The sequence below is a fragment of the Microbacterium sp. PI-1 genome (assembly GCF_004337555.1).
Taxonomy (GTDB): Bacteria; Actinomycetota; Actinomycetes; order Actinomycetales; family Microbacteriaceae; genus Microbacterium; species Microbacterium aurugineum.
In genome coordinates, this window is the sequence record NZ_SJYZ01000005.1 from 113,616 (window position 1) to 167,616 (window position 54,001).

A 54,001-nucleotide genomic window follows, 5' to 3' on the forward strand; every position below is an offset into this window, starting at 1 on the left:
CTACCGCGCCTCGATCGGTCACGCGACCTCGCTCGACCTCGTCGAGTGGACACGGGGACCGGATGCGCTCGTGCGCGGTGACGCTCCTGCGTTCGACGACCTCGCCACCTGGACGGGTTCGACGGTGCGGCACCCGGACGGGACGTGGTTCCTCTTCTACACGGGCGCGAGCCTGAGCGACGGGGGCAAGAACATCCAGTCGATCGGGTATGCCACCTCGTCAGACCTCGTCGAGTGGCACAAGGCACCGCATCCGGTGCTGAACGCGCAGGCCCCCTGGTACGAGACGGTCGACAGCGGCGCGTGGCACGACGAGGCCTTCCGCGACCCGTGGGTCTTCCCCGACCCCGAGGGCGACGGGTGGCACATGTACATCACGGCTCGTGCACCTCATGGACCCGTCGAGGGCAGGGGAGTGATCGGCCACGCGTGGTCGGCCGATCTTCGCGAGTGGGAGTTGCGTGAGCCGTTGAGCGTGCCCTCCGACGACGGGTTCGGGCAGTTGGAGGTCGTTCAGGTCGAGGTCGTCGACGGTCGCCCCGTTCTCCTGTTCTCGTGCCTGGCGGAGCACTCGATGCCGTCGCGGCGACCGGCTGCGGGAGGCACCTGGGCGGTGACCGCGGACAGTGTGCTCGGACCCTTCGACATCTCTCGCGCCGAACCCTTGACCGGTGACGACCTCTACGTGGGCAGGCTCCTGCGCCGTCGCGATGATGGGCGGTGGTTGCTGTTCGCCTTCCGCAACCGTGGTGATGACGGGCACTTCGTCGGGGGGATCACCGACCCGATGCCGGTCGAATGGGTCGAGGGGCGTCTTGCCGTGCGTGAAGCCCTGGCTGGCAGGCGTTCGTAGACTGGAGCGATGCGACCGCTCACCGAAGCCGACGTCCGGGCATCGTTCGTCAACGCGGATGCGGAGGAGCTGCGGATCATGGAGATGCCGCATGACTTCCTGCTCGTCGATTGGGACTACCTCGACTTCTTCGCCTGGTCGGATCCGAATGCGAGCCGCCGCGGCTACGTCTTGATCCCGCTGGAGGAGACGGTCGTCGGGATCGTGCTCCGGGCCACCGAGCCCGGGCGCGGACGATCGGGGATGTGCGACATCTGCCACACGATGCAGCCCGGCAACCAGATCTCCCTGTTCTCCGCACGCCGCTCGGGCCAGGCCGGGCGGCGCGGCGATTCGGTCGGCACCTACATGTGCGCCGACCTCTCCTGCCACGAGAACGTACGTCTCGCCCACCCGTTGGCACCGAACGAGGTCAGGGCACCGGGGCAGGCCGACCTGCGCCTGGACGGGACACACCGCCGGATGGAGCGCTTCGTCTCGCAGGTCTGGGAGCGCAGCTGATCGCGGCTACGCTGGACCCACACGTCCTGTGCTCGAAGGAGACGCCATGAGTGATGCCATCCTGTTCGCCGTCGAAGAGGGGATGGCCCGGCTCACGCTGAACCGCCCCGCCCGCCTCAACGCGTTCAACGCCGACCTCGCACATGCGTGGAAGGACGCGACCGCCGAGGCGACATCGCGCGCCGATGTGAAGGCGATCCTGATCGATGCGTCCGGCCCCGCCTTCTGCGCGGGGGGCGATGTGATCGACATGGCCACGACGATGGGAGCTTCCGGCGCAGAGATCACCGCGCTCGCCGAGGTCATCAACACCGGTATCCGTTCCCTGACGGAATCGACGGTTCCCGTGGTCGCCGCCGCGCACGGCACGACGGCGGGCGGGGGTCTCGGCATCCTGCTCTCGAGCGACTATGCGGTCGTCGGCTCGCGGTCGAAGCTCGGGAGCCTGTACGCGAACATCGGCCTGACGCCCGACCTCTCGGTGTCGGCCCAGCTCGCGCGCGCCGTCGGCCAGAGGCGCGCACTGCAGTTGGTGCTGCAGGATCGTCTGCTGCCGGCCTCGGAGGCGCTCGACTGGGGACTCGTGGCCGAGGTCGTCGAGGGGGAGGATTCCGTGGCCGAGGCCGCCCTGGTGCGGGCGCGTGGCGAGGAGATCGCCCGTTTCTGGCTGGCGGGGGCCGCCGACGCGTACGGACAGGCGAAGCGATTGGTCCGTTCCCAGCCCGAGCGCTCCTTCGCCGAGCAGTTGAGCGAGGAGGCCCGCTCGATCGGCGCAGCGCTGGAGACCCCGGACGCGCAGGCGCGGGTGGCTGCATTCGCCGCCTCGGCCGCCAAGAGGGCCGGCTGACTTCTTCTGCTCCGCCCCGTGCGGACGGTGACTTTCCCCAACCCGTGCGGTGGCCGCGGTATCCGGCGGTGGGCGTGGCAGGATGAAGGCATCGCCGCTCGACGAGAGGATCGCCATGTCCCAGCCGGACATCACCACACCGCAGCCGCAGAGTGAGAAGAAGAATATGTCGCTGCTGATCCGAGGCTCTCTCTGGATCGCCATCGGCGCTCTGATCGCCGCTGCACTCGTCTGCGTCGTCTGGGTGCTCGTCGGGGATCAGGACGGACTGATCGGCCGAGCCTTCCTCACGATCCTCCTCCTGGCGGCCTTCGCGGGGATCGCGATCGCCGAGGCGGGGCTCGCCCCGAACCGTCCCGACTGGCTGCAGCTGGCCAGCATGGTGAGCTGGATCGTCGCGCTCCTCGTCGGCGCCGTCAAGATCTGGCTCCCCGAAGACGGCATGTACTTCGGAGCCGAGCGCTTCTTCCAACTGCTGCTGGTCATCGGCATCCTGCAGCTCGCGCTCGTGCACGTGCGACTGTTCACACCGGCTGCCCAGCGCTACGTCACCACGTTCACACGAGTCATCTACATCGTCACGATCGCCTTCCTCGGTGGCCTCGTCGGCATGCTCGTGTTCTTCCTCGCCTTCCCGAACACGTTCGAGTACGGCGCGCTGTACTGGCGGATCGTCGTCGCCCTCACGATCCTCGTCGCCGTCGGCACCACGCTCATCCCGCTCCTGAACGCGCTCTTCGCGCCCAAGAAGACACCGGCCGTGTCGGGCGTCGGATCCGCGCCGTCCTGGCCGACCTATGCCGATGGCATCACCCCGCTGCCGGTGCTTCCCGACTCGTCGCCCGATTGGACGGCGTACTACACCGGGTACCCGACGGTCACGGCACAGCAGTCGCTCCCGGCGGCCCCGGCCGCGAGCTTCCCCGTCGTGCCGCAGCCGGTGGAGCAGGTGTACGCACAACCCGCGCCGCCACAGGCCCCCGGTGTGCACACGATGCCGCCGACGCCCGGTGCCGTGGAGCAGCCCCCGGCGCCGAGGCAAGAGCCCTCTGCGTTCCCGCCTCCTCCGCCCGCGCCGCAACCGCCCGCGCCGCAGCAGCCCGCGCCGTGACCCTCGCCGGAGAGCTCGGCGAACTCGCGACGGAGATCGCGCGCGAAGCGGGAGACCTCGCGCGCAGACGCCGACAAGGGGGTGTGCGTCTGGCGGCGACCAAGTCCACGCTCGCTGACATCGTCACGGAAGCGGACCGCGAGGTCGAGGCGCTCATCCGCGATCGCCTACGCGCTGCCCGCGTGGAGGACGGTTTTCTCGGTGAGGAGTCCGGGGCCGAGGTCGGAACGAGCGGGATCACCTGGGTCGTCGACCCGATCGACGGCACCGTGAACTATGCGTACGGCATCCCGGCCTACAACGTCAGCATCGCCGCCATCCGAGGCGAGCCCGACCCCGAATCCTGGGAAGCTCTCGCCGCCGCGGTCAACGCGCCCGCGCTCGGTGAGATGTTCACCGCAGCCCTCGGTCACGGTGCGTGGTCAGACGGCGCCCGGCTCTCGGTCACGGCGGAGACGCCCGCCGGAGCGCTCCTCGGTACCGGCTTCGGCTACGACCCTGCGACCCATGAAGGCGACCTCGCCACGGTGGCGCGGGTGATGCCGATGGCGCGTGATGTCCGTCGGATGGGAGCGGCCGCTCTCGACCTCGCGTATGTCGCTGCGGGTCGCCTCGACGGCTACTTCGAACGCGGATTGCGTCCGTGGGACCATGCCGCCGGTGGGCTCCTGGTGTCGGAGGCCGGTGGAGTCGTGTCACGCACCGACGTCGAATCCCCGCGGCCCATGCTCGTCGCGGCGGGACGCGACGTGCACGACCGACTGCTCGCGATCCTGGGAACGGAAAAGTGAATGATCCATGGCTTTCCCAGGGTGGCCAGGGTAGTGTTTTACCCGATCGTTACTCTCACCACCCGAAGGTGAGAGTTTGAGTTTGCGCCCCCGAGCTGACGCACGACCCGAGAGAAACGCTTTGCCCTTCGAGAATCCCGAGGCTGCCTCTGCGCCCACGCGCCGGTCCAGCCGACTCCGCATCGCGGCCTCCGAGGCCTCTGCGGCGGGAACGACGGGACCCCTCTCCACGGCTGATTCCACTGCCGTCGCCCTCGCCGCCGTCGCTCCTCTCTCTCGTCGCGCTGCTCGCCAGCGCCAGGCAGCCGGCGCGGACGCCGCCGAGGTTCCGGCCGAGCCGTTCATCGCCACGACTCCCGCGCCGATCATCGCCGACGTCCCGGCATCACCGGTCGTCGTCGAGACCGCAGCCGACTCCGTCGATGCCGCAGACCCTGACACGGTCGCGCCTTCCGTCGAGTCGCCGGCACCGGCGGAACCCGTCGCGGCGGCCGCGCCCGAAGATAATGTCGACGAGTTCGAGCGCGCATCGCGCGCCTTCCGCACGGGCTCGGTTCCCGTCGTTCCGGCGTCCGTCCGGACGTCGGCCACGCACACGCCCGCATCCGTGCCCTCGGAGTCGGTCGAGTCCTCCGAGTCCGCGCACGTCGCGCCGCGCCGTCCGCGCAGCATCCGCAAGCTTGTGACCGTGGGGGCGACCGTCGGTGTGATGAGTCTCGCCGGACTCCTCGCCGTCTCCATGACGCTTCCTGCGGAGGCAGTGGCGGCGGTGCAGGGCCGCACTGCGATGTCAGCGACCTCGCTGGTCTCGTCCGCGGGTGCCGACGCGAAGGATTCTGCCGCCGCAGAGATCCAGGCGTTCGTCGCACCGGGCGCAGTCGAGAACGAGTCTCTCGCTCGTTCGGATGACTTCAGCACGGTTTCGCTGGTCGAGGTCGCCGCCGAGCAGGGCATCAACTACTCGGGTGAGGTCTTCACGAACGACCCCGACGCCGCCATCCAGTGGCCGTTCCTCGTCGGGGTCGGCATGAGCTACGGATACGGCATGCGCAGCGGGCGTCTGCACGAGGGCATCGACTTCGTCCCCGGTGACGGTGCGCCCATCCAGGCGATCGCCGACGGCACCGTCCGCATCGCGACGGAGCAGGGCGGCGCCTTCGGTGTCACGGTCTACATCGACCACGTCATCGACGGCCAGGTCATCACCAGCCACTATTCGCACATGCAGTACGGGTCTCTGCAGGTCAAGGCGGGCGACACCGTGAAGGTCGGCGACATCGTCGGCAAGACCGGCAACACCGGCCGCTCCTACGGTGCCCATCTGCACTTCGAACTCATCGTCAACGGATCGACCATCGATCCGATGCCGTGGCTCAAGGCGAACGCCGGTCGAACCTCGTATTGACCCGCCTCGATTTCATGGGGACGCCACAGTGATGGTATTCTCGTACGGTTGCCCCGCGAGGGCAGCACGCCCCGATAGCTCAGTGGCAGAGCACTTCCATGGTAAGGAAGGGGTCGTCAGTTCAATCCTGACTCGGGGCTCGCAGCATTCTTCTCACACGGATGGATGCCGTGCGGCAGGGTAGCTCAGTTGGTGAGAGCGCACGACTCATAATCGTGAGGTCGCGGGTTCAAGCCCCGCTCCTGCTACAGATTCAAACCCCCGGATTTCCGGGGGTTTTGTCGTATCTGGAGCGGGATCTGGGATGCTGCTGCGGACGTTGTGCAGCTCTCGTGACGGTCAACGGCGCGACGACGACAGATGCTTAGCGGCGCCTACGGGGCCTCGACGGACGCTCCAGTGGCGAGCCGATTCCGACGACGTGCCACCATCCGCAGTAGTGGCATCGCATCGCGCGTACCGGTTTGTGCGCGCGTCGGGCTGCTGCGATCGCTTCAGCCTCGGAGCTGATCACAACGCGGGCTGTGGGGCATCTCACGGTCATGTGAGGAGATTAGCTGTGACGACCGACATCGGTACCGCCGTTCCGGCTGCTGCCCCGTTGCAGCGTGCACAAGTTAGACTTCCATTACGGCGGGCAGTAGCCCTCGGAGCCTGGCAGTCTTCCGGATGGTATGACGAGCCAGGCTCACGTGTTTCTACAGCCGGGTGACCCGGGACTCGACAATCGTGCCGACGCGACGTATCCAATCGCCCCCGTTCGAGTAGCACCAGGCGACGGCATCGCTTACCCAAGGGCAGCGGATGCTCATGTGGAGCGACATGCCGACACTGCATCCCTGATGACCGAGCGAGACGGGATCACTTCGGCGACAGAAGCCGATCGGCACGTTGCAGAGAATCGTCTCGTTCGATGATCAGTTGCCCGACCCCAGCACGGACGGCCTCCACATCGAGCGCCAGGTGAGAGTGGGCGAACCTCGTTTTCGGATCGTTGTTTCACGTCCCAGACAGACATGCGCACGTTGAGAGCGCACATGCGCGAAAGGGGCTGACGGCGTCGGCTGTCACGCTTGAAGTGAATGCGACGCTGGCCAGGCTTGAGGAGATCGCAGAGTGCCCGCTCGGGTGCTTGCGCGGCTACGACCGCGGAGGCGGTCGCGACACCGTTATGTGTGGGCGTTCGCACGCTCAATGAGAGCGATCACCGCGTTGACCTGCCTCTTGAGGTTCAGAGGCCACTCATCCCCCCATGACTGCACCGCAGCTCTTGCGACAGCGGTCTTACTCGGGCGCTTAACGCCGATTCGGTCAGGGGCTAGAGGATTAGACCACTGCGTCTGCGGCTCGAATCTTTTGGAAGAAACGCTCGGGTGCGATCGTTTGACTGCCTCAGACAAAACGCTCTCAGGAACATAGTTCTCGATCGTGTAGCCAGCTGTGACCCAGGCGACGCTCGTCTCCGAGTCTTGACGCAGCGCCTCGATAACCCGTCGCTTGCTGGCGTTCAGCTTCGCGCCTGACCGACGACGATCGGAATCGATCAAGACGGCCATGTATCTGTTCAGAGAGCGCAGAGAGATAAACTCGTCCACCTCATCCCGATCTAGTGGAGAAAGTTCGCTTAGGAGAGATCCACCATAGAACATGATCGAATAGTGCAGTCCCTCGACGAAAACTCCCGGTTTGATCTTCTCAATCCAGTGCTTGAGATAGGTGCGATCCGATGGACCCTCCACCCACAACACCGCGTTCGTCTGTACGAGATCGGACGGCCGATACCCCAGATCTGCGCATACCGCAGCTCGCTCGCTCGCGGATCCCGCATAGCGGATTGAGGACGTGCCACCCGAGCGAGTGATATGAAAGATCGCGCCCAACTCAGAATCCAACATATGTGCGGAGTGAGTTGCTATGAAGTACTGGTTCGAGGTGCTAGAAGCTAAATAACGCAGGAGTTTGCGTTGCAGCATTGGGTGGAGGTGAACCTCCGGCTCCTCTATGCAGACCACAGAATCTTGGATAATCGTACCTGCGGCAGCCAAAATCACCACCTCATGAACGCCGGTACCTACGTATTCGATTGGAAGGGTATGACCTTGCTGGGTTACATGAATCGTCGACAGGTCGTGAGGTACGTCAATGGTTACGGTATCGTCGTCCATCACCGCACGAACGAATTCTTGAATGGACTGAAACAGTTCTTTGTCGGCTAGCCGTTGCGTACTGGGCGCTTGGAGCTCAAGCAACCTGCGTTTAATACTACGGCCGTTGAAGTCGGGCTCATCGTCGCTCGAGTCCGATATTTCACGTATACCTTCAACCCGGAACACCGGTGGATGCTTGGGTTGCCGAGACGCAAGCACGTTGATCACCCTGCGGGCATCACCGCCGTGACCGCCGCCGGTGGTGTTAGTCAAGGCGCCAGATAGTTCAGACGCGAAATGGTCGCGGCCGATAGCCTGCGCCCACTCCTGATAGAGCCCGTCGACGACCTCGCCCGGTACGCTTCCGAGCCACAGGTACCGACTTGAAGCTTCGCCGACCTCAAGTTTCATCGCGGAGATGAAGTCGTTTAGCTTCTCATCGAACGCTCGGACACGCCCCGAGGAATCAAGCCAATCAGCGACCGAAGCTCGATCGTGCGCAACGAGCCGCACAGGTCGATGCTCGGCATCACCAAGCGGTCGATCCCACGCTCCAGGGCCGACGTCAGCGCCTAGAGCGCTCGCCACGGCGCGGAGCACATTCGACTTCCCTGTGTTGTTCTGTCCCGCGATCAGGTTGATCTTTGCGAGGGGCGCGAGCACCATCAGTTCACTTGAAGCGAAGCTCCGATAGCCAGCGAACGCGATGCCTCTCAATGGTTCCACATGGTCATCATGCCCCAAACCCACTGAAATCACAGTCAACCAGCTTTGACCACCCAGACATCCGACCTTTCCCTTGACAGGGTCTCGGCGCGCGGACATCATGTCCTGTGGACGTCGTCACGAGGAGAAGCATGCGCATCGCCCTGCATTCAGTGATCGCCGAGGGGGCGATCGAGGACTATCGGTCCCATCACGCCCGGATCCCGGATTCTCTGCGCGACCTGTTCGACGTCGCGGGCATCCACGACTGGACCATCTGGCGCTCGGGGCGCAACCTCTTCCACCTCGTCGAGTGCGACGACTTCGAGGCGACGATGCGCATCGTCGAGGCCTCCCCGGCGAACGATTCCTGGCAGGCCGACATCGGGCGCTTCGTCGAGGGGTTCCACGGTCCGGACGGTGAAGAGGGGTTCACGCCCATCGAACAGGTCTGGGCACTCGCGGCGCAGCGCGCCACCGGCAGCTGAGCACACCGGGCGGTCGCGTGTCAGCGGAAGGGGTTCCGACCGGGATCCGATCGCCGTGGCGGCGGGTGATGCGGGATCTGGATCGGACGCGTCGCGCGTGAGGCGTCCTGGAACCGTCGCACCGCGTGCAGGACCTCTTCCGCGGACGAGTAGCGCAACGCGAGCGGGAGGTCGCGCCGCCACAGGACCTCGACCTCGGTCGGGGCATCTTCGAAGATCGTGCAGACGACGCGGCGGTGGTCGTCCGTCGGGTAGTGCAGATCGTGGATCGCCCAGTCGGTCGCCGTGACCTGCACCAGGCTGAACCTTCGGTCCGGATCGTGCTCCATCATTCTCCTAGCTGTCCCCACGGTGAAGCATGCGCGATCGGCGCCCGGAGGGGGAGCCCCTTGACAGATGCCCGAGACTTCTTCGGATCATTTTGTGACGTTTCTCGGTCGGCATCCGTCATAGGGGTGTCGCTGACCTGCGGCCCGCACTCCTCAACGGAGGCGGAGACATGGATGAAGGAGCTCAAGATGGCGAACGTGACTGGTGGCGCCCAGCCCAAGGCTCAGGTCGTCGCACCGCAGTCGGGGACTGCTGCGGGCAAGACGACGATCGAGGACGCGGTGGTGGCGAAGATCGCCGGCATCGCCGCACGCGAAGTGGCGGGCGTGTATGCACTCGGCGGGGGAGCCGCCCGAATGGTCGGTGCGATCCGTGACGCCCTCAACACGACCGATCTCTCTCAGGGGATCAGCGTCGAGGTCGGCGAGACGCAGGTCGCGGTCGACGTGACGATCGTCGCGGAATACCCGGTCTCGCTCCAGAAGGTCGCGGACGAGGTTCGCGCGGCCATCCACCGCGCGATGGTGGAACTGGTCGGCATGGAGGTCGCCGAGGTCAACGTGACCGTGAACGACGTGCACATCCCCTCCGATGACGAGGACGAGGGCACGCAGGAGGCGCGAGTCCAGTGAATGCATCGGTGATCGGCGCGGCGGCCGCCGCAGTGCTGGCGCTCACCTGGGTGGCCCTGGGGTTCTGGGCGTTCCTGCTCGTGGCGTTGGCGATGCTGCTCGGAGCGGTCGCCGGCCGCATCATCGACGGCCGGCTCGACGTCCGCGCACTCGCCGAGGTCTTCCGAGGCCGGCGCTCCTCGTCATGACCGACGAGGAGGCGGCTCCGGCGCCGGAGGACGTCGTCGTGGGGACGACGACCATCACGGCCCGTGCGCTGCAACGACTCGCCGTCGGCATCGTGCACGACGTCGCTCGGGTATCGACCCGTGACGTCGGGGTGCAGCTGTCCGACCGGCGAGGTGCCGTGCGGATCTCGGTCACCGTCCCGGTGGCCCCGGAGCACGGGCTGAACCTGGTCGACAGCGGCGAAGAGCTTCGGCGAGACCTGATCGAGAAGATGCAGACGCTGGGCGGTCGTGAGGTCAGCACCGTGGACATCCGATACTCGGGCGTCCGCCGCAGGACGGAGAAGAGGGTGAGATGACGAACGAACAGGCGATATACCGGCGCGTGCTCCGTCGGGAGACGCACGCGCCCCGCACCATCCCGGCTGCGGTGGTCGCATCGATCGGCGTCGTGTCGGGCCTCGCTCTCCTCGCGGGAGGAGTGTGGTGGGTCGTCGACGCGGGCTTCCGTGACAGGGTCGCTCGAGAGTTCGATGCGCTCGCCGCAGGAGCAACGGCACAGGCTGTGCCCTTCGGGGTGGGCGTACTCGTCGTGCTTCTCGCTCTCGTGCTCCTTGCGCTCGCGGTCCTGCCGGGACGTCGCCACCGTCGTGCGCGAACGACCGAGCGCACCGCTCTGCTCGTGGACGACGGGGTGATCGCTGACTCGGTCGCCGAGGCCGTGGCCCGACGCGTGGGCGTCGATCGTGGACGCGTGGCCGTGACCGTCGGCAGGCGTGACGTCGCAGTCAGAATCACCCCCACCAGTGGCGTCCCCGTCGATCGGTTCGGAGCCGAGACGGCTGTGAAGGACGTGCTCTCGGGGATCGGATTCGTGGCGGCTGCTCGCGTCAGCGTGGATGCGCAGGGAGTGATCGCATGAACGCCACGAACCGCCTGATGAATCGACTGCTTCTCTTCGTCACCGGCGCGATCCTGCTGGCGGCGGGCGGTCTCGCCCTCGCTGCGGGGGTGCTCGCCGGCGGGGACGCGCCCCCGTGGCTTCGGCGCCCGACATCTGTGGTGTCGGCCGCGGTGGAGACCGCTGCGACGTGGACGTGGCAGATCCCGGGCGTCGGTCCGGTATCCACTGTCGTGATGCTCATAGCGGCAGCGGCCGTGCTCCTCGTCATCGCCCTCATCGCTTTCCTCGCCACGCGGAGACGCGGCAGGGCGAAGGCCGTGCTCGAGGTCGATGGCGCAGGCGGACGGACGACGGTCGATCGGAACGTGGCCGAGGAAGTGCTGACGGACCCGCTGATCCGCCGACCCGACGTGCTCTCCGCCCGCGCGGCTGCATACCGCGTCGGAAGGAAGCATGCCGTCGCCTTGGCGATCACCGTGCGACCCGGCGCTCCCCTCGGTGCGATCGTCGCCGCGACGGAGAAGGCCGTTCGAGAGTGGGACCACCTCCTGGGCGCCCGCATCCCGATCCTGGTGCATCTGTCGGATCGCCGGTGGCGCGATGCGTTCCGGTCGCCCACGAGGGTGCAGTAGGCGGTGTGACCGCCGCAAGAGACCAACACGCGGAGACCCCGCGTGATTATCCGACCTCGAACCCGGGGGCGCTGAGGAAAGGAGACGCCATGGGCGCAGAAGACAAGATCAAGGCCGCTGCGGAGAAGATCGCCGGAAAGGCGAAGGAGACCGTCGGCAAGGTGATCGACGACGACAAGCTCGTCGCCGAGGGCAAGGCCGAGCAGGCCAAGGGCGGTGTCCGTGACGCGGCAGAGGACGTCAAGGACGCGTTCAAGAAGTGACGGGTACGGGGAGAGGCTCGTGCGAGCCTCTCCCCGATCTCGCGCGGATAGGCGGGAGATGATCCGATCTGATCGGGCGTCCGTTCCGAATTGCCTAGAGGGGCGGAGGGGTGGGGTGGATGGAAGACGAACGCTTTCGCAGGGCGCTCGAGCACGCGGACGACGCCATCGTCGCCGGTCGTGCGATGGATGGGGACGTCGAGGCGTTCGCGGTCCTCGTGCGTCGGTACTCGCCGATGATGCGCGCATACACGCAGCGGATGCTGAACGCCTCAGCCGATGTGGACGACATCGTGCAGGAGACGTTCGTGACCGCCTGGCAGCGATTCGGCGAGCTCGACGATCCGGCCAAGGTGAAGAGCTGGCTGATGAGGATCGTGAGCAGGAAAGCGGTCGACCGCATCCGCGCGACCCGGCCCGCCGTCGACATCGATTCGATCGACAGGCCGGCACCGCTGCACGCGTCACCGTCCGCAGTGGTCGAGGTGCGAGCGGGGGTCGCGGCGCTCGGGGCAGCTCTTCGAGAACTGCCCGACGCGCAGCGGGAGTGCTGGATCCTGCGGGAGATCGGCGGCTACTCGTACGAGGAGATCTCCGAAGAGCTCGGAATTCCGGTCTCGACGTCAAGGGGGCTGCTCGCCAGAGCCCGCAGATTCATGATCGTACGGATGGAGGAGTGGCGATGACCGACGACAAAGAGACGCCGAAGGCCCGCCGGCTCAGCCTGGCGCCGACCGATCTCGACGGGCACACACTCGACGAGCTCACCGACTACCTGGAAGCGGGGAGGCAGCCCGCCGATCGTTCGATCGACGAGTCGCCCGGCTGTCAGCTGGCGCTCGACGCGCTGGAGCGCCTGCATGGACTCGGCGCTGAACTGATCGCGGCGGAGACCGCGGCTGAGCCGGAGGTCGACGAGAGCTGGGTGGACCGCATCCTCAGCGGCATCGCGATCGACGCCCGTGCCGGCCGTCGCATTCCCTTCGCTTCCATCGACCCGGACGTGGACCTCGGGATCACCGAGGGTGCCGTGCGTGGCCTCATCCGCGCCGCGGAGAAGGTGGTGCCCGGACTGCTGGTCGGACGGTGCCGACTCGACGGGGACGTCACGACCGCGAACGCCCCGATCCGTGTCGAGATCGATGCGAGCGCGATGCACGGGCAGTCGATACCGGTGGTCGCCGAGCAGCTGAGGAACGAGGTCGACCGCAGCCTCCGCGCACACACCGAGCTCAACATCGTCGCGATCGACATCGCGATCCGAGACATCCGGGAGGTGTCGTCATGGACCGACGAGCGATGATGACGCCCGAAGCCTGCGCAGAGCTGGCCGCGTCGATCGAGGAGACGATACGGACGACACCGGGTGTCCGGAACGTCTATCGGTCAGGGTCCCTGATCTCCAACCTGTTGCGCGTGGGGGCCGCGGCCCTGGGCGTGCGCAAGGACGACGAACCGATCGTGGCGGTGGCCCCGGCCGGCGAGGGCGTCGCCGTGGAGGCGTCGATCGGTGTGGATGAGGACGCCCCTTCGGGCGAGACCCTGCGCGCCGTCCATGCCGCCGTCGCCGCGCTCCTCGCTACGCGCGGTGTGGGACACGACAGCATCACACTCACCGTGGTGCACGTCCAGTCCCGCGCGACGACGTAGCCGCGGATGAGGCAACCGAGTGCCGCTCCCGGCGGGGAGCGGCACTCGGTTGCGGTGCGGCTCAGGCGACCGCGCGCAGGCCCTCGACGAGCGGGGTGGTCGGACGGCCGATCAGGCGGGCGAGCGTGCCGTCGGTGTCGGCGAGCGCGCCACCCTTGATCCCGGCGTCGAGCGCGGCGACGAAGCCGGCCGTGCCTTCGTCGAGCCCGGCGTCGCGGAGTGCCGCGACCTGTTCATCCGACGAGACCGGGACGAAGGACACCGGGCGCCCGGTGATCTCGGAGAAGGCCGCAGCGAGATCGGAGTACGTCCACGCGACGTCGCCGCCCAGCTCGTACACCTCTCCGATGTGACCGTCTTCGAGTGCCACGGCGGCGGCGGCCTCTGCGAAGTCCCTGCGGCTGGCCGAGGCTACTCGTCCGTCTCCGGTGCCTGCGGTGAGCACCCCGGTCTCGGCGGCGCGTGCGAGGTCGGCGGCGTAGTTCTCGGTGTACCAGTTGTTGCGGAGGATCACCGCGGGCAGTCCCGCGGCGGCGATGAGCTCTTCCGTCGCCTTGTGCTCCGGTGCCAGGACGAGGTCGCTCGAGGTCGCCTTCGGAGCGCTCGTGTAGACGAACTTGGTGACACCGGCGGCCTTCGCCGCGTCGATGACCGTCCGGTGCTGGGGAACGCGCTGGCCGACCTCGGATCCGGAGACCAGGATGACCGTGTCGACGCCGTCGACGGCTGCGGCCACGGAGGCGGCGTCGGTGTAGTCGAGGTGAACACTGCGCACGCGCGGATCGGCGACCTTCGTCGTGTCGCGGGCGCCCGCGACGATCGACTGCGGGTCCGCGCCGCGCTCGAGGAGGCTGTCGATGATGAGGCGGCCGAGGTTGCCGGTCGCGCCGGTGACGAGGATGGTCATGGGGGTCCTTTCGTAGGTGACACACTCGACAACCCCGGGGTGGCGATTCGGCATTCCAATCTGCGGGTACCCACTTTGAAGTAAGGTACCCACATGACGGTAAGTTTCGCGCAGATCAAGGAATCGACACCCTTCGCCTTCGATCAGAACTGCGGCACACGTGTCGTCCTCGATCACATCATGAGCAAGTGGGGCGTCCTGGTCCTGTCGTGCCTGTCCGATGGCACACACCGCTGGGGCGCGCTGCGTCGTGAGGTCGACGGCATCAGCGAGAAGATGCTCGCCTCGACGCTGCGCACCCTCGCCGATGACGGACTCGTGCACCGGGAGTCGCTGCCGACCGTGCCGCCCCACGTCGAATACAGCCTGACACCGCTCGGTCGCGACCTGATGGAGCGGATGCTCCCGCTGATGGAGTGGGTCGCCGACCACGCCGACGGCATGCTCGGACGGGACTGAACTTGCGGATTCCGTCGTGGGAGGCGGTCTCTTGCTTCGAATTCTGACGGTTTCAGAAACCCGTTGACGCGATAACCGCGGTGGCCTTACTGTTCTGACATGGCAGCAACGACGCCGATTCACCTGGAACGACCCGATGGCAAGGGTCTCGCTGCGGGAACACTGGGATTGTGGGGATCCACCGTCATCGGTCTCGCCTCCACCGCCCCCGTCTACTCGCTCGTCGCGACGCTCGGATTCGTCGTGCTCGCGGTGGGGGCTCAGGCTCCGATCGCCTTCATCATCGCGTTCGTCCCGATGCTCCTGATCGCTTTCGCCTACCGTGAGCTCAACAACGCCGTTCCCGACTGCGGCACCACCTTCACCTGGGGCACCAAGGCCTTCGGGCCGTGGGTCGGCTGGATGGGCGGCTGGGGCGTCGCGGTCGCCGGCATGGTCGTGCTCGCGAACCTGGCCCAGATCGCCTCGGTCTACTTCTGGTCGCTGATCGGACAGGACCTGGAGAACAACGACTGGCGCGTCGTCGTCGTCGCCGTCGCTTTCATCGCCGCCATGACGTGGGTGAGCTGGCGCGGTGTCGAGATCGGCGAGCGCATCCAGAACATCCTGCTCGGCATCCAGTACCTGGCGCTGGCCATCTTCGTCGTCACGGCGCTGTGGCAGTTCTTCGCCGGGACGGCCCCGAACCCGACCCCGTTCGACTGGGAGTGGCTGAACCCGTTCGCCTTCACCGACTGGTCTGGCTTCACGGAGGCGATCCTCCTCGCGCTCTTCATCTACTGGGGCTGGGACACCTGCCTCGCGCTGAACGAGGAGACGAAGGACCCGAAGCGCATTCCCGGTCGCGCCGCACTGCTCACCACCGTCATCCTCCTCTTCACGTACGTCGCGGTCACGATCGCGGCGATGATGTACGCCGGCCTGGGGGAGGACGGAACGGGACTCGGCAACGAGGCGAACGCCGACGACTTCTTCCTCGCGATCAAGGACGGCCTCCTCGGACCGTTCGGTTGGGTCCTCGTCGTGTCGGTGATCATCTCGGCGATCTCGTCGACGCAGACCACCATCTTGCCGACCGCCCGTGGCACGCTCGCGATGGGGGTCTACCGCGCGCTTCCCGCCAAGTTCAAGCAGGTGCACCCGACGTACAAGACGCCGTCGTTCTCGACGATCGTCATGGGCGTGGTCGCCTCCGTGTACTACATCGGCATGACCTTGATCAGTGACAACATCCTGCAGGACTCGATCCTGTCGCTCGGTCTCGCGATCGCCTTCTACTACGCCATCACCGGTTTCGCGAGCGTCTGGTACTTCCGCAAGGACCTGACCGCCTCGGCGCGTGAGTTCTTCTTCAAGGGGTTGTTCCCCCTGCTCGGCGGGCTCATGCTGACCTGGGCGTTCGTGCAGTCCGCGATCGACATGTGGGACGTGGACTACGGCTACACCGTGCTGTTCGGCATCGGCGGCACCTTCGTGATCGGCGTCGGCTCCCTCGCCTTCGGCCTGGTGCTGATGTTCGTCTGGTACCTGTTCCCCCGGTCCAAGCGCTTCTTCCGCGGTGAGAGCCTGAACCGCGACACCCAGGTGATGGTGCCCGATGAGCCCGCGGTGACGATCCGATCCATCGACGGCGGCATCTGAGGATGACGGTCGCCACCGCCGACCTCTACGACGAACTCGAAGAAGGATCGTATCTGTACAGCGACGAAGACGGGATCCTGGTCGAACGCTGAGCGGCACCCATCGGCTCCGGGGCGCTTGTCCTAGGCTTGCTGCGTGCGCATCCGGCTCGACATCGCCTACGACGGCACCCACTTCCGCGGGTGGGCGAAGCAGCCGACGCTCCGCACCGTGCAGGGGACTCTGGAAGCCGCCCTGGCCCGGATCGTCGGCTCCGACGTGCAGTTCGTCGTCGCCGGACGCACCGACGCCGGCGTGCACGCGAGCGGTCAGGTGGCCCATGTCGACCTCGACGAGAAGCAGTGGTCGCGCATCGAGTCGCGACAGGGCCGTGCGCCGCTGGAGCCCGCCGAGACCATCGCCGGTCGCATGCGGGGCGTGCTCGGTGCGTACTCGGATGTGACGGTCACCCGCACCTCGATCGCCCCGGAAGGTTTCGACGCGCGCTTCTCGGCGGTCTGGCGCCGGTACCGCTACCGTCTCGCCGATGCCCGGACCGGGTTCGATCCGCTGCGCAGGCACGACACGACGACCGTCCGCGGTCGGCTCGACGAACAGGCCATGGACGCTGCAGCGCGCACCCTCATCGGCCTGCACGACTTCGCGGCGTACTGCAAGCCTCGCGAGGAGGCGACGACCATCCGCACGCTGCTCGACTACCGCTGGGCCCGCGACGCCGACGGTGTGCTCGTCGCCGAGGTCAAGGCCGATGCGTTCTGCCACAGCATGGTGCGCGCTCTCGTGGGGGCCTGTGCCGCCGTGGGGGAGGGGCGGCTCGGCGTCGATGATCTCGTCGTGCTGCGCGATGCGCTCACCCGGACCAGTGAGTTCAAGGTGCTGGCCGCGCGCGGCCTGATCCTCACCGAGGTCGGCTACCCCGCCGATGACCTGTTGGCGACGCGGGCCGAGCAGACGCGCGCTCGCCGCGACCGCGGGTAGCGGTCGCCTCGTCTCCGGAGCGGGCCTCAGCTCGGGACGGCGGGATGAACGTCTGCGGGAGGTGTGCCGCCGACGAGCGAGATCACGTCATCGAGGATGAATCCGAGCACCGGGGCCGCGTCGATCACGTCGGCGACCAGCGTGCGTTGACCGACGCGGCGCTGCGCGCGCAGCATCATGGAGACGGGCACGTGTTCCCGCGGCGCGACGAAGGAGAGCACGGCCCGACCTCCGGAGAAGGGAACGGTCCGCTGGGAGACCGTGAACGCGAAGGGGGAGTCGACAACGGATTCCGTGCCCTCCACCACGCTGAGATCGACGATCGCGCCGGTGGCCCCCGCGCCGAGCACATGCCACACCCGGCCGACCGTGTTCGCCGTGATCGGCGGGCGGCCGATGGTGGCGGCCATCGCCCGGCGCGCCTGGTCACCACCGATGAAGCCCGGGAGGGAATCGGCCGCGATGCGCGTCAGCTCCATGGCGAGTTCTGCGGCCTCGGCCTCCTCGACACCGAATGGCGTCGGCAGCCAGCCGAAAGGAAGGGCATCGGTCACTCGAATCTCCAGACGAGAGTCGACGCGACCGCATCCGCGAGTGCGGTGAAACCGTCGAGAGCGGGGCCGGCTTCGGCGACCCCGGGGCGCACGATCGACGCCATGACGAGGATGCCTCGCTGCGGGGCCGCTCCGGGGAAGGAGCGGACGTAGCAGATCTCCCGCGCGAACACTCCTTCGGTCGATCCACGTCCTTCCCGCTCGGTCTCCCAGCGGTAGACCGATGTCCCGTCGTCGGCATCCAAGGTCTCGACCGTGGCGCCGCCCGCGCGGCGGTGCACGTCCTCTTCGAAGGTGCCCTGTGCGATCCAGGGCACCGTCACGATGCTCATCGGCGTTCCGCCCTCGACGGGAGGGATGACGGGCATGTAGATTTCGATCGCTCCGCGTTCGCGTAGCTGTGCCCACTGCTGGTGCACGGCCGCGCGCGCCTGACCGAACAACTCGGGGCGGTGCACCTCGAGGAAGCGCGCACGCAGGAGGCCGACGAGCTCGTCACGACCCGCATCATCGGCGACGAACCGCCCCCAGTCCGGGGGCACGAGCAGCGTGTAGCCCTGCGGGGTCGGCTCGACTCGGCCGAGGATCTCATCCTTCAGTGACACGCAGCGCCCTCTGTCTCCGACGCTCCGCACGTAGACGCTTCATGCGCACCGCAGCGATGATCCCCGAGGCGATGAGCACAAGAGTGAACGGGGCGACGATCCAATGCCAGCCGATCGGGTAGCCATCAGTGCCCGGGGTCCAGATCACCCCCGTCGGGTCCTTCTCGAACGCGGCGATGAAGATCGTGACATAGCCCGCCAGAAGCGGCACGAAGGTCATGTAGGCGATGTCATCGGCGATCTCGAGCCCGCCGAGCAGCAGGTAGGCGGAAGCGCAGCCGATGGCGATCAGGCCGGCCGCGATCGTGAGCCAGGCGGGCACGCTCAGCACCGGCCACGGCAGCAATGAATCTCCGAAGCTCAAGCACTCGTTGGAGTAGTAGACCCGGCCACAGTTGAGGATGAGGCGAGCGCCGGCGGGAACGATCCACTGCGCCAGTGTCGCGATCGTGGCGAGGATGGCAATCAAGCGTAGGACGCCGAGCCGCAGGGGCAGCCAGCCGCGATTGAGTCCGAAGATGGGCTGTGTCGAGAAAGGCACGGTGTCAGCCTACGGGCGGCCGAATGAGTAGTAGAACGGGTTGATCGGGCTGCTGTAGAACCCTCCGGCGACTCCCGCGACCCAGCTGCCGACCGAGGTCACGCCCGCTCCACCGATCTTCGGAACCGTGCTCAGGACGGCATCCGCCCAGGCATCCGCGATGGTCGCGCTGCGCGGTCCGGACTTCGCCGCCCAGTCGGCGAGGGCGGTGCCCCACTTGTTCAGCGCCGCCCACTCGGAGCCGCGCGCCAGAGTCGAGAAGGGGTTCGTGAATCCGCTGAGCTGAGGCATCGAGGCCGTGCGCACTCCGCTCGCGAACGAGGGGAACTTCGACGCCGTCTGCGATGCGGTCACGAGCGCCTCTCCACCGTTCGCCGCCGTCGCCAGGCGGATGGAGCGCGAGGCGAGTCCACCCACACCGGCGGTGACCAGGCCGAACGTGCTCCACAGCACATCCGACTGCGATGCCTTGCCGTTGGCGTACATGTAGATCGTGCCGGCCAGATGGATCGCCGAGAGTGCCAAGGTCGCGGCGAGGAGAATCGTCGACCACGGGCTGGAGACGACGAACAGCGCGACGACCGCGATCGCGATGATGGCGTATCCGATGTACACCAGAGCACTGGCGATCGTTCCCCAGAACCCGTCGTCGTTGTCGGCGGCATCGATGGCGTCAGCGACGCCGTCGGCTGCCGTGTCGAAGGCCGCCTCCCACGCGGAGAACGTGCTGTCGAAGGCCCGCCACAGATCTTCTCTCGCCTCGGAAGCCGCGGTCACGGCGTTCGCGGCGTCCATGAGATCCTCTGACTGCTGATCTGCGTCGGCTGCCGGTATCCAGAGCGCGTCCTGCTGGTCGCTCACCGCGGAGTGATAAGCGGTCTCGGCGGACTCCAGCTCCTGGTGGTTGTTCGTGTACCAGGCGCGCGCCGTCTCCAGCGCCGTCGCGTAGGGGGCCAGAGCCGCTCCGGTTCCTTCATAGCGGATGCCCGCCTGGCGGAGGTCGGACTCGATGCTCTCGGCATCTTCCTTGAGCTTCTCGGTGCCCTGGCTGATCTGCGAAGCGGCGATGTCGCGCAGGGTGTCGGCGGTGCGTTTCATCGCGGCGCCGAGGTCCGTGTACTGCGTCGCCGTCGCCGCGATCGTCTCGGGGACGCCTTCGAACTGACGCAGTTCGTGGCCGGTGAACGGTGAACTGTTCATGAGCCGCCCTCCTTGCTGTCGAGCTCGGCGGAGGCCTGAGCCTCCCACTCGTCCCAGCCCTCGATGATCCCGTCGAGCCGCTTGTAGACGTTCTCCACCGACTCCGTGAGGTCATCCCGGTTGCCCGACCAGTTGGACTCGAACCAGCCGACACGGTCACGCAGCTTCGACTTGCCCTGCGGGGTGCCGATGGCGCTCTCGAGGGTGTCGTTGATCGAGCCGGCGTCCTCGAAGTCGGCCTTCGCGGTCTTCAGCGTGTCGCGAGCTTCGCGGAGGCGTTCACGGTCGAGCAGTACGTCCACGGTCAGAGTCCTTCCGCTGTGAGGGTCAGAATGATTGGCCTGAGCGCGGGCAGAGCAGAGCGGGAGGGGCGGTGGATGTCACCGACCCGCCCGCTCGAGGCGCCGCCGTGCGTCAGCTGCCCGCGAGCTGCTGATCCAGATCCTGGATCGCACGCATCATGCCCAGCAGCGACTCCGACATGTCGTTGATACCGTCGACCGCGGTCTTCAGACCCGTCGATCATATTCGGTAACCCTGTATAAGGTAATATTCTACTCCGAGCGGTCGTCCGCGGTGACTCGCGAAGGCGCCGATCCGGAGCCGGGGCACAGCAGGGGCGAGTAGCGTGGGACGGTCATGAAGGTCATCTCGTACAACCTCCAGAAGCATCGGGCCGCGGGCGAACTCGCGGCGCTGGTCCGCGAGCACGACCCCGACATCCTCTGCCTCCAGGAGTGCGATGTCCCCGAGCTTCCCGCGCGGATCGGCGATCTCGAACTCGCCGACGCCACACAGGGCAACCGCCTCGGCCTCGCCCTGTTCTATCGGTCGAGTTCGTACCATCTGCAGTCCATCCGCACGCTCGGGCTGAAGAAGTCGCTGCATGACCGGATCGCCAAGCCCGCCCACGAACGCGTGCTCGGTGCGCGACTGCGCGACATCGACGACGGCCGGGACTTCATCGTGGCCTCCTTCCACGCGGCACCGCTGACCGCGTTGAACTCGTTGCGTCGTCACCAGATCCGTGCCGCGCTCACCGAGCTCGCGGCGCTCGGTGAAGGGCTGCCCCAGCTGATGGTCGGCGACTACAACTACCCGATCTTCAAGGAGAACCTCGGACAGGCCGTCCGCAACCACGGCTATGCCCTGTCGCTGAGTGACGACCACACCTACACGCGCTATCGGGTGTTCCGCGGGCACTACGACTTCGCGACGTCGGCCGGGTTCGAGATCGAACGCATCACGACCCTGCCCCAGGGCGCGAGCGATCATCGGCCGATCCTCGTGACGGTCAAGCCCGACTGAGCAGTGCGGTTTGGGCATACCGCACCAGGTGGCGTATGATTTCCCTTTGGTGCCTTTACCCGCGTGCGGGAGAGGGCATCGTCCGAACGTGAGCCCTCCACTGGCGTGTTCCCCTCTCTTCCCGCTCGATGAGCCGGAGAGGACGAACCACCCCGGAGTGGGATTCACGAACTTCTCCGTTCGACACAAGAAAGCAGCACTATCGTGACGCGCACTTACACTCCCAAGGCTGGCGAAGTCCAGCGCGATTGGGTCGTCATCGACGCCACCGACGTCGTTCTCGGCCGCCTCGCCTCGCACGCCGCCACTCTCCTCCGTGGCAAGCACAAGCCGACCTTCGCCAACCACATCGACTCGGGTGACTTCGTCATCATCGTGAACGCCGAGAAGGTCGCGCTCACCGGTCAGAAGCTCCAGAAGAAGCTGGCTTACCGTCACTCCGGCTACCCGGGTGGTCTGAAGTCGGTCACCTACGCCGAGCTCCTCGAGAAGAACCCGGTCCGTGCCGTGGAGAAGGCCATCCGTGGCATGCTCCCGAAGAACAGCATCGGCCGCCAGCAGCTGTCCAAGCTCAAGGTGTACGTCGGTGCAGAGCACCCGCACGCCGCACAGCAGCCGACGCCGTACACCCTCGACCAGGTCGCCCAGTAAGCGCCGTAAAGACTTAAGGACATACTCGTGGCTGACATCCAGGACACCACCGAAACCCCCCAGAACTTCTCGACGTCGACTCCGGAGACCGACGTGGTCGAGGCGGCTCCCCGCCCCGTCCTCAGCGTCCCCGGTGCCGCTGTCGGCCGTCGTAAGCAGGCCATCGCCCGCGTGCGCATCGTCCCCGGCTCGGGCACGATCACGGTCAACGGCCGCACGATCGAGGACTACTTCCCGAACAAGCTGCACCAGCAGCTGATCAACGACCCGTTCACGGTGCTGAACCTCGCCGGTGCATACGACGTCATCGCTCGTATCTCCGGTGGTGGCCCCTCGGGTCAGGCCGGCGCGCTCCGCCTCGGCATCGCCCGTTCGCTGAACGGCATCGACGAGGAGAACAACCGTCCGACCCTGAAGAAGGCCGGCTTCCTCTCCCGCGACGCTCGCGTCAAGGAGCGCAAGAAGGCTGGACTCAAGAAGGCCCGCAAGGCGCCTCAGTACTCGAAGCGTTAAGGTCCACTGCTCCGATGCCGATCTTTGGCACGGACGGCGTGCGAGGACTCGCCAATGGCATCCTCACCGCCGACCTGGCGCTCACCCTGGCCCAGGCGACTGCTGTCGTCCTGGGCCAGGGCCGTACTGCGGAGGCCCGCAAGGCCGAGGGCAAGCGACTCACCGCAGTTGTCGCCCGGGACCCCCGGGTCTCCGGACACTTTCTGACCGCGGCCGTCTCCGCAGGTCTCGCCTCCTCGGGCGTCGATGTGCTCGAAGCAGGGGTCATCCCCACGCCGGCGCTCGCGTTCCTGGTGGCCGACCGCGATGCCGACTTCGGCGTCATGATCTCGGCGTCGCACAACGCGGCCCCCGACAACGGCATCAAGATCTTCGCCAGAGGCGGACGCAAGCTCCCCGACGTGGTCGAGCAGCGCATCGAAGAGGCCATGCACGGGGAGATGCTGCGTCCCACCGGTGCCGGCGTCGGTCGGATCGACCGGTTCTCCGACGCTGAGGACCGCTACGTCGTGCACCTTCTCGGCTCACTGCCGAACCGTCTGAACGGCATCCACGTCGTGCTCGACTGCGCCCACGGCGCGGCTTCCGGTGTGTCGCCGGAGACGTTCCGCGACGCGGGTGCCGAAGTCACCGTCATCGGGGCGGACCCTGACGGCTGGAACATCAACGACGGGGTCGGTTCGACCCACCTCGACAACCTCGCCGAGGCCGTCGTGCGTCTGGGAGCCGACATCGGCATCGCCCACGACGGCGACGCCGACCGATGCCTGGCCGTCGACGCCGAGGGCAAGGTCATCGACGGAGACCAGATCATGGCGATCCTCGCGGTGTCGATGAAGGAGCGCGGCCACCTCACCGACGACACCCTCGTCGCGACCGTGATGAGCAACCTCGGACTCCACGTCGCGATGCGCGAGCACGGGATCACGATCCGGCAGACCGCTGTCGGCGACCGGTATGTGCTCGAGGACATGAACGAGGGCGGGTACGCCCTCGGTGGCGAGCAGTCGGGTCATGTCATCATGAGCGAGTATGCGACCACGGGGGACGGCATCCTCACGGGTCTTCACCTCGTCGCGGAGATGGCGCGGCAGAAGAAGACGATCGCCGAGCTCGCCTCGGTGATGACCGTCTACCCGCAGGTGCTCATCAACGTGCGCGACGTCGACAAGGACCGCGTCTCCGAAGACGAGGTCGTGCAGCAGGCCGTGCGCGACATCGAGACCGAGCTGGGAGACACCGGCCGCGTGCTGCTGCGCAAGTCCGGCACCGAGCCGCTCGTCCGCGTCATGGTGGAGGCGGCCGACGCCGAGTCGGTGCACGCCTACGCAGGACGCCTGGCGGAGGTCGTCCAGGAGCGTCTCGCGCTCTGAGGCCCGTAGTCCTTCGGAACCGGTCGGTCGCTGATACAGCGTCCGGCCGGTTCTTCGTTCACCGCGAGGACCCCTTCTCTAGGGGGCCGCGCAGATTCGGTAGAGGCCGCTGTCGACGAGCGTCTCGGTCGTGCACGCGAGACCTGTGAGCCGGGGAACGCCCGCCATCGCTGGCGCATCGAAGAGGCCGACATGCGCGCCGGTGAGCACGATGGGCGGGACGGCCGCGCCCCACGGATCCGCGGCGAGCCACTCCACGTCGTTTTCGGTGACCCAGGCGGTCAGCGGCACGACGGCGGCTCGCTGACGCTCGAGGGTGAGCGCCCGAGGCTCGAACGACGACGCGACGTGCACGGCAGCGCCCCCGGCGACGACGGCGGCCAGGAGCGACGCGGCGACGACACCGAAGATGCGCAGGACGCGGCGTCGGGGAAGTCGCGCGACAGACCAGACGGCGACGGCGGCGATGACCGGGAAGAACGCATAGACGGCGGGGGCGGGGTGCCGCACCCACAGCGGCAGCCGCGAGGCCGTCGCCCACCAGCCGATGAAGGCGAGTGCGCCGACGAGCGCCGTGAGGGCGTACGCGATCACGACGCGCTCGGTCTCCGTCGCGGTGCGCCACCGCCGGACGATGCCGACCACGGCGAGGGCGACGGCCAGGAGGGCGCCGAGCACGGCGAGTGCCGGAGGCAGGGACCAGGAGCCGGCGAGGGTGTCGAGCTTCTGCAGCACCGTGGTCGCCGCGTCGTCCTGGCCGCCGCTCCGGATGAAGTAGGCGAGGTCGCGCAGGTGCTTCACGTAACCCGAGAAGCCGAGCGAGACCAGGGCCGCCAGTTCGACGAGCAGTGTCGGTACGGCGACCAGCAGCAGCGGCAGCCACGATCGCCGCAGCGTCTCGCGAACCCGTGCCCACCCTGCGCCGTCCGAGAGCACCCACAGGGCCACGGCGAAGACCGGGAGGACGAGGATCGCGATGAGCTTCGTCTGGATCGCCAGCCCGATGAAGAGACCGGCCAGCCACGCCCGGCGGGGGAGCACGAGGAGCGCCCAGACGATCAGGGCCGCCGCGGGGATCTCGCCGAGGAGGTCGGCCGGCCCCTGGATCGGGGAGATTCCGGCGTCGGCGGTGAAGGCGAGGGGCACGGCCACGGCGAGCAGCGCAGCCCAGCGACCGCCGATGCGTCGTCCGAGCACCGCGAGACCCAGGAGCAGCACGATCCAGAAGCCCAGCGGGACGAGCCGGGAGGCCAGCACCGGATCGATACCGGTCGCGAGGAGTGCAGCGACCGGGAGGAGCACGACCGGTCCCGTGGAGATGCGCGGGTCGAACGGAGTCATGGTCGAGCCGGAGAGCGCGCCGTCGCTGGAGTATCCGAGCCCGTCGAGCAGATTGCGGGGGACGGTGAGGTTGAAGGCCTCATCCTCCCAGAACGGCCACACCACGAGACTGTGCCAGGCGACGATGACGTGCCCGATCAGCAAGGCGGCCGCGGCCACCCAGAACACGATCGTGCGTGCGCGGGTCATCGCGCGACGGTCTCCGGTCGATGGATGTTGCGCAGCGGAGCGGACGGCCGCAGGGAGAGTTCCCACGCTTCGACGAGGGCGGTGCGGACGAAAAGGCGCAGGCGCTTCGGGGGGAGAGCGACGGTGCTCCCGCGTCCCCACATCGTGCCGGTGGCGGAAGCGCCGCGGCGGGGGATGCTGTCGACTCGAAGGTAGCGCACCGTGAACCCCGCGCGGGCCTCGGCCAGAGAGAAGTGCACGTGCGGCACCGATGCATCCGGTGGGGTGGCCTCGACCAGGGCCCGCAGGGCTGGCGTGCGGTACGCCCGCAGCGGGGTGTTCACATCCGGGATCCGGCGCCCGGCGGCCAGCGCGATCACAAGACCGACGGCTCCCGTGAGCACCTTGCGGTACCAGGGGTCCGTGCGTCCGTCGCGGACGCCGTGGACGACATCGGCGCTCTCGGCGTCGAGCGCGGCGAGCAGCCGGGGGAAATCGCGGCCGTGGAACTGCCCGTCGCCGTCCACGTGCACGAGCACATCGGGCTCCACTGCAAGCCCGGCGCGATAGGCCGCGAGTGCGGTCGGACCGTGCCCGCGGTTGAGCGGCTGCACCTCGACCGCGACGTCCTCGACGTCGTCGAACACGGTGGCGGTCCCATCGGTCGAGCGGTCGTCCGCGATATGGAACGTCACGCGGTCGACCACCGGAGACAAGGAGTCGCGGATCTCGTCGATGAAGTCGCGGATGCCTTCGGCCTCGTTGTAGGCGGGCATGACGACGGCGAGGTGGCGGAGGGTCACGGGGTCCTTGGGGTGGCGAGGTGCGCGGGGATCAGGAAGTAGCCTAGTTGAGCTATGGATCTTCCCACCCGACTGCGTCGGCTCGCCGGCGTCGGCAGCCGGTTCCTGGTCGTGGGCGCGCTGAGCACTCTCATCGAGGTGGGGGTCTTCAACCTCCTGGTGTTCGTGTGGGGCTGGGATGTCGTCGCCGCGAAGATCGTGGCTTCACTGGTCGCGCTCGTCAACGCCTACATCGGCAACCGGGAGTGGACCTTCCGGCACCGTGATCGGCGGGGGAGGACCGCGGAGGTCGTGTTGTTCCTCGCCACGAACGCCGTCTGCACCGCCCTGGGCGCTGTTCTCGTCTGGGTGGGAGTCGAAGGCGTGGAGGCGATTCTCGGACGAGAGCCGGGCGCTGTCGCGGTCAACCTCGTGAACCTGACGAGCATCGTGATCGTGGTTCTGCTGCGCTTCGTGCTTTATCACGGCATCGTCTTCCGGGCGTCCCCGAAGCCGTGACGATCACTCCGTGACCGCGGCGCCGGCGCGCGCGCGACGGCGATGACGTCGTCGATATGCCAGGAGGAGGACGATCACTCGGGCGGAGGCGGGGAGGCCGACGTCCGAGAGACCTATTTCAGGGAGGGCTGACACAGGGGGATTTCGGAGAAGACGATCGCACTCGCGCCACGGCGCCGACGTGCACTGGCCGCGACGGTCGACGCAGGAGCCTGGATCGTGGGCATCCTCGCCGCCGTCGTGCTGCGATTCGAGTTCGAGCCGACGCTGGCGGGATGGGCATCCACGGTCGTGCTTGCCTTGACGGCGGCGGCGATCCAGGTGGGCATCGGGTTCTCCCTGCGTTTCTACCTCGGGCGCTTCACCTACGGGTCGTTCGAGGAGGTGCGCAATCTCGCGGCTGCGGTGAGCGCGCTGGCGCTGGTGCTCGCGGTGGCGGTCATCATCCTGGGGCCCTTCATCGGTGTCCCCCGGGGGACCGTCCTGCTCGCCTTCCCCTTCGTGCTCCTGCTGATGTTCGGCGTCCGTTACGCGGCCCGCCTGTTCATCGAACGGTCGCGCAAGCCGGACGACGCCGCGGATCCTGCGGTCGTCATCGGTGCCGGCCACGTCGCCGACACGCTGCTGCACAACGTCACCACCGACCCGTCCTCGCCCATCCGGCCGGTCGGGATCCTCCACGACGATCCGGGCAAACGGCACCTCCGGCTACGGGGCGTCCCGGTGCTCGGCCGCACCGATCAGATCGCGGAGATCGCGGCGCGCACGGGAGCGAAGGTCCTCGTCATCGCGATCGGACGCGCGGATGCGGCGCTGCTGCGTCGACTGACGGACGATGCGGAGGCGGCGGGCCTCAGAGTCGTCGTCATCCCGACCCTGAGTAGCATGGTGAGCGGCGAGGAATCGCCCGGGGACGTGCGCGACATCAGCATCGAGGACCTGATCGGGCGCCATCCCGTCGACACGAATGTCGAGTTGATCGCCGGGTACATCACAGGGCGCCGTGTGCTGGCCACCGGCGCCGGCGGATCGATCGGCTCGGAGCTGTGCCGCCAACTCGTCAAGTACGGGCCGAGCGAGCTGATGATGCTCGACCGCGACGAGACCGGCCTGCAGATGGCGCAGCTCGGAACGGCGGGCCACGGCCTGCTCGACACCAGAGATGTGGTGCTCGCCGACATCCGCGACAGCGCTGCCCTCTTCGAGATCTTCCGCGACCGCCAGCCCGAGGTGATCTTCCACGCCGCCGCGCTCAAGCATCTGCCCATGCTCGAGCAGTATCCGGACGAAGCCTGGAAGACCAACGTCATCGGCACGCTCAACGTGCTCGACGCCGCACGCGAGGCGGGAGTGAGCACCTTCATCAACATCTCGACCGACAAGGCAGCGAACCCGACCAGCGTGCTCGGGAGGGCATGAAGCCCTGCACCGACTCGATCACCGCACTCATCAGTGCGCCGATGACGACGATCTGCCAGAGTCGCAGACGCGGCAGTGCGAAGGCGAGCAGCAGACCCACGGGCACGAACAGCGAGACGTTCGCGAGCACCTCCAGCACCACGGCACTCGGGCGGTACGGGGCGATGCCCGCGTCGGCGACCCACCGGGCCATGATGCCGACCAGACCGGTGACCTTCTCGGAGACCGTCGCCGGCAGCCAGACGGTGAACCCCACGAAGAGGAGGTAGCCGACGAGCGCCACCCGTGCGATCAGCACTCCGCCGGGGACGGGGGCGAGGCGGGGGGAAGGCATGCCGTCATGGTAGCCGCGGCGGCTCCTCGATGCTCTCAGTCTCGATCGGGGTCCCGTTCAGATGCTCGATGTAGCGGAGCAGCACTCCCTCGCGCAGCGCCCACGGCGACACTTCGAGCTCCTCCAGTTCGAGCGCGGTCATCGCCACGTGCAGCGACACGGCCGCGGCCACGATCTGGAAGGTCCGGTCGGGGGTGATCCCCGGCAGTTCCTGTCTGGCCGACGCGGGAAGGCGCGCGAGCCGGGGGATCCACGAGCCGAGCGACGCCCGCGGCAGCAGCATGCGTTCGCTCCCCGACCATCCCGGCGCCGGATAGCCGACCAGGCGGGCGAGCGAGCGGATCGCCTTCGAGGAACCCACCACGTGATCGGGACGGGGGAGGGCGACGAATCGGGGCAGGACGGTCGCGATGGTCGCCTCCGCGTGCGCGCGCAGTCTCTCGACGTCCGCCTCGCCGGGCGGGTCGTTCGGGAGGTACTGCACCGTCATGCGCCCGGCTCCGAGGGGCACGGACGCGGCGGCGTCGGGCATCTCCTCCGCTCCGGCCGCGATCTCCAGAGAGCCCCCGCCGATGTCGAGCAGCAGCAGCTGTCCGGCCGACCAGCCGAACCAGCGCCGCACGGCGAGGAAGGTCAGCTCCGCCTCGGTCTCGCCGTCGAGCACCTGCAGGGGTTGCCCCAGAGCGGCCTCGATGCGGGCGATGACCGCCGCGCCGTTGCGGGCGTCACGCACCGCGCTGGTCGCGGTGGCCAGGAGGGCGTCGACGCGCTCGGCCTCGGCGACGCGGCGGGCCTGAGTGACCGCGGTCTCGAGCGCCTGCACGCCCTCCTCCGAGATCGCGCCGTCGGGTGTGAGGTAGCGCATGAGGCGCAGCACCGTCCTGTCGCTCGTCGTCGCGAGCGGACGTCCACCGGGGCGGACGTCGGCCGCCAGCATGTGAACGGTGTTTGATCCGATGTCGAGGACTCCCAGGCGCACGGAAAGAGACTACTCGCGCCCGGATACGATGTACTGCGTGACCACCGTCGACCCCACGCTGCCGCTGTCGCCCTATCGGGAGATCGGACGCGCGGAGTGGGCGCGTCTCGCCGCCGGGCTCGATCAGCCGCTCACCGAGACCGAGGTCGTCGAACTCCGCGGTATCGGGGATCGTCTGTCCCTCACCGAGGTGCGCGAGGTGTACCTGCCGCTGAGTCGTCTGCTCAGCCTGTACGCGACGGCGACGAAGCGTCTGGGCGCCGCCACCTCGTCGTTCCTGCAGAAGGACGACACGACGACGCCGTTCGTCGTCGGCGTCGCGGGCTCGGTCGCGGTCGGCAAGTCGACGATCGCCCGTCTGCTGCGCGAGCTGATGAGCCGCTGGCCCGGCACCCCGCGAGTGGAGCTGGTCACCACCGATGGCTTCCTCTATCCGAACGCCGAGCTCGAACGCCGCGGCATCATGGACCGCAAGGGCTTCCCGGAGTCGTACGACCGGCGTGCGCTGATCGAGTTCCTGACCGAGGTGAAGAGCGGGGCCACCGAAGTGCGCGCGCCCTTCTACTCCCACATGCGCTACGACATCGTCCCCGACGCGAACGTCGTGGTGCGTCGCCCCGACGTCGTGATCGTCGAGGGGCTGAACGTGCTGCAGCCGCCGCCCGCCCCGAACGACGTCGCAGTGAGCGATTTGTTCGATTTCTCGATCTTCGTCGATGCCGAGACCTCGCACATCGAGAAGTGGTACGTCGATCGCTTCCTCGCTCTGCGGCAGGCGGCGTTCAGCAACCCCTCGTCCTATTTCAACGTGTTCGCCCATCTCACCGATGAGGAGGCGATCACGACCGCCCTCGGGTATTGGAACGAGATCAACATGCCCAACCTCGTCGAGAACGTGATGCCCACGCGACACCGGGCGCGACTCGTGCTGCGCAAGGGCGCCGACCATGACGTCGAGAGCGTGCTGCTGCGCAAGCTCTGAGGAGCACGCCGACCGAAATATTGTTCGGACGACTCGCAAAAATCCCGGCTTACTCTTGTTCGCATGTGTGGAATCGTCGGATACGTGGGCCCGCGCCCCAGCCAGGACATCCTTCTTGCCGGCCTCGCCCGCCTCGAGTACCGCGGCTATGACTCCGCGGGCGTCGCCGTGATCGACGGTGACGGATCCCTCGGCATGCGGAAGAAGGCGGGCAAGCTCGCGAAGCTGCGCGACTCGCTGGCCGACGCGCCGCTCCCCGACGGGTCGACCGGTATCGGTCACACGCGCTGGGCGACGCACGGCGGACCGACCGACGTCAACGCCCACCCGCACCTGGCGGACGACGACAGGCTCGCCGTCATCCACAACGGCATCATCGAGAACTTCTCGGCCCTGCGTGAAGAGCTGCTCGCCGACGGTGTGGTGTTCCGCAGCGAGACCGACACCGAGGTCGCAGCCGCCCTGCTCGGGCGTGAGTACGCCGGCAACGGCGGAGACCTGCAGCTCGCCTTCCGCAACGTCGTGAACCGCCTCGAGGGGGCGTTCACGCTTCTCGCGATGCACCAGGACCACCCGGGCCTCGTGGTCGGCGCCCGCCGCAACTCGCCGCTCGTGATCGGTCTCGGCGAGGGCGAGAACTTCCTCGGCTCCGACGTGGCCGCCTTCATCGAGCACACGCGCAAGGCCTTGGCGATCGGCCAGGACCAGATCGTCTCGATCACCCCCGACTCCATCAGCGTCATCGACTTCGCCGGCACCCCGGTCGAGCCCGAGCCCTTCGACGTCTCGTGGGACGCCGCCGCCGCCGAGAAGGGCGGATGGTCGAGCTTCATGGCCAAGGAGGTCTCCGAGCAGCCCGAGGCCGTGGCGAACACGATCCGCGGCCGCATCCAGGACGGCCAGGTCGTCATCCCCGAGCTCGACGGCCTCGACGACCTCTTCACCGGGATCAACCGCGTCATCATCACCGCGTGCGGCACGGCTTCGTATGCGGCCCTCGTCGGCAAGTATGCGATCGAGCAGTGGGCGCGCGTCGCGGTCGACGTCGAGCTCGCGCACGAGTTCCGCTACCGCGATCCGGTGATCGGCGCCGACACCCTCGTCGTGTCGATCAGTCAGTCGGGCGAGACCATGGACACCCTGATGGCCGTGAAGTACGCCCGGGAGCGAGGCGCCCGCACGCTCTCGATCTGCAACACCCAGGGTGCGACCATCCCGCGCGAGTCGGACGCCGTCGTCTACACCCACGCCGGCCCCGAGGTCGCGGTCGCCTCGACCAAGGCGTTCTCGGCGCAGATCACCGCCCTGCTGCTGCTCGGCCTGCACATGGGGCGCGTGCGCGGCACCGTGGCCGACGCCTCGACCGACGTCGCGGAACTCACCGAGCTGCCCGCGAAGATCGCCGAGGTCCTCGAGAGCGAGCAGGAGCACGTCACCCAGCTCGCCGGATGGATGGCCGACACCCGCTCGGTGCTGTTCCTCGGTCGCCACGTCGGCTTCCCGATCGCCCTCGAAGGTGCGCTCAAGCTCAAGGAGATCTCCTACATCCACGCGGAGGGCTTCGCCGCGGGCGAGCTCAAGCACGGTCCGATCGCTCTGATCGAGCCGGGGCAGCCCGTGTTCGTGCTGGTGCCGTCCCCGCGTCACTCCGCGCTCGTGCACTCGAAGGTCGTCTCGAACATCCAGGAGATCCGTGCTCGCGGTGCCCGGGTGATCGTGGTGGCCGAAGAGGGCGATGCGGCCGTGCTGCCGTTCGCCGACGAGGTCATCCACATCCCGCTCGCCGGAGCGATGTTCGAGCCGCTGCTCTCGGTCGTGCCGCTGCAGATCTTCGCGATGGCGCTCGCGACCGCGAAGGGCCTGGACGTGGACCAGCCCCGGAACCTCGCGAAGTCCGTCACAGTCGAGTAAGACCGGCTTCGCATCACGCGAATGGCTCCGTTTCCACCGGAAACGGAGCCATTCGCGCGACATCAACCGGATGCGTGCTCGATAGGCTGAACGGATGATCATCGGCACCGGCATCGACCTCGTGGACATCCCGCGGTTCGAGCGCACGATGACCCGGACCCCTCGCCTCCTGGAGCGGCTCTTCGCCCCGTCGGAGCGCCCGCTGCGTCTTCCTTCCCTGGCGGCGAGGTATGCGGCCAAAGAGGCGCTGATCAAAGCACTCGGCGGCTCGGACGGGGTGCACTGGACCGAGATCGAGATCGCCTCGGAGGCGTCGGGTCGTCCGCACTTCGTCCTCTCCGGCTCGACGGCCGCGGTCGTCGAGGAGCGCGGCATCCGCACCCTGCATCTGACTCTCACCCACGACGCGGGCCTCGCTGCCGCGTTCGTCGTCGCAGAAGGAGCGCCGCTGTGACCGTCCCGTTCCGTGAGGCGACCATCGACCTCGATGCCGTCGCCGACAACGTGCGGCACTTCCGCCGCCTCACCGGCGTCGAGGTGATCGCGGTCGTCAAGGCCGGCGCCTACGGACACGGTGCTGCCGCGACCGCTGTCGCCGCGCTCTCCGCCGGAGCGACACGCCTCGGCGTCGCCGAGATCCCCGAGGCCCTCGAACTGCGCAGGCAGGGCGTGCACGCGCCGATCATGGCCTGGCTGCACGCGCCGGGCGAGCGGTTCGAGCACGCCGCGGCCCAAGACGTGGAGATCGGTGTCTCCTCCTTCGATCAGCTCGAGGCCGCTGCTGCCGCTGCCGCCGTCGACCGTCCGGTCGGGGTGCACCTCAAGTTCGAGACGGGGCTGTCGCGCAACGGCATCGCTCCGGCCGACTGGGGGCGGGTGCTGGCCGAGGCCGCGCGTCTGGAGCGGATCGGACGACTGCGTATCGTCGGCCTCTTCAGCCACCTCTCCAACACCTCCGCGGAGGACGACCGGGCTGCGCTGGCGAAGTTCGAGGAAGGTGTCGCCGCGGCCGCCTCTTTCGGTATCCGCCCCGAGATCCGGCACATCGCCGCCACCGCCGCAGCGATCGACCTGCCCGAGATGCGGCTCGATGCCGTGCGCATCGGCATCGGGCTCTTCGGCCTCTCGCCGTTCGACGACCGCAGCTCCGCCGAGCTCGGTCTGCGTCCGGCGATGACTCTGCGCGGAGCGATCGCCGCGGTCCGCCGGGTGCCCGCGGGCACGGGTGTCTCCTACGGCTACGCCCACCGCACGGATCGCGACACGACGCTGGTGCTCGTGCCCCTCGGATACGCCGACGGCGTGCCCCGGAACGCCTCGGGCAGGCTCCCCGTCTCGATCGGCGGACGGCGGTTCGTGAACGTCGGGAGGATCGCGATGGATCAGTTCGTCGTCGACGTCGGTGACACGCCGGTCTCGGTCGGGGACGAGGTGGTCCTGTTCGGCGATCCCACCCTCGGCGTGCCCTCGGCGGCGGACTGGGCCGCGGCCGCCGGAACCATCAACTACGAGATCGTCACGCGCATCGGTCCCCGGGTGCCGCGGAGGACGTCGTGAGCGTGGACCCCGCTTTCCTCGGCAGACGGGAGATCGCGACGTCCGAGGAGATGGAGCAGCTCGGCTTCCGGATCGGTGAGCAGCTGGAGGCGGGCGACCTGCTCATCCTCACCGGACCGCTGGGCGCCGGGAAGACGACGTTCACCCGTGGTCTCGCCGAAGGGCTCGGTGTGCGCGGACCCGTGCAGAGTCCGACCTTCGTGATCGCCCGCACCCACCCCTCGCTGGTCGGGCGTGCGCCGCTCGTGCACGTCGACGCGTATCGACTCGGATCGGCGGCGGAACTCGAGGACCTCGACCTCGACCTCGAGCGCTCGGTGGTGGTGATCGAGTGGGGGAGGGGGATGGCCGAGGATCTCGCGGACGCGTGGTGGGACATCGAGCTCGAGCGACCGGTCGGCGTCTCCGAACTCGACTCCGGGGAACTCGACCCCTCGGATCTCGATGCGGATGCCCCGCGGATCGTGACCATCGTGCGCGAGGGGACCCCATGAGTGCGGCGACGTCCCCCCTCGTCGCCGTGATCATCGATGACGACCCGGGCGTCCGCTCGCTCCTGGACGAGGTGTTCCTGGCCGCCGGCTTCGAGACCTTCCTCGCAGGTTCCGGCCCGGACGGGATCGCGGCCGTCGAGCAGCACCGCCCGGTGATCACCACCCTCGACATCAACCTGCCGGGGATCGACGGCTTCGAGGTCGCGCGACGGATCCGGCAGGTCAGCGACACCTTCATCATCATGCTCTCGGCCCTGTCGGACGAGTCCGATGTGGTCCTCGGTCTGACCTCCGGAGCGGACGAGTACCTCGTGAAGCCGTTCCGGCCCCGTGAGCTGCGTGCGCGCATCCAGGCCCTGCTGAGGCGCCCGCACCCCGCGGCCCCGCCGCCGGCCACCGAGTCACGCCCAGCGACCGCAAGCGAGCCGTCCACCGACGGTGCGACGGTGCTGACGTGGCGGGGCCGGGTGCATCGCGACCTCAGCCTCGATCTGGACACACGGCTGGTGCTCGTCGGCCAGAAGCGCATAGATCTCACCCCCACGGAGTTCGACCTGCTCGCGGCGATCCTCGAGGCGAACATCCGGGTGTCCAGCAAAGCGGAGCTCGCGCGCGGACTGCGGGGAGCGCCACCGGGGTCGAACGATTACGTGAGCGAACCCGACAAGCGGGCGATCGAGACCCACATCGCGAATCTGCGGCGGAAGCTGGGTGACAGCTCGGCGAACCCGCGCTACATCGAGACCGTGCGCGGAGTCGGTTACCGCTTGACTTCCGCTGATGACACGGGAGGCTGAACCGGGGCGGGGCCGCGGCTCCCCAGCCGCGGCCCCGGCGCCTGCGAATCCCCACTCGCGTGGCCCCGGCGTCTGCGTTGTTCCCCAGTCGCAGTATCGGCCCCACTCAGAATGCTAGGGGTGCACGGCCGCCTGAAGAGCGGGCTCGACGGATCTTTGAGTAATCTTGCGGGAAACCTGAGCTTCGAGCGGAAAGGCGAGCGTCGATGATCCGCACCGTGTCGATCTGGCGCTGGCAACTGGTCTTCACCGGCAGTGTGGTCGCGATCGTCGTGATGGTCACGGCCTTCAAACCCGAGACTTTCGCCAACACCTTGGTCGTCGCGGGGGCCGTGCTGGTCCTCGTCACCAGCGTGCTCACGCTGGCCGTGCCGTGGCACCGTCTGCCGCGCTCCGCCGCCGCCGTCGTGCCGCTCCTGGATGCGCTCGCGATCGGCTTCACCACCAATGCGCCGGGCCTCCGCCTGGGGTTCCTGTGGGTCTTCCCCATCGTCTGGCTGGCCACGTACTTCACCCTGCCGTGGGTGTTCGGCGGCATCGTCTTCATCAGCGCCACCCTCGTGCTCTTCGCCGAGCAGAGCGGCTCGCCGGCGGACATCCTGCTGCGACTCCTCACGCTCGTCATCACCCTGGGGTTCCTCGGCGTGACGGTGCGGATCGGTGCGCAGCGCTCTCGGGCGGCGCGGCGGCTTCTGCAACGTCGTTCCGAGCAGGTCAATCGTGCCGCGGTGCGAGCGGAGGCGAATCAGCGGCGGGTGATCCAGATCGTCGACGCTCTGAGCGTCGCCCTCGTCGTCGTCACGGCGGGAGGGCGCATCCTGCAGATGAACGACGCGTACCGTGCGCTCTACGGCCGCGACCGCTTCGGCGCGGAGCTCTCCACGGCCGCCGTCGAGTACGACGCCCGACGGGGCGTCGCGCTGCCCCCCTCCCGCACCTGCCTCGCCCGCGCCGCCGGCGGAGAGGAACTCGATGCCGAGCGCGTATGGCTGTTCGATGGCGCGGGACAATGGCGGGCCCTCGAGGTGAGCACGCAGCCGATGGCCAGCGCCGGCGAGGGCGAGGCGATCACGCTGGTCGTGATCGACGACGTGACCGCGCGGCTCGAGGTCGACGAGGAACGCCGGGCCTTCAACGCCATGATCTCGCACGAGTTGCGCAACCCCCTCACCGCGATCGTCGGCCACGTGGACCTTCTCCGTGAGCGCGAAGACCTGCCGGGTCGGGTGCCTGCACAGCTCGAGATCATCGCGAACGCGGGTGAGCGCATGCACGACCTGGTCACGAGCATCCTCCGGCAGACGAGTCACACCGCCCAGGATCCTTTCGAATCCGTGGATCTGCGTGAGGTCGTCGAATCGGCGGCGGCATCGTACGCTCCCGTCATCTCGAGCAACAGGCAGACGCTGCGGGTCGAAGGCGCCGAGAGCCTGGTGATCTCGGGCGACGCCTTCCGGCTGCGGCAGGTCGTCGACAATCTGCTCAGCAACGCCGCGAAGTACACCCCCGCGGGCGGACACATCGGTATCGACCTCGACACGATGGCGGGCGACCAGGCGGTGGTCACGATCGTCGACGACGGATTCGGCATGGCGGCAGACGACGTCGCTCGCGTGTTCGAGCCCTACTTCCGCACCGACAGCGCCGTGCGCGCCGGCATCGGCGGCACCGGCCTCGGGATGGGCATCGTGCGGGAGATCGTCGCCGCGCATGAAGGCAGTATCGACATCGCCAGTGAGGTCGGTGTCGGCACCCGCGTGACTCTGCGCTTCCCGCAGCGTCGAGTGATGGAGGCTCAGGTATGACCCCGCTCGTTCCCGTCAACGTCGACATCACGACCAGCATGGTCGCGGTCGTCACGGTGCTCACCGCGCTGGTGATCGGTCTGGGCACCCTCGCGCGCCCGAGCAGGGCGACCGTCACGTGGGGGGCGGCCTTCGGTCTGGGGATGCTCGGCGCCTACCTCTGGCTCGCGGGGCAGCAGATGACCGAGACCAGGGCTCTGCTCGCCGCCGCCTCGGCCCTGCTGCTGTGCTTCGAGCCGTTGGTGTGGATCGGTCTGCGGATGCACTTCGGCCGCCGCGCCCGCTGGTGGCCGGTGATTGCCTTCCTCGTCATCGCGCCGACGCTGCTGGTGACGACGGCGGACAACCCGTGGTATCTGCCGTCGTTCCACCTCGTCTTCCTGGGCAGCGCCGTCTTCGGCGGGCTCGTGGCCTACGAGTTGCTCCGTGATCGCCCGGCCGCGAGGGACATCGTGCTCCCGCTGGTGCTCGCCTCCTGTGGACTGGTCGTGGTCGCGGTCGTGAGCACCGTGTCCGCACTGCTGTCGGGCGGGGCGGCGGTCGGAGCGCAACTGAGCGCGCTGCGCGGCATGAACGCCGTCGGAACCGTGGTGGTGAGCACCTGCGCCGCGTTCACCCTCGTCCTGATGGTGCGGGTGGAGTCGAAGAAGAGCGATGTCGGGGATTTCGTGGAGCGTGCGCGTCGTCGGCTCCGCAAGGCCGAAGCGCAGAACGACCTCCCGTGGTCGGTGCTCGACATCCGACTCGACGACCCCGCCGATCTCCGAGAGGCATCGACGGGTTCGGCGTTCGCGGCCATCGTCGATCGGTTCCACCAGGACATCCAGGAGGCCCTGCCCGCATCGGCCGACGCCGACCGGGTGGAGGACGGTCGGGCGATCGTCGTGATCCGCGGGGGTGACGAGTCGGTCCGCCACCATCTGCGGGAGATCCTGACCCGGATCTCGGTGATCGACAGGGAGACGACGATGACCGGGATCCGGTCGTCTGCGAGCATCGGCTGGGCGACGGCTTCGGTCGTCGGATTCGACTTCGACCTGCTCGTGGCCACGGCGGAGCAGGCGGCCGGCCGAGCGCGGGCCGCGGGAGGCGACCAGTGGAAGCGGGCGGACGCCGCGGATCTGGCGCGGGTCGTGACCCCCGTCGACTAGGAGTCTCGGGACTCCCGGCCCCGGGCGAGGGCAGCGGCGATCGCGCCCTCCGCATCGGCGCCGGTCTCGGCCGCGGCCGACACGTTCTCGGCGACGACCGCCTCGATGATCTCGGTGCGCTGGATGCGGGTCTCGCGCGGGGCCTTCACGCCGATGCGCACGCTGTCGCCCTTGATCTCGAGCAGCGTGATCTCGATGTCGCCGTCGATGCGCACGCTCTCACCGATCCGCCTCGTCAAAACCAGCATTCGTTCAGCCTACTGCCGCCGAGACGGCTCCGACCGCGGGCGAGGGCGCGGGGGCATCTCGGACGACGCCGACGGTCTCGATCGTGAGCGCGGCGGAGGTCGCCTCGGTGTACGAGAGCACCGGCAGCCCGTCGGTCTGTGCGGACACGAGCCGACGCACCGCCGGACGCAGCGACGGGGCACACACCAGGACCGGTTCGCCCCCCTCGCGCACCGAGGTGACCGCCTGCTTCACCGACTCCACGACGGCCTCCATCCGCTGCGGGTCGAACACGATCTGAGTGCCCTCGTCGCTCGTACGCAGGCTCTCGAGCATCGCCTGCTCGAGAAGCGGATTGATCATCACCACCCGTAGGACGCCGCCATCCGCGAACCGCGCCGCGATCGCCGGGCCGAGAGCAGCCCGTGCGGCTTCGATCAGGCCCTCCGGATCGGTGGAGACCCTCGCCCGCAGCGCGAGTGCTTCGTAGATGCGGCTGAGGTCGTTGATCGGGACCCGCTCGGCGAGGAGTCCCTGGAGCACGCGCTGCACCTCGGCGAGCGACAGCAATGCCGGGGTGAGCTCCTCGACCGCGGCGGGGGAGGCCTGTTTGAGCGCGTCCGTGAGCTGGCGCACGTCTTCCCGGCTGAGCAGCCGCGCGGCGTGGGCGTGGATCACGCTGGAGAGGTGCGTGATGATCACGCTCGCCCTGTCGACCACGGTGGCTCCCGAGAACTCGGCGCTGTGGCGCATCTCGAGGGGGATCCACTTGCCCTCGAGCCCGAACACCGGGTCGAGCGTCGCGGCGCCGGGGAGGGACTCCAGGCCCTGCCCGAGCGCGAGGACGGAGCCGGCCGGAGCGGTGCCCCTCCCGGTCTCGACCCCGGCGATGCGGATGACATAGGTGGACTGGGGCAGCTCGATGCTGTCCCGGGTGCGCACCGGCGGCGCGATGAGTCCCAGATCGAGGGCGATCCGCCGTCGCAGCGCCTTCACGCGCGCGAGGAGGTCGTCGGGTCCTCCGGTGACCAGATCGACGATGTCGGGGGAGAGCAGGATCTCGAGCGGGTGCACGCGCATCTTCTCGATCAGCTCCTCCGGCTGATCCGCGGGGGCCGGCGTCGTCGTCTGCGCGGCGATGGCTTCGTCACGCTTCTGCGTCGCCTTGATGCGCTGCGCGATCAGCAGCAGAAGAGCGCCGATCGCCACGAACGGCAGCATCGGCATGTGCGGGATGAGCGACATGATGATCGCGGCGCAACCGGCGATGATGAGCGCATTGCGGGACTGACCGAGCTGTGCGGACGCGGCGCTGCCCATCTCGGCTTCCGCCGTCGAACGGGTCACGATCATGCCGGTGGACACCGCCATCAGCAACGCCGGGATCTGCGTGACGAGCCCGTCGCCGATGGTGAGGAGGCTGTACGTGCTCACGGCCCCGTCGATCGTCATGCCGTGCTGGACGATCCCGATCGCGATGCCGCCGACCACGTTGATGATGATGATGACGAGTCCGGCGATCGCGTCGCCCTTGACGAACTTGGAGGCACCGTCCATGGCGCCGTAGAAGTCGGCCTCGGCGGCGACCTCGGCGCGACGCTCCCGGGCTTCCGCGTCGGTGATGAGTCCCGCATTGAGGTCGGCGTCGATCGCCATCTGCTTGCCGGGCATGGCGTCGAGGGTGAACCTCGCCCCGACCTCCGCGACGCGCTCCGCGCCCTTGGTCACCACCACGAACTGGATGACGACGAGGATCAGGAAGACGACGGCGCCGATGATGAGCGAGCCGCCGACGGCGATCGCACCGAACGCCTCGATGACCTGTCCGGCGTAGGCCTCCCCGAGCACCAGACGCGTGGAGGCGACGTTGAGACCCAGCCGGAACAGCGTCGCCACGAGCAGCAGCGAGGGGAACACCGAGAAGTCGAGGGGCTTCTTCACGAACATCGACGTGAGCAGGATCACGAGCGCGAACATGATGTTCAGGATGATCAGGATGTCGAGCAGGAACGGTGGCACCGGGACGACGAGCAGCATGATGATGCCGACGACGCCGACGGGCACCATGAGCTTGAGGAAGAGCTGTCTCATACGGTCCTCCGATAGGGAAGGGAATGGATGCCGCGCGCGGCCCCGCGCCGCCGCAGGGCGTCGACGAACACGAGTACGCGGGCGACGGCGTTGTACAGGTCCTCGGGGATCTCCTGGCCCAGTTCGCACGCGGCGTGCAGGGCACGAGCGAGCGAGACCTCACGCACCATCGGGACACCGGTCCGTGTCGCTTCCTCGCGAATGCGCTCCGCGACGACGCCGCTGCCCTTCGCGACGACCTTGGGTGCGGCGCGTCCGACCTCGTATCGGAGCGCGACGGCGATGTGCGTGGGATTGACGAGGACCACGTCGGATCCCGCGACCGCGGAGATCATGCGGTTGCGGCTGATGGCCAGCTGTCGGGAACGCCGCTGCTGACGGATCAGGGGGTCGCCCTCGGAGTTCTTGTTCTCGTCGCGCACCTCGCGCTTGGTCATGCGGGTGTGCTTGCGGTTGCGTCGCATCACGACGAACATGTCGATCGCGGCCAGTACCAGTCCGACGGCGATGGCGGTCTGCAGGAGGGCGGCCGTCCCCTCGCTCGCGGTGCCGAGCAGCCGCGAGATCGAGTGTGCGCCGCTGGCGGTCAGCACGGGCATCAGGCTCGCGATCACGAACCACAGCGCGATGCCGATGGCCGCGGTCTTCAGAAGCGCCTTGGCGCCCTCCCAGAGGGCCTGCATGCCGAAGACGCGGCGGATCCCGGTGACGACGTTGAACTGCTCGAAGCGTCCGGTCAGCGGCTTCAGGTGCACCCCGCCCTGGATCACCGCACCGATCAGCGTGACGATCGCGACCGCGGCCAGCATCACGGCGAGCGTGGGCAGCACGGAGGCGAGGCCGCGACCGAGGGCGGTGAGTGCCGCTTCCGGCGTCGGAGCATCGACCAGCGAGGTCAGCGTGAGCAGCTGCTCGGTGCCGGCCGATGCCCCGAGGGCGATGGCAGCGGGCATGGTGACGGCCGCGGCGCCGATGCCCAGCCACGCGGTGAGATCCTGGCTGCGCGACAGCCGCCCCTTCTTGCGGGCTTCGCGCAGGTGCTTGTCGGTCGCCTTCTCACTGCGCTCGCCGCTGTCCGTGCCGCTCATTCCTGCACCCCCTGCATCATCTTGAGGGCCTGCACGGCGAGGGCGTCCACGATGCCGGGCAGGACCGCATAGACCGCTCCGGCCAGCAGGAGGGTCAGCAGGATCTTCACCGGGAAGCCCATCGCGAAGGCGTTGAGGGCCGGGGCCACACGCGTGATGAGGCCGAGCCCGACGTCGGCCAGGAAGAGCACGAGGACGAGCGGCCCGGCGATCTGCACGGCGGCCAGCACCATCTGCGAGACGCCGTCGACCAGCAGCTCCGCGGGACCGGACACCTCGAACACGCCGTCGAGCGGAACGGCGTCGAAACTGCGCGCGAGTCCCGCGAGGATCAACTGATAGCCCCCCGATGCGAACAGCAGCGTGAGCGCGGTCAGGTGGAAGAGGCGCGTGAACTGCGCGCCGTTCACGAGGGAGTGCGGGTCGAACGCCTGAGCGAGCTGGAACCCGCCGAACACGTCGATCAGGCTGCCGGCGGCCTGGAGTGCCGAGAAGCACAGCAGCACCAGGAAGCCCAGAAGCGCACCGGTGACCAGCTGCAGCACCAGGGCGCCCAGGAAGGGTCCGGTGTCGAGGTTCTCGTATCCGGGGGAGACGGCCGTGCCGACGGCGAGCGAGAGACCGATCGCGAGCATCGCCTTCACCCGCACCGGGATCGCGCCGTACGAGAAGGGCGGGGCGATCATGATGAACGCGGTGATGCGGACTGCGGCGAGCATCGTCGCCTCCAGCCACGCGAAGTCGATGGGGATGAACACCGCGTCATCCGCTCAGGAGCGAGGGGATGCGGGCGAACATCTCGGTGGTGAACGCGATCATCTCCGCGATCATCCAGTTCCCGGCGATCAGCAGGGCGATCCCGACCGCCACGATCTTCGGCACGAACGACAGCGTCACCTCCTGCACCTGGGTGATGGACTGCAGCAGCGAGATCGCGAAACCCACCACGAGGGCGGTGACCAGGACCGGAGCGGCGAGCTTCGCGGCGATGATCAGCCCCTGGGTGCCGATGTCGATCACGGCTTCGGGACTCATCCGACACCTCCATAGCTCTCCAGGAGGGCACGGATGATGAGCCCCCATCCGTCGACCAGGATGAACAGCAGGATCTTGAACGGCAGCGAGATCATGACGGGCGGCAGCATCATCATGCCCATCGACATGAGAGCCGCGGCGACCACGAGGTCGATCACCAGGAACGGCACGAAGATGACGAAGCCGATGATGAACGCGGCGCGCAGTTCGGAGATCATGAACGCCGGGATGAGCGTGTACATCGGCACGCTCGTCGGGTCCTCCGGGTTGGGCTGACCCGCCATCCGCGTCATGAGCGCGAGGTCCTCCTCGCGCGTGAACCGCAGCATCCACTCCTGCAGCGGCAGTTGGCCGACGTCGATGGCCTGGGCGAACGTGTACGTGCCGTCGATGTACGGCTGCACCGCGACGGTGTTGATCTCGGTCAGCACTGGCCACATGATGAACAGCGACAGGAACAGCGACAGTCCTGCCAGCACCTGGTTCGGCGGGATCGTGGGCAGGGACAGGGCGTTGCGTGTCATCGCGAGCACGACGAAGATCTTCGTGAACGACGACATCATCAGCAGCAGCGCAGGCGCCACCGAGAGCAGGGTGATGCCGAGCAGCGTCAGGATCGAGCCCGAGGGGGAGCCGTCGACACCGTTGATGTCGATCGTGACGCCGTCGCCGGGATCGTCGGGGGTCACGGCCGCGTGTGCCGGGCTGCCGGTGGCCAGTGTGAGCACGAGCACCAGAGCGAAGGCGACGGCGAGGAGCAGCGCGACCCGTTGCAGCGCGCGGCCGTCGGCGACCCCACCGGGCATGCTCATCGCGTGCGCCGGATGGCCTCGGCGGTCTGCCGCCAGGTCTCGGGGGAGAGGATGGAACCGCGCAGCGGATCGTTCCGGTGGCGCACGCGTCGCTGCGGCACCTGCGCCGCGACGGCGGAGGTCGTGTCCTCGGTGCGCGCGGTCGCGGCGAGGATGCGGTCGAACTCGGCCGCGTCGGAGGCCGCCTCGGACGTCGCGGCAGACCACACCGGTGTCGCCGGATCGTCGGGCAGGGCCGCGGGCTTGACGGGCAGACGGTCCACCACGTTGACGCCGTGTTCGGTGACGCCCAGCACGTAGCGGGCGTCTTCGGTCTGGACCACGACGATCTGCGCCTTCGGGCCCACTCCCTGGCGGCCCAGCACCGTGATGACCTCACCGTCGCGTCGCCGCGCGGCGGTGCGCGAGACCCGGCGCTGCAGGAACCAGAGCAGCCCGAGCACCGCTGCGAGGGAGAGCGCGACCCGCAGCCCGAGCAGGAGGTCGTCCAGGATCAGGCCTCGACGTTCTCGAGGATGCGGGTGATCCGCACCGCATAGTCCTGGTCGACGACGACGACCTCACCGTGCGCGATGACCCGGCCGTTGAGCTTGACGTCGGCAGGTGCACCGGCCGAGCGGTCGAGTTCGACGATGCGTCCCGGCTCGAGGCCGAGCACGTCGCGCACGGCCATCCTGGTGCGGCCGATCTCGACCGTCAGCTCCATCTCGACGCCGGCGATGCGGTGCAACCGGCGGGAAGAGCTCGCGGTGCCGGCCGGCGCGCGCGTGACGATCACGGCGAGGCGTCCGATCGTCCGGTCGGTGTCGTCCTGCAGGTCGAAGAGCTGTGCGGCGGGGTCGGCGAACAGAGCGGAGGCGTCGCCGATCGTGGCGTCACCGAGGGCGCCGGCCCCCAGCGCGCTCGCTGCGGCTTCGAGGGCATCGCGCAGCCGATCGCTCAGAGGCGCACCGCCGAGGCCGTCGACCAGGGCATCGGGGTCGAACACCTGCACCGCCAGCTGCGCGCTGGCCTCGCCCACGAACGGGACGATCACGGCGTCGCCGGTGTCTCCCGACACCTGGGAGGCACGCGCGGAGGTCGCCGCGGCGGTCGGCAGCTTCGCCGCGAAAGCGGCGGCGACGGCGGACTCATAGGTGGTGGTGCTGGTCACGCGGGCTCCTCGGCGATGGCGGGATCGGGGATGGTGGTGGCGACGACGCAGGCCAGACGCGCCCCGGCGCTGCCCACGGCCGCGGTGGCGACGGTCTGATCGCCCACCGCGAGGATCATCGGTCGATCGGCGGAGTGCGGGAAGGAGACGATGTCTCCGACGGCGAGATCGAGCACCTCGCGGGGAAGCACGGCACGCGGGGCGAGCCGGAGCGCCACCTCGACGGGGGAGACCTCGACCTGACGGCGGACCAGGTCCGGCGCAGCCGAGCGATCCGCGTCCGAGGTGCGCACCGTGAATCCGGCGAGGACCGAGGCGGGCAGCATCACGCTCGCCGGGACGGTCCGACCGGCCAATCGCATCGAGAACCGCGCGACGATCACCGGTTCCCCCGAGGCCGCGACCTGCGCGAACTGGGAGCTGTACTGGATGCCGCTCACCGTGATCCCGGCGGGCAGCAACCCGTCCAGGGCACCGGTGAGGTGATCGAGGGCATCGACGATCAGAGAGCGGATCAGCGCCTGCTCGATCGGGGTGAAGGTGCGGTCTTCCGAGGCGCTGGACGAGCGTCCGCCGACCATCTGCACGATCCAGGTCGTGGCGGCGGAGGTCGGCAGCTGCACGATGAGGCGTTCGTCCGAATCGGGCAGCGCGCACACGATCATGGTGGTCGTGGTCGGGAGCGACTGCGCGTACTCGCCGTACGTCAGCATGCCGACATGCTCGACGGCGATGGTGGCGCGGACGTGGATCTTCGCCGAGAGCTGGGTCGACCACTGCCGGGAGAACGTCTCGAAGGCCAGTTCCAGGGTGCGGGTGTGCTCGCGCGAAAGGGTCGCCGAACGGCCGAAGTCGTACACCTCGACTTCGGCGGTCTTCGTCGCCGTCGCTGCGCGCGCTTCGGAGCGCACGCTGTCCTGGATCACCACGAACCCGACTATCGGGCGGCGACCTGCGTGCGTTAGGAGAGGAGGGGGTCAGGAGGACGGCTGCGCCGCCTGCGCTTCGGGAAGGAGCGCACGCACCTCCTCGTTCGCATCGGACAGGACGACGATGTCGACCCGTCGGTTCTGGGCCAGAGCCTCGCTGCTGTTGCCGGCGGCGATCGGCCGCGTATCACCGAACCCGACCGACTTCAGGTGGCTCGGCGGCAGCCCCGACGACTCGACCAGGTGCCGCAGCACCTGGGTGGATCGTCCGGCCGACAGCTCCCAGTTGGTGGGGTAGGGAGCGACGGAACCACGCACGTCGGCATGACCCTCGACGGAGATCTCGTTCGGTGCGGTGACCAGCACCGAGCCGAGCGCGTCGAGGACCAGCACGGCGGTGGGGCTGAGTGCGGTGCTGTTCGTGGTGAAGAAGGTCTCCGCACTGACGAGACCGATCGTGAGCCCGCGCTCGTCGATCGTGAAGGTGACGTCGGCCTCGAGACCGTTGTCCGCGAGCACCCGCCGCAGCTTCTCCCGGAGAGCGGAGAGTTCGCTGAATTCGGTCTGTGCGGCGGCCAGGTCGACATCGGCGAAGTCGTCGCCGTCTTCGTCGACCAGTTCCGGAGGGACCACGACACCCGTGACCGCATCCACGTCGTCCGACGGTTCCTGACCGAAGCCGGTCGCGAGGGAAGCGCTGAGGGCCTCGAACTTCTCCTGGTCGACGGTCGACATCGCGAACAGCACGATGAACATGCACATGAGCACGGTGACCATGTCGAGGTACGAGGCCATCCAGCGCTCGTCCGGTCCGCTGTGCTCCTCCTGCGGCACCCGACGGCGGGCGCGCACGCTCATGGGGCGGGCTCCGTCTCCTCCGCGGCGCGAGTGCGGGTGCGCGACCGGGCGGATCGCGCCGAGGGGCGTTCGGCGACGAGTGCACGCAGGCGTTCTCCGACGAACTGCGGCGGGGCGCCGGCCTGGATCGCGAGCATCCCCTCCATGAGCACGGTCATGCGTTCCAGCTCGAGTTCACCGAGGCGCTGGAGCCGTCCGCCGATGGGGAGCCAGATGAAGTTCGCGGACAGCAGCCCCCACAGCGTCGCGACGAACGCGGCGGCGATCATCGGGCCGAGCGTGTCCGGCTTGTCGAGCTTCTCGAGCACGTGGGTCAGCGAGACGACGGTGCCGATGATGCCGACGGTCGGCGCGAAGCCGCCGAGGGTCATGTAGAAGCGCGAGGCGGTGCGGTTGCGGGCGGCGGTCGAGGTGAGTTCGTCTTCCAGCAGGGTTCGCAGGTCTTCGGCATCCGTGCCATCGGCGATGCTCTGCAGCGCCTGGCGGAGGAACGGGTCCTTCTCCTCGTCCAGACCCTGTTCGAGGGCGAGCAGACCTTCCGCGCGCGCCTTCTCGGCGTATCCGACGACCGTGTCGATCGTGCTCGCGGCGGTGCGGCGTTCCCCGCGGAACGCCCGGGGGAGGGACTTGAGTGCGTGCAACGCGTCGCGCAGGGTGCCGCTCGCGAGGCCGACCGCGATGGTCGCGCCGAACACCAGGACCATCGGGGCCGGCAGCAGCAGGGAGCCGACGGTCGCGCCTTCGATGTTGATCATGGCGACCAGTGCGCCGAAGGCGAGGACCAGGCCGAGGATGAGGGACGGATCCATCAGAGGTCCGCCTCGGCGTCGGCGGCGATCGCGGGATTCTTCTCGTCCGCGGCGATCAGGGTCGCCGCGGTCGCGAGCACTCCGGCGCGGAACCGGGTGATCTGAGCGATCACGTCGTCCATCGTCTCGGTGACGACGAAGGTCGCGCCGTCGACCATGATGAGCGTCGTGTCCGGCGTGGCCTGGACACGTTCGATCAGGTCGGGATTCACCGCGAACCGCGAACGGTTCAGGCGCGTGAGGACGATCATGGGCTCCATCCTGGAAAGATCCGTCCGCGTTCCGGGGAATACGGACCCGACGGCCCGTCCTGGGCTGTCGGGGGTGACTGTCGGACGGAGGGAGCCGGTCGTTAGCCGCGAGGATCCGTGGCGTCTGCCGGTGTGCGTGCTCAGACGGCGCGAAGGGCGTCGGCCGCGGCCGCCATCACGTTCGCATCGAGCGCGAAGTACGCCCACTTCCCCCGCTGTTCACGAGTGACCAGGCCGGCCTCCGTCAGGAGTTTCATGTGATGGGAGACCGTTCCCTGGGAGAGGCCCACGGGTTCGGTGAGGTCGCAGATGCAGGCTTCGCCGTCGGGTCCGGCGGCGATGAGGGACAGTAGTCGGACCCGCGTGGGATCGCCCAGTGCCTTGAACACCCGCGCGATGCGCTCCGCGTCCTCGACGCTCACCGAAGGGGTGAGCGGGGGGACGCAGCACTGGGATGCTTCGATCGTCGTCGGCAGGGTCACGAGTCCATTGTGCCACGTATTGACAATCATCGATAGATGCGCGATCGTCGTCGTATTGAAGATTTTCGATCTGAGGAGAGTGTGATGTCCGAGCTTCCCGTCGTCGTCATCGGAGCGGGCCCGCAGGGGCTCGCCGCCGCGGCGCATCTCGTCGAACGCGAGCAGGACGTGATCGTGGTCGAGCGTGGGCGCGGTCCTGCCGCCGCCGTCTCCGAATGGGGACACGTCCGCCTGTTCTCGGCGTGGCCGGAGCTCACGGATGCCGCCGCCCGTCGGCTGCTCGAGCCGACCGGGTGGACCGCGCCCGTCGCGGGGTATCCCACCGGCGCGGAGTGGGTCAGCGCCTACCTCGCGCCTCTCGCAGAGGTCCTCGATGAACGGATCCGCTCCGAGACGACCGTCACCGGAGTCGCTCGGCAGGGCCGCGACAAGGTCGTGGACGGAGGGCGGCGGAGTCAGCCGTTCGTGGTGCACACTGTCGACGCCGACGGCCGGGAATCCCGCCTTCTCGCTCGTGCCGTCATCGACGCGAGCGGCACCTGGGCGCTTCCCAATCCGGCAGGCGCCGACGGCTTCCCCGCGATCGGGGAGTCCGCGTCGAGCCGACTGATCTCGTATCGCATCCCGGCGGATGTCTCGGAGCTCGCAGGCGCGCATGTGGTCGTGGTGGGATCAGGGCACTCCGCCACGCACACCGTCCTCCGGTTGAGTGAGATGGCGCGACGGAACCCGGGCACGCGGGTGACGTGGGCGCTGCGCCGGGGGAGCACCGCGAACATCTTCGGAGGGGGCGCCGGAGACGATCTGCCGGAGCGGGCCGTGCTGGGCTCTCGTGCGCGCACGGTGATCGATGACGGAGCCGTGGATCTCGTCACCGGATTCCGTGTCGCCGAGTTCCGCCAGGATGGGTCCGGTCTGACGATCCTCGCTGAGGACGGGCGTGAGATCACCGGGGTCGGACGCGTGTTCGCGCTCACCGGGTTCCGGCCCGATACGGAGATCCTCCGAGAAGTGCGGGTCGATCTCGATCCGGCGCTCGAGGCCGTCGCCGGCATCGCATCCGAGATCGACCCGAACATCCACTCCTGCGGGTCCGTGGGGGCGACCGGCGCGAGAGAGCTCACGCACCCGGAACCCGGGCTCTTCATCGTCGGGGCGAAGTCCTACGGCCGGGCGCCGACCTTCCTCGCGATGACCGGATACGAGCAGGTGCGCAGCGTCGTCGCCCATCTCGCGGGCGATCAGGAGGCGGCGGCTCGCAACGAACTGGTCCTCCCGGCCACCGGAGTGTGCGGGGGATCCGGTGATTTCGATGCTGCTGCGGGTGGGTGCTGTGCCGCTCCCTCCGTGCTGCAGATCGGCGCGTCACCACTCAGCCGATCACGTCACGTCGCTGCAGCGCCCATGCGCTCCCCGCGATGAACGCGAGGCTCAGCGCCCACAGGGCGACTGCCCCGCTCGGGCTGAGCCCCTCGGCGAGCGGAGGCTGGTGGAAGGCCCAGGAGTAGGGCGAGATCGTGCGCAGCCATTCGACCGCCTCGACCTGGTTGGCGATGGCGTTGAAGGCGTAGCCGGCGAGCGCGATGCCCGCACCCGCTGCCACCGCCCAGGAGCGGCGACCGACCAGCGCGCCGACGAACAGCGCGGTGCTCCCCGCCAGCGCGGTGAGCCCGACGAAGACGACCGTGGCATCGACGATGTGGATCGGCGTGATGTCGAGTGCGGCGGAGTCGTTGAGCAGTGCGACGACCGCCCCGGCGAAGACGCCCAACCAGGCGAGCCTGACCAGGATCGCGGCGGCGGACTCCAGCGCATACCGCACACGCCCGACCCCGTGGGCGAGATCGAGTTCGAGTCGGCCGGACTCCTCCGCGCCGGCGATGGCGCCCGCGCCCCAGGATGTGGCGGCGATGGTCAACAGCAGGAAGCCGATGAGCCCGTAGAACGTGCCCTGCGCGTATCCCGCACCGGTGCCGATCTGGTCGTAGCCGAGTGCTCCGACCAGCTCGGGCGGGAGGCTGTCGATGATCTGCTGCATCTGGCCGTTGCCGCCGATGCTGGGGAAGAGTGGCAGGTACATGAACAGCACGGCGGCGACGCCGATGGTCCAGCCCAGGGTCCCGCGCCAGTCCTCGCGGAGGGCGCGCCGGAAGACGGGGAGTGCATCACGCATCGCGACCACCTTCCTCCGACTGCGAGGGTTCGCCGTAGAGCCTCAGCACGGACTCCTCCAGGTCTGGTTCCTCGATCGCCAGGTCGATGACGCGGTGATGGGCGAGCACCTTCACCAATGGATCGATGTCGCCTTCGACGGTGGCGCTCACCCGCACGGTCTCGGCCGCGCCGCGCACCTCGAGATCCGTGACCTGCGGCAGCGCGCCGAGCTGTTCGCGGATCGTCGACTCGTCCGTCGCGAGGAGGCCGGCCCGCACTCGACGGACGGCCCCCAGTCGCAACGACGCCACGTCGCCTTCCGCGACGACCTTCCCCTGACTGAGGACGGCGACGACGTCGGCCGTCTGTTGGATCTCGCTGAGGACGTGTGAACTCAGCAGCACGGTCTGGCCCCGATCCCTCGCGTCGGTGATGAGGTGGAGGAACTCGCGCTGCACGAGGGGATCGAGTCCGCTGGTCGGCTCGTCCAGCACCAGCAGCGGCGGCTCATGCATGAAGGCCTGGACGACACCGAGCTTCTGCTTGTTCCCTTTCGAGAGTGCGTGCACCGGGCGGCTCAGATCGAGGTCGAGTCGGTCCGCGAGTTCGCCGATCATGCCGGGCCTCACGGGTCCGGACACCTCGGCGTAGAAGTCCAGCATGCGCCGTCCGGTCGCTCGGCCGTCGAGTCGGAGTTCACCCGGGATGAACCCGATGCGCCGTCGAAGGGCAGGGCCTCCCCGGCGCGGGTCTTCTCCCAGGACCCGGATGGTCCCCTCGGTGGGGCGGATGATGTCGAGGATCATGCGCAGCGTCGTGGTCTTGCCTGCGCCGTTGGGGCCGATCAGGCCGAACACGGTGCCGGGCTCGATGCTCAGATCCAGGGAGTCGACGGCCGTGTGCCGGCCGTATCGCTTGCGGAGACGGGTCAGTTCGATGGCAGGGGTCATTTCCCTGCTCCTTTCGGATGGGTGGAGAGGAATCGGGTTCGGTCTGCGCGTCAGCGCGGCGGATCCGGATCCTGATTCGGGTCGTTCTCTCCTTTGTCGGACCGAGGGCCGCTGCGTCTGGACAGCGCTTCCTTGGCGGCGACGAGCAGCCGATCGTCGGCGTAGAGGCCGTGCGTGTACAGCTCCAGGACGGGGATGGTCGAGCGTTCCAGCAGGGAGGTCGTCAGCGTGGTCTCGCCGAAGGCGCGGGCGAGTTGGCGTCGCAGGATGACGGGGCCGAGGCCGTAGAGGGTCATGTACACGGCGGTCGCTTCGAGGTCGGATTGTGGGCGCATCGTCCCCTCGGCGATCTGCTCGCGCAGCATCTCCCTGGTGCGGGAGAGGAACGTGTCGAAGAGCCGGTCGGACGCGCCGGAGTCGTCGACGAGCATCCGAGCGAGGTAGTCCAGACCGGCGTTGCGCTCCTCCAGCGAGTCCAGGGCCTGGCGCATCAGCCGGGAGGCGTCAGCGCCGGTCATGCCGTCGCGCTCGGCGACGAACTCGTTCACGACGTGGGCGTCGCACACTTCCCTCAGCCCCTCCTTGCTGCCGAAGTGGTGGAGGATGAGCGCCGGGCTCACGCCGGCATCCTGTGCGATCTGTCGCACGCTCGTGCTCGCGAAACCCTGCTGACCGAACCGCGATATCGCGGCGTCGCGAATGCGCGCCCGTGTCGTGAGGTCCTCGGATGCTGAACGCATAGTCAGGATGCTAAACGGTTGTTCAGTCACGCGCAAGAGGTGATTGCATGCCAGTGATGTTAGTGACTAACATGACTGGCATGGCCCGCACCTCCGCCAGCGCCGAACGCCTGCGGGCGTCCGCCCTGCGATTGTTCTCCGAGCACGGCTTCGACGACGTCACGGTCGAGCAGATCGCTCGCGACGTCGGGGTGTCACACATGACCTTCTTCCGGCACTTCCCGACGAAGGAGGACGCGATCCTCGACGATCCCTATGATCCGTTCATCGCGGAGGCGGTGGCGGCACAACCCGCCGACCTGCCCTCCGTGGAGCGGGTGCGAAGGGGCCTGCTGCGCGCGTGGGATTCCGTGCCGGCGGCAACCCCGGAGGAGACGCGCACCCGAGTGACGATCATCGCGGGTCACCCGCGGCTACGTGCCAGGGCCTGGCAGAACACGCAGCAGACGGAATCCCTCATCGTCGAGGCCCTGACCGCTCAGGGGACGCCGAGGCGCGAGGCGGTCGTCGCCGCGGGCGCCTGTCTGGGGGCGGTGATGGCGGCGCTTCTGGAGTGGGGGTCGGAAGCGTCCGATGCACCCCTCGGCCCGACGATCGTCGATGCGCTCGGCCTGCTCGCCACCGGGGCGAAGCCGTGACCGCGACGAGAGCGCTGCCGGTGATGATCGCCGCCCGGCAGGTGCACAAGCGGTACGGAGACGAGGTCGCGCTGCGCGGGGTGAGCCTCGACGTGCACGGCGGCAGCATCCACGCGCTCGTCGGCTTGAACGGGGCGGGAAAGACCACGCTCATGCGCTCGATGCTGGACATGATCCGCCTCGATGCCGGACGGGTGAGTATCCGGTGCGAGGGCGACCTGGTCCCGGTGGAGAGGCTGCCGCGACCGGAATGGCGTCATGTCGGCCACATGATCGAGACGCCCTTCACCTACGCCGAACTCACGGTCACGGAGACGATCGTCGCTGCGGCCCGACTGCACGGGGTGTCGCGTGCGGATGCTCCGACGGCCGCGCAGGCCATGATCGATCAGCTCGAACTCGGTCAGTGGGCGCATCGGAGAACGCACTCCCTGTCGCTCGGGAACAGGCAGCGCCTGGGGCTGGCCGGGGCGCTGGCACATCGACCCCGGCTGCTGATCCTCGATGAGCCGGCCAACGGTCTCGACCCCGCAGGGGTGCACGTCGTTCGCAGGATGCTGCAGCAGGCCGCGGCGAGCGGTGCCGCGATCCTGATCTCGAGCCATCACCTCGACGAGATGGCCCGCATCGCCGACACCATCAGCGTGATGCACCGCGGGTCGCTCATCGGAACCCTCCCGTCACAGGGAATAGACATCGAACGGCAGTTCTTCGACATGGTCTCCGTCCAGGACGGCGTCGACGGGGGAGGAGCAGGATGAGGGCTGCGCTCGCCGTGGAATGGATCAAGTTCCGCAGGGCGACGACGGTGCGGGTCGCGACCGTCCTCATCACGCTCCTCGTTCCCGCGATGAGTGCGGGTTTCCTCGTCGTGGTGCGTTCCGACTCGGACGGCGCGCTCGCGATCAAGGCTGCGGCACTCCTCACCGATGTGGGGTGGACGGGCATCACCGGTTTCTCGGCGCAGATCATGTCGGTGGGCGCCCTGCTCGCGGTCGGCGTCGTCGTCGCCTGGGTGTTCGGACGGGAGTTCACCGACCGCACGTTCGGGGCGTTCTTCGCCGCCCCGACATCTCTCGGCGCCCTCGCCGCCGCCAAGATGCTCATCACGATGGTGTGGGGCGTCCTCGTATCGGGTGTCGCCGCGACACTCACCCTCGCGGCCGGCGCGCTGATCGGACTCGGTATCCCCGACGCGGATGCCGCGGCCGCGGCGGGGCGGATCGCCGTCGTCGGAGCGCTCACCGTCGTGCTCACGCTGCCGCTGGCACTGGTCGCCAGCGCTGCCCGGGGCTATCTCCCCGCGATCTCCGCGCTGCTCGCCGTGGTCGTGATCACTCAGGTCGTTGTTGCCCTGGGCGCCGGGGCGTGGTTCCCGTATGCCGCTC

At 68.3% G+C, this 54,001-nt stretch carries 65 protein-coding genes and 2 tRNA genes (2 of these 67 only partly in view); 39 read left to right on the forward strand and 28 right to left on the reverse strand.

Features of this window, described 5'->3' with window-relative positions; genetic code table 11:
• The 8 genes from E0W80_RS06660 to E0W80_RS06695 form a co-directional block, all read left to right on the forward strand.
• On the forward strand, positions 1-853 hold the 3' portion of the coding sequence (locus E0W80_RS06660) for a glycosyl hydrolase family 32 (RefSeq protein WP_131491854.1). 116 nt of this gene lie to the left of the window's left edge; only the last 853 of its 969 coding nucleotides appear in the window; its start codon lies beyond the left edge, outside the window; its stop codon occupies positions 851-853.
• Between the two features lie 9 nt (positions 854-862).
• The gene (locus E0W80_RS06665; protein ID WP_131491801.1) at positions 863-1,354 is read left to right on the forward strand and encodes an FBP domain-containing protein; all 492 of its coding nucleotides are present in this window, start codon (positions 863-865) and stop codon (positions 1,352-1,354) included.
• 46 nt (positions 1,355-1,400) lie between these two features.
• Positions 1,401-2,201: an enoyl-CoA hydratase/isomerase family protein gene (locus tag E0W80_RS06670; protein ID WP_131491802.1), complete on the forward strand. Its 801-nt coding sequence runs from the start codon at positions 1,401-1,403 to the stop codon at positions 2,199-2,201.
• A gap of 115 nt (positions 2,202-2,316) precedes the next feature.
• Complete coding sequence (locus E0W80_RS06675) at positions 2,317-3,312, forward strand: hypothetical protein (protein WP_131491803.1); 996 nt, start codon at positions 2,317-2,319, stop codon at positions 3,310-3,312.
• Entirely contained in the window at positions 3,309-4,103 is a 795-nt protein-coding gene (locus E0W80_RS06680; protein WP_131491804.1) for an inositol monophosphatase family protein, read from the forward strand. The genes E0W80_RS06675 and E0W80_RS06680 overlap by 4 nt, the downstream gene beginning before the upstream one ends.
• Positions 4,104-4,224: 121 nt before the next feature.
• Complete coding sequence (locus tag E0W80_RS06685) at positions 4,225-5,508, forward strand: M23 family metallopeptidase (protein ID WP_131491805.1); 1,284 nt, start codon at positions 4,225-4,227, stop codon at positions 5,506-5,508.
• A 68-nt stretch (positions 5,509-5,576) separates the two neighbouring features.
• Positions 5,577-5,648 (forward strand) — tRNA-Thr (locus tag E0W80_RS06690).
• 34 nt (positions 5,649-5,682) lie between these two features.
• A tRNA-Met gene (locus tag E0W80_RS06695) sits at positions 5,683-5,756 on the forward strand.
• Between the two features lie 921 nt (positions 5,757-6,677).
• Here E0W80_RS06695 and E0W80_RS06700 read toward each other — a convergent pair.
• Positions 6,678-8,321, reverse strand: a complete 1,644-nt coding sequence (locus tag E0W80_RS06700) for an AAA family ATPase (RefSeq protein WP_165875412.1) — start codon at positions 8,319-8,321, stop codon at positions 6,678-6,680.
• Between the two features lie 191 nt (positions 8,322-8,512).
• On the opposite strand from E0W80_RS06700, the gene E0W80_RS06705 reads away from it, so the two are divergent.
• Positions 8,513-8,848 (forward strand): L-rhamnose mutarotase, encoded by a 336-nt coding sequence (locus E0W80_RS06705; RefSeq protein ID WP_131491807.1) that lies wholly within the window; start codon positions 8,513-8,515, stop codon positions 8,846-8,848.
• Between the two features lie 20 nt (positions 8,849-8,868).
• On the opposite strand, the gene E0W80_RS06710 is transcribed toward E0W80_RS06705, so the two are convergent.
• Positions 8,869-9,180: a hypothetical protein gene (locus E0W80_RS06710; protein ID WP_227992007.1), complete on the reverse strand. Its 312-nt coding sequence runs from the start codon at positions 9,178-9,180 to the stop codon at positions 8,869-8,871.
• Between the two features lie 186 nt (positions 9,181-9,366).
• Between E0W80_RS06710 and E0W80_RS06715 the strand changes: the two genes are divergently transcribed.
• The 9 genes from E0W80_RS06715 (at position 9,367) to E0W80_RS06755 (ending at position 13,426) form a co-directional block, all read left to right on the forward strand.
• On the forward strand, positions 9,367-9,810 hold the full coding sequence (locus E0W80_RS06715) for an Asp23/Gls24 family envelope stress response protein (RefSeq protein ID WP_047520882.1): 444 nt from the start codon (positions 9,367-9,369) through the stop codon (positions 9,808-9,810).
• The gene (locus E0W80_RS06720; RefSeq protein WP_047520813.1) at positions 9,807-9,998 is read left to right on the forward strand and encodes a DUF2273 domain-containing protein; all 192 of its coding nucleotides are present in this window, start codon (positions 9,807-9,809) and stop codon (positions 9,996-9,998) included. The genes E0W80_RS06715 and E0W80_RS06720 overlap by 4 nt, the downstream gene beginning before the upstream one ends.
• A complete protein-coding gene (locus E0W80_RS06725) occupies positions 9,995-10,336 on the forward strand; it encodes a hypothetical protein (RefSeq protein WP_131491809.1) in 342 nt (113 codons plus the stop codon). The genes E0W80_RS06720 and E0W80_RS06725 overlap by 4 nt, the downstream gene beginning before the upstream one ends.
• Positions 10,333-10,899, forward strand: a complete 567-nt coding sequence (locus tag E0W80_RS06730; RefSeq protein WP_131491810.1) for a hypothetical protein — start codon at positions 10,333-10,335, stop codon at positions 10,897-10,899. The genes E0W80_RS06725 and E0W80_RS06730 overlap by 4 nt, the downstream gene beginning before the upstream one ends.
• Complete coding sequence (locus E0W80_RS06735; protein ID WP_131491811.1) at positions 10,896-11,513, forward strand: hypothetical protein; 618 nt, start codon at positions 10,896-10,898, stop codon at positions 11,511-11,513. The genes E0W80_RS06730 and E0W80_RS06735 overlap by 4 nt, the downstream gene beginning before the upstream one ends.
• Before the next feature lie 89 nt (positions 11,514-11,602).
• On the forward strand, positions 11,603-11,776 hold the full coding sequence (locus tag E0W80_RS06740; protein ID WP_047520821.1) for a CsbD family protein: 174 nt from the start codon (positions 11,603-11,605) through the stop codon (positions 11,774-11,776).
• Positions 11,777-11,895: 119 nt separating this feature from the next.
• The gene (locus E0W80_RS06745; RefSeq protein WP_047520823.1) at positions 11,896-12,462 is read left to right on the forward strand and encodes an RNA polymerase sigma factor; all 567 of its coding nucleotides are present in this window, start codon (positions 11,896-11,898) and stop codon (positions 12,460-12,462) included.
• Positions 12,459-13,079 (forward strand): Asp23/Gls24 family envelope stress response protein, encoded by a 621-nt coding sequence (locus E0W80_RS06750; protein ID WP_131491812.1) that lies wholly within the window; start codon positions 12,459-12,461, stop codon positions 13,077-13,079. The genes E0W80_RS06745 and E0W80_RS06750 overlap by 4 nt, the downstream gene beginning before the upstream one ends.
• Positions 13,061-13,426, forward strand: a complete 366-nt coding sequence (locus E0W80_RS06755) for a hypothetical protein (RefSeq protein ID WP_131491813.1) — start codon at positions 13,061-13,063, stop codon at positions 13,424-13,426. Before E0W80_RS06750 ends, E0W80_RS06755 begins: the two co-directional genes overlap by 19 nt.
• Positions 13,427-13,487: 61 nt before the next feature.
• On the opposite strand, the gene E0W80_RS06760 is transcribed toward E0W80_RS06755, so the two are convergent.
• Positions 13,488-14,333, reverse strand: a complete 846-nt coding sequence (locus E0W80_RS06760) for an SDR family oxidoreductase (protein WP_131491814.1) — start codon at positions 14,331-14,333, stop codon at positions 13,488-13,490.
• 93 nt (positions 14,334-14,426) lie between these two features.
• Between E0W80_RS06760 and E0W80_RS06765 the strand changes: the two genes are divergently transcribed.
• The 3 genes from E0W80_RS06765 to truA all read left to right on the forward strand — a co-directional run bounded on the left by E0W80_RS06765 (position 14,427) and on the right by truA (position 17,411).
• Positions 14,427-14,792: a helix-turn-helix domain-containing protein gene (locus E0W80_RS06765; protein ID WP_131491815.1), complete on the forward strand. Its 366-nt coding sequence runs from the start codon at positions 14,427-14,429 to the stop codon at positions 14,790-14,792.
• 99 nt (positions 14,793-14,891) lie between these two features.
• On the forward strand, positions 14,892-16,433 hold the full coding sequence (locus E0W80_RS06770; RefSeq protein WP_131491816.1) for an APC family permease: 1,542 nt from the start codon (positions 14,892-14,894) through the stop codon (positions 16,431-16,433).
• Positions 16,434-16,568: 135 nt separating this feature from the next.
• A complete protein-coding gene (gene truA, locus E0W80_RS06775) occupies positions 16,569-17,411 on the forward strand; it encodes a tRNA pseudouridine(38-40) synthase TruA (protein ID WP_131491817.1) in 843 nt (280 codons plus the stop codon).
• Positions 17,412-17,437: 26 nt separating this feature from the next.
• On the opposite strand, the gene E0W80_RS06780 is transcribed toward truA, so the two are convergent.
• From E0W80_RS06780 to E0W80_RS06800, 5 genes are read right to left on the reverse strand one after another with little or no spacing between them, the layout of a single operon-like run.
• Positions 17,438-17,965, reverse strand: coding sequence for a hypothetical protein (locus E0W80_RS06780; protein WP_131491818.1), 528 nt, complete (start codon positions 17,963-17,965; stop codon positions 17,438-17,440).
• Complete coding sequence (locus E0W80_RS06785; protein ID WP_131491819.1) at positions 17,962-18,570, reverse strand: hypothetical protein; 609 nt, start codon at positions 18,568-18,570, stop codon at positions 17,962-17,964. The genes E0W80_RS06780 and E0W80_RS06785 overlap by 4 nt, the downstream gene beginning before the upstream one ends.
• Positions 18,554-19,111, reverse strand: coding sequence for a hypothetical protein (locus E0W80_RS06790; protein WP_131491820.1), 558 nt, complete (start codon positions 19,109-19,111; stop codon positions 18,554-18,556). Before E0W80_RS06790 ends, E0W80_RS06785 begins: the two co-directional genes overlap by 17 nt.
• Positions 19,112-19,120: 9 nt before the next feature.
• The gene (locus E0W80_RS06795) at positions 19,121-20,311 is read right to left on the reverse strand and encodes a hypothetical protein (RefSeq protein WP_131491821.1); all 1,191 of its coding nucleotides are present in this window, start codon (positions 20,309-20,311) and stop codon (positions 19,121-19,123) included.
• Positions 20,308-20,613, reverse strand: a complete 306-nt coding sequence (locus E0W80_RS06800) for a hypothetical protein (RefSeq protein WP_131491822.1) — start codon at positions 20,611-20,613, stop codon at positions 20,308-20,310. Before E0W80_RS06800 ends, E0W80_RS06795 begins: the two co-directional genes overlap by 4 nt.
• 337 nt (positions 20,614-20,950) lie before the next feature.
• Between E0W80_RS06800 and E0W80_RS06805 the strand changes: the two genes are divergently transcribed.
• From E0W80_RS06805 to glmM, 4 genes are all read left to right on the forward strand, one after another.
• A complete protein-coding gene (locus E0W80_RS06805; RefSeq protein WP_047520836.1) occupies positions 20,951-21,619 on the forward strand; it encodes an endonuclease/exonuclease/phosphatase family protein in 669 nt (222 codons plus the stop codon).
• A gap of 204 nt (positions 21,620-21,823) precedes the next feature.
• Positions 21,824-22,270 carry a 50S ribosomal protein L13 gene (gene rplM, locus E0W80_RS06810; protein ID WP_047520838.1) on the forward strand — a complete coding sequence of 149 codons (447 nt, stop codon included), beginning with the start codon at positions 21,824-21,826 and terminating at the stop codon, positions 22,268-22,270.
• 27 nt (positions 22,271-22,297) lie between these two features.
• Positions 22,298-22,783 carry a 30S ribosomal protein S9 gene (gene rpsI, locus E0W80_RS06815; RefSeq protein ID WP_017828210.1) on the forward strand — a complete coding sequence of 162 codons (486 nt, stop codon included), beginning with the start codon at positions 22,298-22,300 and terminating at the stop codon, positions 22,781-22,783.
• 14 nt (positions 22,784-22,797) lie between these two features.
• A complete protein-coding gene (gene glmM, locus E0W80_RS06820) occupies positions 22,798-24,156 on the forward strand; it encodes a phosphoglucosamine mutase (RefSeq protein WP_047520846.1) in 1,359 nt (452 codons plus the stop codon).
• A gap of 78 nt (positions 24,157-24,234) precedes the next feature.
• On the opposite strand, the gene E0W80_RS06825 is transcribed toward glmM, so the two are convergent.
• Positions 24,235-25,686 (reverse strand): hypothetical protein, encoded by a 1,452-nt coding sequence (locus E0W80_RS06825; RefSeq protein WP_131491823.1) that lies wholly within the window; start codon positions 25,684-25,686, stop codon positions 24,235-24,237.
• A complete protein-coding gene (locus tag E0W80_RS06830) occupies positions 25,683-26,468 on the reverse strand; it encodes a glycosyltransferase family 2 protein (RefSeq protein ID WP_131491824.1) in 786 nt (261 codons plus the stop codon). The genes E0W80_RS06825 and E0W80_RS06830 overlap by 4 nt, the downstream gene beginning before the upstream one ends.
• Positions 26,469-26,522: 54 nt before the next feature.
• On the opposite strand from E0W80_RS06830, the gene E0W80_RS06835 reads away from it, so the two are divergent.
• Complete coding sequence (locus E0W80_RS06835; protein WP_052193329.1) at positions 26,523-26,966, forward strand: GtrA family protein; 444 nt, start codon at positions 26,523-26,525, stop codon at positions 26,964-26,966.
• Between the two features lie 219 nt (positions 26,967-27,185).
• Entirely contained in the window at positions 27,186-28,385 is a 1,200-nt protein-coding gene (locus E0W80_RS06840) for a polysaccharide biosynthesis protein (RefSeq protein ID WP_131491825.1), read from the forward strand.
• On the opposite strand, the gene E0W80_RS06845 is transcribed toward E0W80_RS06840, so the two are convergent.
• Together E0W80_RS06845 and E0W80_RS06850 are read right to left on the reverse strand one after the other, a co-directional pair.
• A complete protein-coding gene (locus tag E0W80_RS06845) occupies positions 28,330-28,719 on the reverse strand; it encodes a VanZ family protein (protein WP_131491826.1) in 390 nt (129 codons plus the stop codon). The two genes, E0W80_RS06840 and E0W80_RS06845, sit on opposite strands and share 56 nt — an antisense overlap.
• A 4-nt stretch (positions 28,720-28,723) precedes the next feature.
• Positions 28,724-29,698 carry a Ppx/GppA family phosphatase gene (locus E0W80_RS06850; RefSeq protein WP_131491827.1) on the reverse strand — a complete coding sequence of 325 codons (975 nt, stop codon included), beginning with the start codon at positions 29,696-29,698 and terminating at the stop codon, positions 28,724-28,726.
• A 28-nt stretch (positions 29,699-29,726) separates the two neighbouring features.
• Between E0W80_RS06850 and coaA the strand changes: the two genes are divergently transcribed.
• The 8 genes from coaA to E0W80_RS06890 all read left to right on the forward strand — a co-directional run bounded on the left by coaA (position 29,727) and on the right by E0W80_RS06890 (position 38,395).
• The gene (coaA, locus tag E0W80_RS06855) at positions 29,727-30,680 is read left to right on the forward strand and encodes a type I pantothenate kinase (protein ID WP_131491828.1); all 954 of its coding nucleotides are present in this window, start codon (positions 29,727-29,729) and stop codon (positions 30,678-30,680) included.
• A gap of 63 nt (positions 30,681-30,743) precedes the next feature.
• Positions 30,744-32,591, forward strand: coding sequence for a glutamine--fructose-6-phosphate transaminase (isomerizing) (glmS, locus tag E0W80_RS06860; RefSeq protein WP_047524759.1), 1,848 nt, complete (start codon positions 30,744-30,746; stop codon positions 32,589-32,591).
• Positions 32,592-32,685: 94 nt separating this feature from the next.
• Entirely contained in the window at positions 32,686-33,045 is a 360-nt protein-coding gene (locus E0W80_RS06865) for a holo-ACP synthase (protein WP_047524761.1), read from the forward strand.
• Positions 33,042-34,148, forward strand: a complete 1,107-nt coding sequence (gene alr / locus E0W80_RS06870; RefSeq protein WP_131491829.1) for an alanine racemase — start codon at positions 33,042-33,044, stop codon at positions 34,146-34,148. The genes E0W80_RS06865 and alr overlap by 4 nt, the downstream gene beginning before the upstream one ends.
• Complete coding sequence (gene tsaE / locus E0W80_RS06875; protein WP_232762444.1) at positions 34,145-34,642, forward strand: tRNA (adenosine(37)-N6)-threonylcarbamoyltransferase complex ATPase subunit type 1 TsaE; 498 nt, start codon at positions 34,145-34,147, stop codon at positions 34,640-34,642. The genes alr and tsaE overlap by 4 nt, the downstream gene beginning before the upstream one ends.
• Positions 34,639-35,439, forward strand: a complete 801-nt coding sequence (locus E0W80_RS06880; protein ID WP_131491830.1) for a response regulator transcription factor — start codon at positions 34,639-34,641, stop codon at positions 35,437-35,439. Before tsaE ends, E0W80_RS06880 begins: the two co-directional genes overlap by 4 nt.
• Before the next feature lie 206 nt (positions 35,440-35,645).
• Positions 35,646-37,244, forward strand: coding sequence for a PAS domain-containing sensor histidine kinase (locus E0W80_RS06885; protein WP_131491831.1), 1,599 nt, complete (start codon positions 35,646-35,648; stop codon positions 37,242-37,244).
• Positions 37,241-38,395 carry a hypothetical protein gene (locus tag E0W80_RS06890; RefSeq protein WP_131491832.1) on the forward strand — a complete coding sequence of 385 codons (1,155 nt, stop codon included), beginning with the start codon at positions 37,241-37,243 and terminating at the stop codon, positions 38,393-38,395. The genes E0W80_RS06885 and E0W80_RS06890 overlap by 4 nt, the downstream gene beginning before the upstream one ends.
• Here E0W80_RS06890 and csrA read toward each other — a convergent pair.
• The 13 genes from csrA to E0W80_RS06955 form a co-directional block, all read right to left on the reverse strand.
• Positions 38,392-38,643, reverse strand: coding sequence for a carbon storage regulator CsrA (csrA, locus tag E0W80_RS06895; protein WP_047524777.1), 252 nt, complete (start codon positions 38,641-38,643; stop codon positions 38,392-38,394). The genes E0W80_RS06890 and csrA overlap by 4 nt on opposite strands.
• Positions 38,644-38,647: 4 nt before the next feature.
• A complete protein-coding gene (locus E0W80_RS06900; protein WP_131491833.1) occupies positions 38,648-40,714 on the reverse strand; it encodes a flagellar biosynthesis protein FlhA in 2,067 nt (688 codons plus the stop codon).
• Positions 40,711-41,802 (reverse strand): EscU/YscU/HrcU family type III secretion system export apparatus switch protein, encoded by a 1,092-nt coding sequence (locus E0W80_RS06905; RefSeq protein ID WP_131491834.1) that lies wholly within the window; start codon positions 41,800-41,802, stop codon positions 40,711-40,713. Before E0W80_RS06905 ends, E0W80_RS06900 begins: the two co-directional genes overlap by 4 nt.
• On the reverse strand, positions 41,799-42,560 hold the full coding sequence (locus E0W80_RS06910; protein ID WP_047524783.1) for a flagellar biosynthetic protein FliR: 762 nt from the start codon (positions 42,558-42,560) through the stop codon (positions 41,799-41,801). The genes E0W80_RS06905 and E0W80_RS06910 overlap by 4 nt, the downstream gene beginning before the upstream one ends.
• 4 nt (positions 42,561-42,564) lie before the next feature.
• Complete coding sequence (gene fliQ, locus E0W80_RS06915; RefSeq protein ID WP_047524786.1) at positions 42,565-42,837, reverse strand: flagellar biosynthesis protein FliQ; 273 nt, start codon at positions 42,835-42,837, stop codon at positions 42,565-42,567.
• Positions 42,834-43,649 carry a flagellar type III secretion system pore protein FliP gene (gene fliP, locus E0W80_RS06920; RefSeq protein WP_131491835.1) on the reverse strand — a complete coding sequence of 272 codons (816 nt, stop codon included), beginning with the start codon at positions 43,647-43,649 and terminating at the stop codon, positions 42,834-42,836. The genes fliQ and fliP overlap by 4 nt, the downstream gene beginning before the upstream one ends.
• Positions 43,646-44,146 carry a flagellar biosynthetic protein FliO gene (gene fliO / locus E0W80_RS06925; RefSeq protein WP_346559269.1) on the reverse strand — a complete coding sequence of 167 codons (501 nt, stop codon included), beginning with the start codon at positions 44,144-44,146 and terminating at the stop codon, positions 43,646-43,648. The genes fliP and fliO overlap by 4 nt, the downstream gene beginning before the upstream one ends.
• A complete protein-coding gene (fliN, locus tag E0W80_RS06930) occupies positions 44,143-44,802 on the reverse strand; it encodes a flagellar motor switch protein FliN (RefSeq protein WP_047524792.1) in 660 nt (219 codons plus the stop codon). Before fliN ends, fliO begins: the two co-directional genes overlap by 4 nt.
• Entirely contained in the window at positions 44,799-45,731 is a 933-nt protein-coding gene (locus E0W80_RS06935; protein WP_131491837.1) for a flagellar motor switch protein FliM, read from the reverse strand. The genes fliN and E0W80_RS06935 overlap by 4 nt, the downstream gene beginning before the upstream one ends.
• A gap of 48 nt (positions 45,732-45,779) precedes the next feature.
• Positions 45,780-46,589, reverse strand: coding sequence for a flagellar motor protein MotB (locus E0W80_RS06940; protein WP_047524795.1), 810 nt, complete (start codon positions 46,587-46,589; stop codon positions 45,780-45,782).
• Entirely contained in the window at positions 46,586-47,398 is an 813-nt protein-coding gene (locus tag E0W80_RS06945) for a MotA/TolQ/ExbB proton channel family protein (RefSeq protein ID WP_131491838.1), read from the reverse strand. The genes E0W80_RS06940 and E0W80_RS06945 overlap by 4 nt, the downstream gene beginning before the upstream one ends.
• Positions 47,398-47,649 carry a flagellar FlbD family protein gene (locus E0W80_RS06950; protein WP_131491839.1) on the reverse strand — a complete coding sequence of 84 codons (252 nt, stop codon included), beginning with the start codon at positions 47,647-47,649 and terminating at the stop codon, positions 47,398-47,400. Before E0W80_RS06950 ends, E0W80_RS06945 begins: the two co-directional genes overlap by 1 nt.
• A 140-nt stretch (positions 47,650-47,789) precedes the next feature.
• Positions 47,790-48,131 carry a metalloregulator ArsR/SmtB family transcription factor gene (locus tag E0W80_RS06955; RefSeq protein ID WP_153243652.1) on the reverse strand — a complete coding sequence of 114 codons (342 nt, stop codon included), beginning with the start codon at positions 48,129-48,131 and terminating at the stop codon, positions 47,790-47,792.
• 84 nt (positions 48,132-48,215) lie between these two features.
• Here E0W80_RS06955 and E0W80_RS06960 point away from each other — a divergent pair, with 84 nt between their 5' ends.
• A complete protein-coding gene (locus tag E0W80_RS06960; protein ID WP_131491841.1) occupies positions 48,216-49,553 on the forward strand; it encodes an FAD-dependent oxidoreductase in 1,338 nt (445 codons plus the stop codon).
• Here E0W80_RS06960 and E0W80_RS06965 read toward each other — a convergent pair.
• The 3 genes from E0W80_RS06965 to E0W80_RS06975 are packed head-to-tail and all read right to left on the reverse strand — an operon-like array spanning position 49,504 to position 51,975.
• Entirely contained in the window at positions 49,504-50,304 is an 801-nt protein-coding gene (locus tag E0W80_RS06965) for an ABC transporter permease subunit (protein ID WP_131491842.1), read from the reverse strand. The two genes, E0W80_RS06960 and E0W80_RS06965, sit on opposite strands and share 50 nt — an antisense overlap.
• Positions 50,297-51,235, reverse strand: a complete 939-nt coding sequence (locus E0W80_RS06970) for an ABC transporter ATP-binding protein (RefSeq protein WP_047524801.1) — start codon at positions 51,233-51,235, stop codon at positions 50,297-50,299. The genes E0W80_RS06965 and E0W80_RS06970 overlap by 8 nt, the downstream gene beginning before the upstream one ends.
• Positions 51,236-51,285: 50 nt before the next feature.
• The gene (locus E0W80_RS06975) at positions 51,286-51,975 is read right to left on the reverse strand and encodes a TetR family transcriptional regulator (protein ID WP_131491843.1); all 690 of its coding nucleotides are present in this window, start codon (positions 51,973-51,975) and stop codon (positions 51,286-51,288) included.
• Between the two features lie 80 nt (positions 51,976-52,055).
• Here E0W80_RS06975 and E0W80_RS06980 point away from each other — a divergent pair, with 80 nt between their 5' ends.
• The 3 genes in view from E0W80_RS06980 to E0W80_RS06990 are tightly spaced (each overlapping or abutting the next) and all read left to right on the forward strand, a layout consistent with a single transcriptional unit that may run on beyond the window.
• Complete coding sequence (locus E0W80_RS06980) at positions 52,056-52,613, forward strand: TetR family transcriptional regulator (protein WP_165875414.1); 558 nt, start codon at positions 52,056-52,058, stop codon at positions 52,611-52,613.
• Positions 52,610-53,374 carry an ABC transporter ATP-binding protein gene (locus E0W80_RS06985; protein WP_227992023.1) on the forward strand — a complete coding sequence of 255 codons (765 nt, stop codon included), beginning with the start codon at positions 52,610-52,612 and terminating at the stop codon, positions 53,372-53,374. Before E0W80_RS06980 ends, E0W80_RS06985 begins: the two co-directional genes overlap by 4 nt.
• On the forward strand, positions 53,371-54,001 hold the 5' portion of the coding sequence (locus tag E0W80_RS06990) for an ABC transporter permease (protein ID WP_131491845.1). The gene runs 137 nt beyond the window's last position; 631 of the gene's 768 nt are visible here — the first part of the coding sequence; its start codon is at positions 53,371-53,373; its stop codon lies off the right edge, out of view. The genes E0W80_RS06985 and E0W80_RS06990 overlap by 4 nt, the downstream gene beginning before the upstream one ends.

What these genes read in the sequence shown, in the direction of transcription:
- E0W80_RS06665 (WP_131491801.1), top strand. Translation starts at nt 863, where the DNA reads ATGCGACCGCTCACCGAAGCCGACGTCCGGGCATCGTTCGTCAACGCG.
- E0W80_RS06670 (WP_131491802.1), top strand. Translation starts at nt 1,401, where the DNA reads ATGAGTGATGCCATCCTGTTCGCCGTCGAAGAGGGGATGGCCCGGCTC.
- E0W80_RS06675 (WP_131491803.1), top strand. Translation starts at nt 2,317, where the DNA reads ATGTCCCAGCCGGACATCACCACACCGCAGCCGCAGAGTGAGAAGAAG.
- E0W80_RS06700 (WP_165875412.1), bottom strand. Translation starts at nt 8,321, where the DNA reads ATGGTGCTCGCGCCCCTCGCAAAGATCAACCTGATCGCGGGACAGAAC.
- E0W80_RS06705 (WP_131491807.1), top strand. Translation starts at nt 8,513, where the DNA reads ATGCGCATCGCCCTGCATTCAGTGATCGCCGAGGGGGCGATCGAGGAC.
- E0W80_RS06710 (WP_227992007.1), bottom strand. Translation starts at nt 9,180, where the DNA reads ATGATGGAGCACGATCCGGACCGAAGGTTCAGCCTGGTGCAGGTCACG.
- E0W80_RS06715 (WP_047520882.1), top strand. Translation starts at nt 9,367, where the DNA reads ATGGCGAACGTGACTGGTGGCGCCCAGCCCAAGGCTCAGGTCGTCGCA.
- E0W80_RS06725 (WP_131491809.1), top strand. Translation starts at nt 9,995, where the DNA reads ATGACCGACGAGGAGGCGGCTCCGGCGCCGGAGGACGTCGTCGTGGGG.
- E0W80_RS06730 (WP_131491810.1), top strand. Translation starts at nt 10,333, where the DNA reads ATGACGAACGAACAGGCGATATACCGGCGCGTGCTCCGTCGGGAGACG.
- E0W80_RS06735 (WP_131491811.1), top strand. Translation starts at nt 10,896, where the DNA reads ATGAACGCCACGAACCGCCTGATGAATCGACTGCTTCTCTTCGTCACC.
- E0W80_RS06740 (WP_047520821.1), top strand. Translation starts at nt 11,603, where the DNA reads ATGGGCGCAGAAGACAAGATCAAGGCCGCTGCGGAGAAGATCGCCGGA.
- E0W80_RS06745 (WP_047520823.1), top strand. Translation starts at nt 11,896, where the DNA reads ATGGAAGACGAACGCTTTCGCAGGGCGCTCGAGCACGCGGACGACGCC.
- E0W80_RS06750 (WP_131491812.1), top strand. Translation starts at nt 12,459, where the DNA reads ATGACCGACGACAAAGAGACGCCGAAGGCCCGCCGGCTCAGCCTGGCG.
- E0W80_RS06755 (WP_131491813.1), top strand. Translation starts at nt 13,061, where the DNA reads ATGGACCGACGAGCGATGATGACGCCCGAAGCCTGCGCAGAGCTGGCC.
- E0W80_RS06760 (WP_131491814.1), bottom strand. Translation starts at nt 14,333, where the DNA reads ATGACCATCCTCGTCACCGGCGCGACCGGCAACCTCGGCCGCCTCATC.
- E0W80_RS06765 (WP_131491815.1), top strand. Translation starts at nt 14,427, where the DNA reads ATGACGGTAAGTTTCGCGCAGATCAAGGAATCGACACCCTTCGCCTTC.
- E0W80_RS06770 (WP_131491816.1), top strand. Translation starts at nt 14,892, where the DNA reads ATGGCAGCAACGACGCCGATTCACCTGGAACGACCCGATGGCAAGGGT.
- E0W80_RS06795 (WP_131491821.1), bottom strand. Translation starts at nt 20,311, where the DNA reads ATGAACAGTTCACCGTTCACCGGCCACGAACTGCGTCAGTTCGAAGGC.
- E0W80_RS06805 (WP_047520836.1), top strand. Translation starts at nt 20,951, where the DNA reads ATGAAGGTCATCTCGTACAACCTCCAGAAGCATCGGGCCGCGGGCGAA.
- glmM (WP_047520846.1), top strand. Translation starts at nt 22,798, where the DNA reads ATGCCGATCTTTGGCACGGACGGCGTGCGAGGACTCGCCAATGGCATC.
- E0W80_RS06825 (WP_131491823.1), bottom strand. Translation starts at nt 25,686, where the DNA reads ATGACCCGCGCACGCACGATCGTGTTCTGGGTGGCCGCGGCCGCCTTG.
- E0W80_RS06835 (WP_052193329.1), top strand. Translation starts at nt 26,523, where the DNA reads ATGGATCTTCCCACCCGACTGCGTCGGCTCGCCGGCGTCGGCAGCCGG.
- E0W80_RS06845 (WP_131491826.1), bottom strand. Translation starts at nt 28,719, where the DNA reads ATGCCTTCCCCCCGCCTCGCCCCCGTCCCCGGCGGAGTGCTGATCGCA.
- coaA (WP_131491828.1), top strand. Translation starts at nt 29,727, where the DNA reads ATGTACTGCGTGACCACCGTCGACCCCACGCTGCCGCTGTCGCCCTAT.
- glmS (WP_047524759.1), top strand. Translation starts at nt 30,744, where the DNA reads ATGTGTGGAATCGTCGGATACGTGGGCCCGCGCCCCAGCCAGGACATC.
- E0W80_RS06865 (WP_047524761.1), top strand. Translation starts at nt 32,686, where the DNA reads ATGATCATCGGCACCGGCATCGACCTCGTGGACATCCCGCGGTTCGAG.
- E0W80_RS06880 (WP_131491830.1), top strand. Translation starts at nt 34,639, where the DNA reads ATGAGTGCGGCGACGTCCCCCCTCGTCGCCGTGATCATCGATGACGAC.
- E0W80_RS06885 (WP_131491831.1), top strand. Translation starts at nt 35,646, where the DNA reads ATGATCCGCACCGTGTCGATCTGGCGCTGGCAACTGGTCTTCACCGGC.
- E0W80_RS06890 (WP_131491832.1), top strand. Translation starts at nt 37,241, where the DNA reads ATGACCCCGCTCGTTCCCGTCAACGTCGACATCACGACCAGCATGGTC.
- csrA (WP_047524777.1), bottom strand. Translation starts at nt 38,643, where the DNA reads ATGCTGGTTTTGACGAGGCGGATCGGTGAGAGCGTGCGCATCGACGGC.
- E0W80_RS06900 (WP_131491833.1), bottom strand. Translation starts at nt 40,714, where the DNA reads ATGAGACAGCTCTTCCTCAAGCTCATGGTGCCCGTCGGCGTCGTCGGC.
- E0W80_RS06905 (WP_131491834.1), bottom strand. Translation starts at nt 41,802, where the DNA reads ATGAGCGGCACGGACAGCGGCGAGCGCAGTGAGAAGGCGACCGACAAG.
- fliQ (WP_047524786.1), bottom strand. Translation starts at nt 42,837, where the DNA reads ATGAGTCCCGAAGCCGTGATCGACATCGGCACCCAGGGGCTGATCATC.
- fliP (WP_131491835.1), bottom strand. Translation starts at nt 43,649, where the DNA reads ATGAGCATGCCCGGTGGGGTCGCCGACGGCCGCGCGCTGCAACGGGTC.
- E0W80_RS06940 (WP_047524795.1), bottom strand. Translation starts at nt 46,589, where the DNA reads ATGAGCGTGCGCGCCCGCCGTCGGGTGCCGCAGGAGGAGCACAGCGGA.
- E0W80_RS06945 (WP_131491838.1), bottom strand. Translation starts at nt 47,398, where the DNA reads ATGGATCCGTCCCTCATCCTCGGCCTGGTCCTCGCCTTCGGCGCACTG.
- E0W80_RS06950 (WP_131491839.1), bottom strand. Translation starts at nt 47,649, where the DNA reads ATGATCGTCCTCACGCGCCTGAACCGTTCGCGGTTCGCGGTGAATCCC.
- E0W80_RS06960 (WP_131491841.1), top strand. Translation starts at nt 48,216, where the DNA reads ATGTCCGAGCTTCCCGTCGTCGTCATCGGAGCGGGCCCGCAGGGGCTC.
- E0W80_RS06965 (WP_131491842.1), bottom strand. Translation starts at nt 50,304, where the DNA reads ATGCGTGATGCACTCCCCGTCTTCCGGCGCGCCCTCCGCGAGGACTGG.
- E0W80_RS06970 (WP_047524801.1), bottom strand. Translation starts at nt 51,235, where the DNA reads ATGACCCCTGCCATCGAACTGACCCGTCTCCGCAAGCGATACGGCCGG.
- E0W80_RS06975 (WP_131491843.1), bottom strand. Translation starts at nt 51,975, where the DNA reads ATGCGTTCAGCATCCGAGGACCTCACGACACGGGCGCGCATTCGCGAC.
- E0W80_RS06980 (WP_165875414.1), top strand. Translation starts at nt 52,056, where the DNA reads ATGGCCCGCACCTCCGCCAGCGCCGAACGCCTGCGGGCGTCCGCCCTG.